Raw genomic sequence first — 57,671 nt, forward strand, 5'->3', positions numbered from 1 at the left:
TTGGACTGAGAGAGCACCAACCTTTTCCGATGGCGGGTGGACACGAGGGTGCTGGAATCATTGTAGAGAAAGGAAAGAATGTAAGAAGTGAATTAAATATTGGCGATCATGTAGCGGTTGCTTATGATTACTGCGGAGAATGTGAAGTTTGTCAAACAGGCAGAACTAGTGAATGTCAAGAAGTGTCCAACCCATTCAAAGAACAAAATGATGAAGGATATTATGGTCATTTAGGGTTCGCAACGTATAGTGTGAAGGATGCAAATACAGTCATAAAAATGAATCCGGAACTATCATTTAGTGAAGCTGGATTTTTAGAACCACTGGCGACAGTTATAAGTGGTCTGAAAAGGTTAAGAGTAACTGCACTGGACCGCGTAGTTATCATCGGTGCTGGAACAATGGGTGTATTAAATGCATTAGCTGCGAGAGCCCTTGGTTCCGAGGTCATCATTACTGAGATGATGGATAAAAAGATTGAAGCTGCAAGGTCAATGGGATTGAATGTGATAGATATAAAGAAACATAACCCTGTACAAAAAGTAAAAGAACTGACCAATGGCAAAGGCGCAGATGCAGTTATTATTGCGGTAGGAAATACAAAAGCAAATGATCAGGCATTAGAAATGGTAAAAGAGTACAATGGCAGATTGCTACTATTTGCTGCTGGATACCCTTCTCCCGAATTAAATGTAGATTCGAATTTAGTCCATTATCGAAAAATGGAGTTGATTGGCACATACGGTGCTGATATCCATGACTTTAATCTATCTGCAAGTTTATTAAACGAAGGCAAAGTCGATGTTTCAAAACTGATAGAAACAAAGGTACCATTAGAAGAAATCCAAAATGCGTACGAGATTGCTAGTACAGAAGGAAGTTATCGCGTAAGCGTGGTGTTACAGTAAGTCACAGAGATCATTAGTTTTGTATTCGTCATCATAGGGGGGATCTAAAATTTCCCCTCCTTCGAATACATCTATTGAAAGCGTCGACAATAAATGATTATTGTCCTGATTGTAAATCAAGATAGCCTTTAAAAAATCTACATTTAATCAATTAGAACATTTTTTAAAAGGAGGGTTATGATATGTCTTTTATCGTTGATTTTGCAGAAAGTTTTATGGGGTTTTTTGGATTTGTAGGAGAAGTATTTGTTGGAATGTTTACCGGTATTGTCCCAATTCTTATAGGAATGCTAACGTTAATTCAATTTATTGTGAACATTGTAGGTGAAAAACGAATTGAAAAGGTTGGTCAGTTTCTAGCGAAAAGTAGTCTATTAAAATATTCCATTTTCCCAATCTTTGCGGGTTTTTTCCTTGGAAACCCTGCTAGTATTACGTTAGGTAGATTTCTTCCGGAAAAGTCCAAGCCTGGATTGATGGAAGCTATGTTTAGAAATGGACATCCATTGACAAGCTTATTTCCCCATACCAATCCAGCCGAGTTATTTGTTTGGCTCGGAGTTGCGCAAGGAATCGAGCAACTTGGATTACCAGTTGGTGCTTTAGCCATTCGTTATATTATTACAGGAATCATTGTAGGTATCATCAGCGGAATCATTACAGAAATTGTCTTTACGATTATTGCAAAGAGAAATAATTATGATTTAGAAACAACAGTAAACTTTATTGAAAATGAAAAGGGAACCATTTCTGAAAAGGCTTAATCTCTTTAAAATATTGATCAAACATCTTCTAAATAAATGGAACGGTCTGGATTGCGTACTAAAAGTAATTACTATTTATTTGTTCCATTTGTTCAGATATCAATGGCCATCAAGATCACCATCTTTTTTTATCAAATAGTGTCTTTTGATGGTGTAACAGATGAAATATGAATGATAGCAGGGGGGATAAATGGTGAGTAATCAAAAAATGATTAGAGTTGAAAAAGGCGGTAGTGGTTGGGGTGGCCCTTTATATTTAAAGTGTGAAGGCAAAAAAAATAAAGTCTTATCAATGACTGGTGGGGGCATTCATAATTTAGCTGCCTCTATTGCTAATGCAATAGACGGTGAAGCTGTGGATGGTTTTAAAAGTGTACCCCATGATGATGAGATTGTTTGTGTAATCATTAATTGCGGCGGTACTTTAAGATGTGGTGTGTATCCACAAAAAGGGATCTTCACCATTAATTTGAATGCTATTGGTCCTTCTGGTCCATTAGCGGAACACATTGTAGAGGAATTATATGTTTCAGGTGTTCGAAAAGAAAATATATCAAATGTAACAGAAAATGGCCAGTCAGAAATGAAACCTGTAAAGGCGGCAACACCTGAAGATAAAAATCAGCCTGAAAAAGTGGACAAGCTTCGAGAAGCAGAAACAAAAGGTAACCCAATTTTTCGATTAATGTCGGGGATTGGAGCGGGAGTTGGGTTTGTCGTTTCTATGTTTTTGGATTCTGGTAGAAAAACAGTTGATCTATTGTTGAAAACGATCATTCCGTTTATGGCGTTTGTGAGTATTTTAGTAGCGTTAGTACAGTATACCGGGGTTGGGGAAGCAATCGCAAATATTCTGTCTCCACTGGGATCTTCGCTTTGGGGATTACTGGTTATTTCAATTATTTGTAGTTTCCCATTTTTATCACCTTTACTCGGTCCAGGGGCAGCTGTTGCTCAGGTCGTTGGTGTCCTAGTAGGTACGCAAATTGCGGCTGGGGCTATTCCACCACAATTTGCATTGCCAGCTTTATTTGCTATAAACGCACAAGTAGGTGGAGACTTCTTCCCTGTTGGAATGTCTTTAATGCAAGCTAAGCCAAAAACCATTCAATATGGAACACCAGCATTTCTAATCGCAAGACAGATTTCAAGTCCAATCGCAGTTGTGGTTGCATACTTAATCAGTATCGGACTGTATTCCTAATCAGATGACTAGTTGGTAATGAGTATTTAATGAAAAAGTAGTATTAATAAAGTAATCGGGAGCTGAGTGATAAACAATTGATGCAAGTCTAACAATCTATTGGTAGGATCCGGTATTTTTTCATCATACTAGGAAGGAAACTGTCAATTGGAATCATCTCAGCTTTATTTATGTTTGAAGTATTAAGAAATCTTAACGTGAAAGAATATTAGATTTATACCATAGTAGAGATAAGAAAGAAATTATATACTTATTAATATATTCATTACATTATATGGGGGTAATTTAAGTGAAGTATAAAGTAGATATTATTGAAGTTGGGGCTAATGTAGATGCGATGTTGCAGAATGGGTTAATTATTCTTTTTAATCAAAGTGCTCCTCAAGATTTAAGACCTTTTTGTGTAATCACTGAAGAAAATAAGCTAGACGGACAAATTAGAGTAGGAGATACAGTGACAATCGATGATCATACATACACGATTACAGCTATTGGAGATGTTGCTAATGAAAATCTGTATTCAATTGGGCATGTCTCACTATGTTTCGATGGAGCAAGGGTGGCGAAATTACCGGGGCATATTCACTTAACTCCAAATTTTGAAAATGATTTATCGAATTTGGGCAAAATCACCATAATGTAGGTGTGAGTATGAAAATTCTATTCTTATTCTTTATTATTCTAGTCATTATTCAATGGTATTTTAAAACAAAACAAACAAATGTCTTGCATCAACATTACAGTAAATTTTTAGAATCAGGAAATGTATTAGTGGAGAGAAATAAAGGCATTTTTTCAGGTGCCATTATTATGCTCCAATTGGATAAGGAAGCAAATATTAAAGACTGCCTTTTACTAAGTGGAGCGACCTTTTTTTCTTCATGGCGTAATTGTGAAGAATTAATTAATAAAAATTTATTGCTCTTAACACAAAATGATTATTTAAGTTATAAGAAAATGGAAAGAAAAGTAATTGCTAAAGCTATTCAAAGCTACGAGAAGAGCAAAGTGGAAGAGTTATAAGATAAACTCATATCCTTTACTCATGATGAAGCAAAGTTAATAAATGGAGGTACATTTGTAAATGATTTTTAAAAAATTAAGAAACGGTGTCCCCATGCCATGTGTAGGACTTGGTGTTTATAAGATGACCAATCCTGAAGAGACGGTAAATGCCGTTGCAGAAGCATTAAAAGTAGGGTATCGAGCAATCGACACAGCTAGCTATTATGAAAATGAACAAGAAGTAGGGAGTGCGATTCGACAATCAGGCATTCCTAGGGAAGACCTGTTTGTTACCACAAAGGTTTGGAATAACGAGCAAGGTTATGATGAAACGTTGCGTGCTTTTGATCAATCACTCCGCTTGCTAGGCGTTGATTATATTGATTTATATTTAATTCATTGGCCAGTACCAGAGAAATTTATTGATACCTATCGAGCGATTGAGAGATTGTATGAAGAGAAGCTTATTCGTGTACCAGGGGTTTCGAATCATCATGAAAAACATCTTTTACAGCTTGAAAATAAGGTAAATGTAATGCCAATGGTAAACCAAGTGGAGTGTCATCCATATCTTCAACAAGATGAATTAATAAGCTTTTGCGAAGAAAGGAAAATAGCTGTTACAGCATGGGCGCCTCTGGGGAAAGGAACAATTCTACAAGACCCATTGATTGGTGAGCTTGCACAAAAATATGCGAAGACACCCGCTCAAGTTATTTTGAGATGGCATTTAGAACGGGGTACCATTATTATTCCCAAATCGGTTACACCGTCACGGATCTTGGAAAACTTTGGAGTATTTGATTTTTCGATTGAGGAAGAGGATATGGAAAAAGTCTCCACACTTGACCGAAATGGTCGTATTGGAATCGATCCAGATACCAATGCTTTTTAGTTTTTCTTTGTACCAAAAGATGATATAAATGATGTTAATTTTATGGGCAGTCAAAGTGCGTCTTCTGTTTTAGAACATCTTAAAACTTGTATTAAGAAAGAACTGCCCTGTTTTTTAAGGACCAACACATAGCTTAGGAAGGGAAATATATCATGACCATAGCTGTTAGTAAGAGTATCCAAATAGACCATTATAAGGAACTGCCAGAACCAGTAAAACGGGCTGTTAAAACGATTGATCGCACGAACCCACTACCGTTATACCAACAATTATTAACTATTCTTTGCAATGTGATTGTGGATAAAAATTTAGAACCAGGTAGTTTTTTTGCAACAGAGAGTCTGCTTCAATCGGAAACACAAATGAGCCGTTCTACAATTCGAAAAGCTCTAGAGGAGTTAGTTCGACAAAAATATTTGATTCGAATTACTGGAAAAGGAACTTTTGTATCTATTGTGGTTCCTAAAGAAGCCATTATTTTACCTGAATTAAAAAGTATGACTCAAGACTTTAATGAAAGGGGAATGAAACCTGGAACCGTCATTTTGGAAGCTAAAAAAATGAACCCACCAAAAGAAGTTGCTGAAAAGCTTAATCTTGAAACATCTGATTTTGTCCTTTTTACAGAACGAATACGAACTGGAAATGGAATACCTATTCTTTATATACGAGGTTACATACCTTGGGATTTAGGTATAACGGACATAAAGAATATCCCAAATTCTTTGTATCAGTTGTTAGAGGATTGTGGCAGGACAGTTCATAGTGCTACACAGATTATTAATGCAACGATTATTCCACCGAAAATTGCCAACCTACTAGGTGTAGAAAAATCCACTGCCGGATTGACAATGGAGCGTATTACCTTTGACAATCAACTAGTCCCCATCATTTACGAAGAAGGTATTTTCCGTGGTGATTTATATAACTATAATTTGACTATGCAAAATAATATGGGTGTCTAAAAAATTTTATTAAGCAAATGAGGGATAGGCTTATGAAACTTATTGCGACAGATATGGACGGAACATTACTTAATGAAAAAAATGAAGTGAGTCAGGAAAATGTACTTGCAATTAAAATGGCAATCGAAAAAGGGATCCAATTTGTTGTTGCAACTGGAAGATCCTACGAATCTGCAGTTAAGCCCCTACAAGCTGTTGGGCTAACATGCCCTATTATAACCCTTAATGGAGCTGCAACGTTTAATTTAAAGAAACAACAAATTAGAGATATTCCATTAGATGTTTCTGTTTGTAGGAGAATTTTAGATATATGTCAAAAATCAAATATGTATGTGGAACTTTTTATAGACGATCGCATGTACTCAACTGGAAATGAACATTTTATGGATATCCTTTTAAAAATGTTTAAGAACATATTAACTGAATCTACGGAAGATGAAATACGAGATATCATTGAACGGCGCTTCCAGCAAGAGAAGATGCAATTTATTAAAAATTATGAGGATATTCTAACTAAAACCAATAAAAAGATATATAAACTGCTTGGCTTTTCTATCGATGAAGTTAATTTACAAAACGCATACAAAGAACTGGAACAAGAGCCTGGTGTAGTCATTACCTCTTCAGGAGAACTAAATCTTGAATTCAACCATCCCGAGGCCCAAAAGGGTCTAGCTTTAGAGTCTTTGGCTAACAGCATGGGCATTGAAATGAAAGATGTGATGGCGTTGGGGGACAATCTGAATGATAAAAGTATGCTACAAAAAGCAGGTCGCGGTGTTGCCATGGGAAATGCGGTAGATGAAATTAAAGAAGTATGTAAGTTCATCACAAAAACAAATAATGAAAACGGTGTTGCATTCGCAATTGAGGAAATGTTAAAGGAATATGATAAATAAAAAGAGGATGGTACTGCCAGTACTACTAGCAATAGGACCATCCTAATGGCTTTAAAATGAACAAAGTTATCAAGTGTCTGACAGATGGAACCAGAGGTGTTAGGACATTCACATACACTGTCTCCAATCATGTAGATCTAGTCGATTTTTGGCTTCTAAAAGAATATACCTGAAGATTTATTTAAATGGGATAACACTACTGATAAATGGTGCGGGCGAACCGGAGACCGCCATATAAGATATTGTTAATTTTCCTTTTCCATTGAGAATGTGTAGCTATATAAATCATTGCGGAAAACACCTGTTTCGTAAAGTACAGGTAGTCCTTGAATATCATAAGTGGTACGATCCATACCCAATCCTGCTGAGTTTTTGTCAACGCCAAGATGTTTAGAAATTTTCGTATTCACGATGACTGCACTTATCGTATGTTTTGCGGAACTAATAGCCTTTCCACATTGATCTTCAATTAATTCATATAGTGATTCTGGTATTTCCGTATCATCAAAAATACCTATATTGGCCGGAATATAACTACATAAGTATAAAATTGGAATGTTGTTGCCCGTACGGATTCGTTCTGTAAATAAGACTTGATCACTCACTTCAATCCCCAATTTTTTTGCTACTTGTTCAGAGGGTGTTATTATTTTCGTTTGAAGCTCAACTGTTCCTGGTTTCATTCCTCTTTCCCTTAATTCTTGAGAAAAGCTTTTTAGTTGAGGCAATACAATATGGTTTTCTGGAAATGTAATTGAAATAAAAGTCCCCTTTCCAGTAATTGGCATTAGATACTTTTCCCGAACTAACTCCCCTAATGCCTTACGAATGGTTGCTCGACTCATTTGCGTTTCTTCTTGGAGTAAACTTTCGGTTGCAAAAAAACTACCAGGTTCTAGTTCTTTGTTTACAATGACTTGGTACAATGAATCATAAAGTTGGTGATATAGGGGCAGCGGATTATTACGGTTTATTTTTTGTAGTGCTCTTTTAATTGGATCAGCTAACTGCTTATATTCAGAAAAATTAAATGCATCTTTAGTATGATGTATATTTTGCATATTGATATATTTCCTCCTTATACTTGGTTCCAATGAACTTTCTTGCCTAAAAATGCACATTCATGTTTACTGCATTCATGATAAGGACAATTAGTAGATTGAAATCGATTTCACATCTTAATTGTACGAATAAATGATTAATTTATCAAGAGTTTGACCTATTTTTTACAAAATCAGGTATTTAAGAGGGCAAATCTATTAAACTTACATGTCATGCCTAGCTTTTTACAACTTTAAGAACTCTCCATCCAGCTTCTAACAATCCATTTTTTTTAAAATTGAAACTATTTTTTTTGCGTTTTACATTGGAAAAACATGATCTTTTTCATCTTAATTCGTTAAGAAGAGGTACTTAGATACTAATAAAATACTTATTGTCTGTACATTTAAATAAAGTTATTAAAATATTTAAAATATTATCACTTGACGGAATACAGTGGATTGTTTATATTAGTACGTATAAACGATTAATTAATCAATCGTTTATTTTAATCAGATTAAAAGAGAAGGCGTTTCCACTAATTTAGAGGAGGTGAATGATATGATTGGAGTCCTGATAATAAGCCATGGAAAGTTCAGTACCGAAATTTTGAAATCTGCAGAACTTATTATTGGAAGACAGGAAAACGTGGCAACCTTACATCTCAATGCTGACGATGATATACAATTACTACGCCAAAAAGTAAATGAACAGATTTACGAACTAGATCAAGGGGAAGGCGTCCTTATTTTAACTGATCTATTTGGGGGTAGCCCATCTAACGTTGCACTAGCTACCATCAAAAATATGGATAATGTATACGGTATCTCTGGTGTTAACCTTCCTATGGTCATCGAAGCATTGATGCTCAGACACAGTAATCCTCTAGATAAACTAACGGAATCTTGTTGTAAATCAGCAGCAGAAGGTATAAAAAATTTGACACAATTAATTAGTCCAACCAAATAAGGGGGAATCTTGTAAATGGCAAATATTAAACTAGTACGAATTGACAGTCGTTTGATTCACGGACAAGTCGTAACGAAATGGTTAAAAGTATCGAATGCTAGGCGAATTATCATTATTGATAATGAACTATCAGCGGATCCTTTTATGAGTGAAATTTATGTTTTAGCTGCTCCTCAAGGAATTGCGGTAGATATTTATAGTGTGGACACGGCAGTAGCGAAATTTAAAGAGAACCAATTAGGTAACGAAGATATTTTAGTGTTATTTAAAAATGTTGCGAATTGCTATGACTCTTACAAAGCAGGATTTCCTATTGATTACCTCCAAATAGGTGGTATTGCAAGTGCACAAGGTCGAACTAGCGTTTACAGAGCCGTTTCTTTAGATAGTGCCGATGTCGCTCAATTAAAAGAAATCCAAGAACACGGTACTGAAATATTCATCCATATCATTCCTGAAGAAACAAAAGTTAGATTTGACAAGACTATTCAAAAAGTCAAACTATAAAGGAGTATAACGGATATGTTATTAACATTGGCAATATTTACTGGTTTATGGTACTGGTTCAACGCTGGTGCAGTGGGTTACACCTTCCACTACGTATTAAAACAACCTGTTGTTATGGCATTACCAATTGGCTTAATTATGGGAGATGTAACAACTGCTCTCATGGTTGGTGCGGCAATTGAACTCGTTTATATAGGACTGGTTGCTGCAGGGGCAAATCTTCCCGCAGATGAGGCTTTAGCTGGTGTTATTGCTATTCCAATTGCCCTACAAACTAATATGTCACCTGAAATGGCAGTCACTTTTGCAATTCCATTTGGTGTTTTAGGTGTTTTTCTAGACCAACTTAGACGTACAATTAATGCGACATTTGTTCATATGGCTGACAAATATGCCTTGGTCAATAACATTAAAGGTATTTGGATGGCAGCCTTAGTTTATCCGATGCTGATTGGCTTTGTACTTCGATTCCCTCCTGTTTTTATTGCAAATTTCTATGGTTCAAGAGTAGTAGAGCAGTTTATCAACGCAATTCCGGAATGGATTCTCCACGGTTTATCCGTTGCGGGAGGAGCACTTCCAGCACTTGGTTTTGCAATTACAATTTATGTAATTGGCAGAAAGTTTTTGATTCCATTCTTTATTATCGGCTTCTTCTTAGTTGCATATTTTGATATTGAAATTATGGCAGCCGCAATATTCGGAGTCTGTATAGCCCTATTAGCAGTATTTATGAAGAAGGAAACAAATGAGGGGGTTGTATAATGAGTAATTCTGCTCAACCTTTAAAAGATGTATCGTATACGGAGAAAAACCCAGAATATATTAAACTAACAAAATTTGATTTACTTAAGTCCTACGTACTCTGGTATATTGTTTGCGAAGTTTCTAACTCCTTTGAAAGGATGCAATCGCTTGCATTTTGCGCAAGTATGTCTCCAGCATTAAAGAAGCTGTACAAAACGGAGGAAGGACTTAGCGAAGCCCTGACAAGACATTTAGTGTTTTTTAACTCCCAAGGGATTTGGGGATCCATTATTCATGGAATCACACTAGCGATGGAAGAACAAAAAGCAAATAAAAAGGATGTACCGGACAATGCCATCACCGGTGTAAAGACTGGATTAATGGGACCGTTTGCTGGGATAGGTGATACCATTGATTGGGGGACATTAAAGCCAATCATTTTTGCTCTTGCTGCTTCTTTTGCTGCATTGGGGAGCCCAATAGGAGCGTTCATCCCATTTTTGTTCGCTATTATTACCTTTTTTGAAGGATACTTTCTGTTCAACCTTGGTTATTCAGTTGGCCGAGAATCCGTTACTTCGATCTTACAAAGTGGATGGATAAAGGAATTAATAACCGGAGCAAGTATACTTGGATTATTTATGATGGGTGCACTATCGGCTAAATTTGTAAGTTTAGAAATACCAATAGCTTTTAATCTATCGGGTGGAGAAGAACAACTTGCGATTCAAGATCTATTAAACAGTATTGCACCCGGGTTATTACCATTAGCCCTTACCTTCGCCATCTATTGGTATCTAATTAAAAAAGGCTTCAAAATTACTCACGTGTTAATTATAATCATCGTGATGAGCCTAATCGGCTCCTTAATCGGCTTATTCTAGAAGTTGGGGAAACAGGGGGACGGTTCCACTGTTTCCCTATTTTTTCCCATTATAGCAACGTTGTTATGAATATAACTTTTTGAAAAAATTTTTCAAAATTTGAAGGACTATTGATCTAAATATAGAATAATTATATTGATCTTGTAATCTCGTTTTTTGGAAATCTCCTTTCCTCCTTCATTTTATGACTAATCCCAATACCCAAGCGCACTAATACTATCCATTTCCATAGAAATTTCTGCAGTGACATTTACATGGACAAGCCAAGCGGGCTATTGAAATTTTGATAGCTTGAGGCACAGTCCACAGTTACTGCGTATCCTTCTTCTTTTATCTTCATCGCCGCGTCGAATCCCTGCCTCATTGGATTTCTTGGTTACCAAAACCATCGTACTCCCAATCAATTTCAAACTTATTAAAATAAAATATCTGGTCCTATCTGCGATCTAATTGCTATTTTTGTTATTCTCTTCAATCCGTAAAACTTGATAAGCCAAAGCTCCAAGGATATCCGGGAATTGGAAGAAAACCATGCTATTAGTGGAGGGAATGCAAGTACGTTAAGACGGCAAGAAAGCACATGTAAAAACAAGTAATGATTAAAACCATAGAATATCTGGAGGTGGACAAAATGCCTCGGAAGGCAAGGTTAAAAAGTAAAACAGGAGTCTATCATTTGATGTGGAGGGGTGCGAATCGGCAGGAAATTTTCCATGATGAAGAGGACTGGAGAACGTTCTTGGACATTCTGAAAAAATATAAATTGAAGCTTAATTTGAGATTCTATGCATGGTGTCTAATGAGTAATCATGTTCATTTATTAATGAAGGTTGGGGATGAAGGTATTTCCGCAACGATGAAACGCATTGGTGTGAGTTATGCCGGATACTACAATTGGAAATATAAAACGACTGGACATCTTTTTCAGGATCGGTTCAGAAGCGAGAATGTTGAGGATCGAGCATATTTGCGAACGGTTGTCAGGTATATACATCAAAATCCTGTAAAAGCGGGGATGGAACCGAGACCGGATGAATGGAAGTGGAGCAGCTGTCGCGGATATTATGGTCACAGCTTTTATCCACAGGGGTTATTGGATCGGTACTTTCTATTAAATATGTTTTCTCCTGAAATCAAAGAAGCTCAGGCTTTATTTAAAGAATTTAATGAAAGTCAAAACGATGATCAATGTCTGGAGGAAAGAGTGAACGATAGGGGATTAACCGATGAAGAAGCGAGGCTGCAAATTAAGGAATTGCTCGGGGCAATGGAAATCCCACATGTAAAGAGCTTGCCTAGGGAACTAAGAAAAGAAGTGCTACGGGAGGTAAAAGGAATTAAGGGAATATCGATGCGCCAGGCGGCGAGGATATTGGGGATATCGTTGAATCTTGTGTTTAAGGCTTGACAAATGAAGGAACAAAGCATATTTTTCCATTTTTTAGGGGAACGGAGGAACCGTCCCCTTGTTTCAGGCAGCGCGGATATTGGGGATATCTTTGAATCTTGTGTTTAAGGCGTGAAAAATGGCGAAACTAGGGGAGGACTTCCATTTTTTAGGGGAACGGGAGAACCGTCCCCATGTTTATGTCAATGATTCCAAAATTTCATTGAGACTTAGTTCTGCACATGCCATTGATGTGTCTGCGACGCCGTAGTACATTTTTACTATGTCGCCTTCGACTAGTGCTCCACAGGAGAATACGACGTTTCCGAAGAATCCTTCTACTTCATAGCTTGTCTCTGGTTCAAGTATTGGCTTTTCTGAACGAGCTATTATTTTTGTTGGATCTTCTAGGTCAAATAAGACGGCACCCATGCAATAGCGGTTATCCTTACTTGCGCCATGATAAAGCTCAAGCCAGCCTTTATCCGTTTTTATTGGTACAGCTCCTGCTCCGATTCGGGTATCATCCCACATATTGCTGCGAAGTCCAAATAGAAATTGATGATTTCCCCAGTACAGTAAATTATCTGATTCTGCAATCCATACTTGAGGTGCTCCTGTTGCATTAGGTACTGGACGATGTAATGCATAGTATTTTCCGTTTATTTTTTCAGGGAAAATTGTGACGTCCTTATTTTCCGGACTAAAAATCATGCCATGGTGGACAGTCTGTTCAAAATCCTTTGTTGATACCATTGATTCTCCCACACCCATTGGCGAGATCGCACTGAAGTATACATAATACGTATCTTCTATTTTGGTTACACGCGGATCCTCAATACCAAAGGTTTCATGTTGATTGGATGGATACACAAATGGTTGATCATCGATTGTAAAATGACGACCGTCTTTACTTCTAGCTAATCTTAAATAAGAGAGGGAAGTTAAGTAGACGAACTTATTTGTTTCTTTATCCAAAATCACTCGAGGATCAGAAAAATCATATCTTGGATCGTCTTTCTTTAACTCAATCACTTCTAACTTATTGGTTACATGATTATATACAGGTGCTTTTACGATGTTCGGGTCTTCACTTAGCGGTCTTTCAGCGACCCTCAGAACGAGGATGGTTTCCCCATTATATTCTGTTACACCGGCATTAAAAGCTCCAATGACTTCAAAATTCTTATGATAAGGTGAAACGTTCATTGGTGTAATTAATGGATTTTCTTCATAACGATAAATATTCATCAATATAACTCCTATTTTTAATTTGAATTGGTAAAACTCAAATTCAAATCACATTTTTAAAATCTAAATTAATCTATTTTTCTTTCGACGATATCTCCAAAACCTTCAAAAGGGTTGTCGATAGTGATCCTTCCTTCTTCCGTATCACCAATCCCACTATAAAGATCAACTTTCCCATCAGGTCTTACGACGATTCCTGAAGTAAATGCACAGTCGACAAGATCAGGAAGCTTCGCGGGTCCTTCCGGGTAACAAGAACGGGTCCCGATAATTTTTTCATCGAGCAATTTATGTGTGTTTGGATCAAAAACAAAAGAAACGTTCATGTATACTTTTATTTCTTCTCCGTCATCAGTTGGTTGATTGTAACACTTGTGCCCAATTACACCGATATATCCGCTTGATAAGAGGTAACATTGATTACAACCACCCCATTCATCCTTGCCGAATAAACCTTCTATAATAGGCGCATTTTCGATCACTTCAGCGGTTAATTCATTCAAATGGCTGATCGTGGTATAGCCTACAATCGATTCGCTGCCATATTTTTTGCGGATTTCTTCACTTCTTGGTCTGGAAAAGACACCGATTTGGTTATTTTCTAATTGAACGAGACGAATATCTTTCATGTATTCAGGACCAGTTGTAAAATAATATAGATTATCTAATTCTGTTCCTTTATAGAAGTAGGCAAAGAATGTATCAACCTCGCCTTGTTTGTACCGGACATGGGTTCCTCCCATCACTAGTTCATTGTCGATGAAGGCAATGTACGGATCTTCCAGTTGATAGATCATCGAATCTTGTACTAATGTCCATTCATCTTTTCCAGTATTCAAAAACAATCGAACCCATGACCTTGCCCATTCCGCGCGGTTTTCTACTCTTCCGAAGATATAAGTCTTATTTTTATATGAAAAAGGAATGGATGTGTTATAGACATCAAATCCATCTACCCCAATAAAGATGAGCTTTGCAGCTTCATAGACATTTTTAGTTCTTTCAAAGTGCTCCCTTTTTTCAACTAAATTCATGTGTGAAATCTCCTTAAAAAATCTATTTTACTGTTCAAATGGTTTAAATGGATCTGGAATGATAAGCTTCTGTGCATCCGCATCACTAATGCCTGCATATAATTCAGCTGTTCCGTCTGGTTTACGCACAATTCCGCCGCTAAACACCACATCGACTAAATCTGGACGTTTTGTCGGGCCATCCAAGAAGTCAGATCTCTCTGCAATGATCTGTAAGTCGCTCGAATTGCCATTTTCCGGATCTAGCGCAAATACCATTGAGTAATAGTGACGATTGCCTTCATCATCAAATCGTGCTATATGTCCTAAGACACCAAGCAGACCATTAGGAAGGAGGTGGATCTCATTTGCGCCACCCCATTCATCATCCGAAAATTGATTTAATAAAGGGGCATCATCAATCACATTAGCGGTTAACTCTTTTAGTGTTTTCACTTTTGTAAAACCAATTTTTCCTCGTCCGCCTTTTTCTCCTTGCGGGCGGGTAAATATACCGATCGATCCATCCTTTAACTCAACTAAACGTATATCCTTCATTCCATCTGGACCCTCGAAAAACTTTTCTAAACTCGCAATATTTTTTCCGCGGTAAAAGGCAGTTCTCCAGCTTAATGCATCGGGTAAGGTAGGATGTGGGAAAATTTCTACACCGCCCAATATCAATTCATCACCAATCTTTGTAAAGAAAGGATCCTGCAATTGGAACACTGGACTATTTTCTCTCTGGACCCAATGGCCGTCTCGGTTTATGAAAAACATGACTTCGGAATGCTCGCTATCCCGTTTTTCAACACGGCCGGCAATAACTAATTCTCCATCATCTTCAAAAGGGGCGGTTATGTTATATATGTCCCTTTCAGAAACACCGGTAAAAGGAATGCGCGTTTTTTCATAAGACTGCTGTTTATTATTACGATATTCATCTAGTAGCTGAATACTAGAAATCACTTTATTTTCACTTTGAATGAACACTGGTTCTACCTCCTGTTTTCAACAATGATCGCTTCGTATGGAAGGATCTCTAATTCCTGCTCGCTTAAAATGGAGCTTCTTCTCGATGATAATAAGATGTTGGAATTATCATCTAAAGAAACCTTTCTATTTTGATGACTAAAATTCAAATAAACATTCACAGTTGAATCTTCGTCTGATCTTTCATACATTAATAAATTGTTTTCCTCTTGAAGCTGTTGATAGTTTCCAACGGATAATGCCCTAATTTCCTTACGTAGCTCGATTAACTTCCGATAGAAAGAAAGCATCGACTCAGGATTTTCTAGTTGATTCTCAACTGTCACATCGTTATCAGGTACTGAAATCCACGGCTCAACCTCAGAAAAACCGAAATGTTTCGTTGATGCCCATTGCATTGGCGACCTAGAACTATCTCTTCCATTAAGATTTGCCTCTGCTAATGCTTCGGTCTCGTTTTTACCAGCAGTAATCGCTAACTGATAGGCGATAACACCTTGAACATCCTTCATTTTGGAAATATCGTCAATGACGAGGTCACGCATACCAATTTCATCGCCATAATAAATAAATGGAACACCCTTAGCTGTCAGCATGAGGGTAGCCAAGAGCTTCGCTACCTCTTCTTCATAGTCCTCAATTGCAAACCTGGAAATAAAGCGTGACATATCATGACTGCCAAAAAACAGGGTCGGGATTTGGTCATCACCATATTCGCTTTCCATATCTGTTAATTGTTTATAGATATTTGCTACATCAAGTGTAGGGATACTACCTAGATTAAATTGAAACACGACATCAAGTTTGTTGGTTCCGCAGTATTCCTTTAATACAGTTAAATCCTCTGAGCCAACTTCACCAACCAAAAATTTATCAGGATAAGCATGTACAAAAGCCGAAACTTCTTTTATGATTTCAAGAATTCCTTCTTGGTCCATATCAAATAAATGAATCTGTTTATTTGTTTCTTGATCAAACGGATTATCAGGATAGTTTTCTTTCACTTTTAAATGATTAATGACATCAAGGCGGAATCCATCTACACCTTTATCAAGCCAAAATTTCATCACATCAAACATCGCTTGTTTTACTTCTGGATTTGCCCAATTCAAATCTACTTGTTCTTCAGCAAATCCATGATAGTAATATTGACCAGTCGTTTTATCGAACTTCCAAGCCGAACCACCCATGAAGGATTCCCAATTATTTGGTTCTTTGCCATCAACCGGGTCCTTCCATATATACCAATCCCGTTTCGGATGATCCTTAGAAGACCTCGATTCTTGAAACCATCTGTGCTCAGAGGAGGTATGATTTAAGACAATATCGACGATTACCTTCATGTTTCTACGATGAGCCTCGCTCAAAAATTGCTCAAAGTCTGCCATTGTTCCGTAATCCGGGTCAACGGAATAATAATCGGAAATGTCATAGCCGTTATCCACCTTAGGTGATTGATAAAACGGAGTTAACCAAATCCCGTTAATTCCTAGATTAGATAGGTAATCTAGTTTTGAAGTTATACCAGCAAAGTCTCCAATTCCATCGCCATTTCCATCACAAAAACTAGGCATATAAATTTCATAGAAGACTGCTTTTTTCCACCATTTATCCACAATAAACCTCCTGATTAATGTAAGTTCAAAAGGAGGATGAAAAGGACCAAGAATTTCAAGGCGGCGCAGCTTTGAGCACCGGAGCGTATGCTATTAATACGTGAGGAGCGGAAAAGCAAGCCAACGCAGAAATTCGACGTGTCATTTTCACCGGACTTTTGGAACAACCTCTATTATTTAAGTGTAAATTGCATCCCTTCTTGGAACTTCTTCGAGAAGAACAAGAATAAGACGATAACTGGGATGGTTAATAGAACAGATGCTGCATACATTGGTCCAGGATAACCACCATATGGGCCAAACATTTGAGAAATAAGCACGTTCAATGTCAGCATTTCGTCACTGCGAACCGCAATCATATCCCATAATAATTCTGTCCATCGTTCGGTGAATAGAAATAAGAAAATGACAGTTGTAATCGATTTTGACATCGGTAAAATAATTTTAAATAAGATCTGTAAATTACTAGCACCGTCTAATTTTGCCGCTTCAATAAAGGTATCTGGTATCGCTCTAAAGAAGTTCGTATACATGAATATCGCCCATAAACTAACTGCCTTCGGAATAATTAAACCAAGATACGTATCATATAAACCCACCCGTTCGATAATCAAGAAGGTAGGAATTAATAAAATTAAGGCAGGGAAGAACATATGAAACAAGACAAAGTTGTTTACGAAATCTCTGCCTTTAAATATTAACTTTGATAGGGCAAAGGAAACTAAAACGCCGATTAGCATCATTAAAAAAGTAGATGCAAACGATACAATGACACTATTGAAGAAAGCATTTAGCCATGGACGGGCAATTCCAACATCTCCGCCTGTGAATAACCATTCATAGGAACGTAATGTAAAATCAGTCGGAATCAATTTTTTATCAACTTGAGTCCAATCCGCAAATGAATTTAAAATCAGATAGATAAATGGATAAATCATGAGCAGCAACAAGATGGATGCTATGACGTAACGAGCTATATAATTCTTTTTAGTTCCAACCATTTCGTTTACCCCACAATTCCACAAGTTTTCTAAGAACATAGATAGAGACAAATGTAACAACAGCCGCGATTAATGCGATCGCTGAAGCATAACCAGCCTGTAAGTTTGTAAAGGCTCTTGTGAAGATCTCCATTTGCCAAGTATTGGTTGCATTATTAGGGCCACCGCCTGTTAATTGATACACTTCAGTAAAGATACCGAAACTTACACCAATCGCCAAGATTAACACGGTATATAATGCCGGATACAATTGGGGGATGGTAATTTTCCAAAGAGTTTGCCACTTAGTCGCACCATCAATTGCTGCTGCCTCATAAATTTCTTTATTAATTCCTGCTAAACCTGAAAATAAGATCAGGCCATAATAACCGGTGAATTTCCATGCAAGCATGACAGACACGACAATTAATGCAGCGGACGGGGTTCCAAGCCAGTCAATATTAATACCTAGTTTTTCTCGTAAAAACGTATTTAGTGGGCCATTATATGAAAGAATTCCATTGACAATTAATGAAGATACAACGCCAGAAGATAAATAGGGAAGAAAGAAGCCTATTAAAAATAACCCTTTAAATTTCGGTAGGCCGTTGACAACAATTGCAACTGTCAATGACAATGCCACAACTATTGGTACGTAAATGATAAGGAATTTGTAGGTATTAAAGAATGCCGCGTGTACACCAGGACTTTTTACCGCTTCAATAAAATTTGAAAATCCAACAAAATTAAACGTCGGTGAAATCAAATTCCAGTCTGTAAAGGCTAAAAATAATGACCAGATCAGAGGTATAAAGAAAAAAATGATTCCAAAAATAACGTATGGGCTAGTAAATAGCCAGCCCATACCGTTTGATGTTTTTTGCATTACTTAAGTTCCCCCTCAATAGCATTCACCATGTCGTCCCAAGCTTGTGCAGGGTCGATTTCGCCTTTCACGATTTTATTGAATGCATATTGTCCGATGAATGTTTGAATTTCATTGTATTTAGAGTTTTCCATTGGTGGAACACCGTTCGCAACTGCATCTGCATATGCTTTCATTACAGGTTTTTCTTCAAAATAAGAAGCAAATGCCTCGTTCGTACCTAAATCATCTCTTGCTGGAGGAAGATCTGTAACTTCCAGCCATTTTAAATCAGCCTCAGGGTTTGAGTATACCCAAGTTAAAAACTCCAATGCTGCTTTTTGTTCTTCTTCTGTTGCAGAAGCATACACTACAACACCTTTTGCATCAGCAAATGTTTTTGCATTTTCTGGATCCATGTCATCTGGAACCGGTGGAAGACTTAGTGTGTATGTTTCTCCATATACTAATTCAGGATACTTTTCCTTCCAAGTGGATCCTGGTGTCCAGGGACCTACATCTGTAAAGATTCCTGTGCCTTCTTCAAAAGGATCTGTTACTTGAGCTGTTAAGATTGCATCTTCGTTCACTAGATTTTGAACAAATTCAAATACTTTGATTCCGGCCTCTTTATCGCCAACGAATTCATTACCTTGCACAAATGCATTTCCATCAGAAGCGGCATCATAGAGCATAAAGAAGTCAAACCATCTTTTCCAAGCTGTTGGGTCTGCTAAATCTGGTTTTGCCCAAACATATTTATCAGGATATTTTTCTTTTAATTTTTGAGCAACGTCTAGAACTTCACTATATGTCTTTGGAGCTTCTTCGTATCCAAGTTCATTTAAGATATCCAATCTCCAGCCAAATAGCATGGAGTTAGAGTAAATTGGGAAAATGTATTGGCTGCCATCGCCAGATTTCCAGCTTTCAATGGTATCTGTCATTTGACGTGTACTTACTAACTCATCAAAACCTTCAATTTCATTTAAAGGAACAATTGCTTGACTCTCAGCTAATAGTGCGCCAAAACCACGGTTAATATTTTCCGACATTGTCGGTGCCTGTTTTGCAGCGATCGCTGATTGAATACTTGCTTCTGAAGTAGGGCTTTCTTTAATAGCAGATACATTGACTTTAATATCTGAGTTTTCCTTTTCAAACTCCTTCGCCATATCAGCCCAGAAGGCTTGTTGTGTTGGGTTTGGAGCTGCCCAGAATTCAATTGTTGTAACACCTTCTTCTGTTTTATTAGAAGAAGAATTATCATTGCCAGTCGAACAACCAAATAGCGCTGTTGCTGACAATCCAAGCGTGACCATCAATGCAGCTGTTTTTTTGAACTTCATTTTTGTTTTCCTCCCTGTTTTACAATTACTCTCACCTTTGAAAAACGCTTTCATAACACTTTAAATAAAAAAGCGAGAATAAGTTGTTTGTTGTATTTTTACCTAGTAACTTACTAATATACATAAATAGAATACTGTAATTATAATTACAAAACTACTTTGTAATGTTACTAGACTTAATTACAACTTGATTATAATGTTGATATAATGTGATTGTCAAGCATTTAACAACTTTTCACCTGATCGTCAAAAGTTGAAAGTACACTTTTAATTTGAACATTTAAGTGATATCATTGTTGTAACGTTACAAAAATATTTCGTAATTAATATAGGAGGAAATATGAAAAGGAAAGTAACGATGCAAGATATTGCAGATAAATTAGGGATTTCAAAAAACTCCGTATCCCAAGCTTTAACTGGTAAAGGGGGAGTAAGTGCAGATACCAAAGATCTAGTTGAAAAAACAGCAGCTGAACTTGGGTACGTATATAAAGGAAAGAAGCATGTACAACAAGAAATTAAAAATATAACAATCGGATTGATTGCAACTGAATTTGCCTTTTCGATGAAAAGCTTCTTCGGAGAGATCTTTTTGTCTGTCGAGCAGAATGCGATACAGAATGATGTCAATCTTCTCATACAATCGATATCAGAAACATCGAAAAAAGATCTGATTCTCCCTAGTTTTATTGAAGAAAATAGAGTGGACGGCATTATCATTGTATCTCACATCAGTTTAGATTATATAAACAAGGTCATTTCAACTGGTATTCCGACTGTATTAATCGATCATCACCATCCCTTGATACATGCGGATGCTATCTTGACCAATAATAGGTTTGGAGCATATTCGGCAACGAAACACCTTATTGACTTAGGTCATAGAGAAATCGCGTTTGTAGGAAATGTTGACTTTTCTCCAAGTTATTATGAACGAATGGAAGGTTATTTGTTAGCGTTAAAGGACGCAAATATCAATCCTAAAGATGAATTCATGTTTCTTAAGGCAAAAGAGGAAAACGGTGTCATTGATCAATATATAAGATCACTAAAAAACATTCCAAGCGCTTGGCTATGTGTCAATGATGGATTGGGTTTTATGGTTAGTTCAACTCTAAAGAATTTAGGGTTCAAAATACCAGAACATGTTTCGGTTTGTAATTTTGATAATGGTCAATTATCTCAAGTATCCGATCCGCCACTAACAACGATGGCAATCGATCTAAAAATGTATGGCTCAAATGCATTTAAACAACTATTATGGAGAATCGATCATCCAAATGAGCCTGTCCAAGAAATATTATTTCCGGCTAATTTAATCAAAAGAGGCTCTACGGGTGAATTTAAGATTTAGGGTCAAGGGTTATTGGGGCAAAGTCGCGGGCCAGAAGGACTGGTCCCTTGTCCCAGTCAGTAGAATAAACTAGAATAAAGCATGGCAGTATGAGTGAAATGAAATTCACTATTACATCTATTAAATAACCAATGTAATTGATAAAGGAAGTGGCTATTGTGAAACAACCGATTTTTTTAACACCACAATTTCAGGAACGAATTTGGGGTGGAACCAAGTTACGTACTGAATTTGGATATCCAATCGAATCCGACTTAACAGGAGAATGCTGGGCCGTATCTGCCCATCCAAATGGGCAAAGTGTCGTGAAACAAGGTCCATATGAAGGCAAAAGCCTTGGTGAACTGTGGAAAGAGCAACGTGAGCTATTTGGAAATATGGAAGGTGACGTATTTCCACTTCTAACAAAAATACTCGATGCCAATAATGATTTATCCATTCAAGTTCACCCGAATGATGAGTATGCGAACAAACATGAAAATGGTGAACTTGGCAAAACTGAATGCTGGTATGTGATTGATTGTAAAGATGATGCTGAAATCATCTATGGTCATACAGCGCAAACGAAAGAGCAATTTATTGAAATGATTGAGAATGGAGAATGGAACCAACTATTAAGTAGAGTAAAGGTGAAGCCGGGCGACTTCTTTTATGTCCCTAGTGGAACGATTCACGCACTTTGTTCCGGAGTTCTTATCTTAGAAACGCAGCAAAGCTCTGACACAACCTATCGTGTATATGACTATGACCGAGCCGATCAAAGTGGAAATAAACGGGAGTTACATATTCAAAAATCGATTGATGTGACTACCATTCCCCATGAAGATGCAAGGGTAATGCCAATCGTCGAGCAAATCCAGGGTGCGACGATTACAACTTTTGTTAAAGAACATTACTTTTCTGTGTATAAATGGGACATTAAGGATACTGCATCTTTCCAACAAGACAAGCCATTTTTAATTTGCAGTGTTTTAAAAGGAGCAGGTGAGATTGCTACCGAAGAAGGAAGCTTCTCGATCGAAAAAGGCAGCCACTTTATCTTACCTGCCGAATTAGGCGACTTCAAAATTAAAGGAAATGTTGAATTAATCGTTTCTCATCCATGAGTGAGAGAATAACGTTGGGGGCAGTGGGACAGGGAATCTGTTCCTTTTTCCCTTAAAAGGAGGAAGACAAAAATGAACATAAAGAGAAGTGTAAAAAATCCTCTCATTACACCGCAAGATGTAAAACCCTCACGTCCTGATTTTACGATTGAATGCGTTTTCAATGCGGATGTTGCACGATATGAAGATGAAGTTATTTTACTAATGCGCATTGCAGAACGCCCTGTTCAAACAAATCCTGAAGTCTGTATTACTTGATTTAGAGGACCCTAACAAGATCTTAGCCAAAACAAAGGAACCAATTCTTGTTCCTGAAGTACCATATGAACTAGAAGGATTCTTTGGAAACGTAGTCTTTACATGTGGTGTATTATTTGAAGATCATATTGTGAAAATCTATTATGGTCGTGCTGATAACGTCATGGCACTAGCAGAAGTTCATATTGATGAAATCTACCGAGCGTTAAATATCTAATTCTACCATTTTTAGAATATATGAATGATAGGTAACTAAGAGAAAAGGATGACAACCGATGAAATTAACACAAAATTGGAAAATTCAGCATTTTAATCGGGGACAAGAACGTGATTTAGCAATTGCTGCTCCAGACTATATTGATCATTTTTGGATGTCTGCGAACGTACCTGGTGATGTACATTCTACTTTAATTCAAAAGGGATTAATCGATAACCCGTTTTTCGGGCATAATGACTTAAAATCAAAATGGGTTTCGGAGAAGATTTGGTGGTACCGGACAGAGTTTCACTATGATAAGAAAAGTCTACAAACGGATGAGCGCTTAGAATTAATTTTTGAGGGACTCGATACGTACGCAACGATCTATCTAAATGGATGTGAAATTGCTTCCACCGAAAATATGTTTATCCCACATACATTTGATGTGACTAGAGAAGTTGTCGATGGAAAAAATATCATTGCGGTTAAATTTGAAGTTGTAGCTGATGTATTAAAGGAAAAAGAAAAGAATTACTGGGCTGGCTACGGGAAAGATCGAATTTGGGCACGTAAAGCTCAGTACCATTTTGGCTGGGATTGGGGCCCACAAATCGTAACTGCAGGTATTTGGAAGGATGTTCGTCTCGAAACTAGAAAAATCGCTAAGATCGATAGTGTGTTTGCGAGAACGGTAGAAATAACGAATGACAAAGCGATTATTGAAATTGATGTAGATACAAGGACATATGTCCGCAATAAACCTTTATCGGTCAACGTGAAGTTCTATGATGGCGATATGGAAATCATGAAAACAGTACAGGTTCAGAAGAATCATGTGAATTTTATAATAGAGCTTGAAAATCCTAAGCTATGGTGGACACATGATTTAGGCACACCTCATCTTTATACCCTTGATGTGGAACTCGAGTGCGAAGGTGAGGTTATAGATTCAGACACAACCGATGTTGGTGTTCGTACCATTGAGGTTATGCAAAAGGATGCAGAAGGCAATAACCGTTTTACATTTGTGTTGAATGGTGTTGAAATCTTTGCGAAAGGTGCCAACTGGATTCCAATTGATAGTTTTATAGGGTCTACTCCGGATTCAAGATACAGCCAGCTCTTAACTCAAGCAAAAGAAGCCCATATGAACATGGTTCGTATTTGGGGCGGCGGAATCTATGAAAGAGAGATTTTTTATCAGGATTGTAATCGACTTGGTATTCTCGTATGGCAGGATTTCATGTTTGCCTGTGCCTTGTACCCGGATTACAACTATAACTATATGGAAAATGTGCGAAAAGAAATCACTTGTGCAATAAAAATGCTACGTAATCACCCGTCGATTGCTTTGTGGTGTGGAAACAATGAAAATGATTGGCTCTATGAGGTCGAATTTACGGCAGGAAACATCGATACTCCATTTTATGGAGAAAAGATCTATCATGAGCTGATACCGGAATTGTTAGATGAGCTGGATACTAGTCGTCTTTATTGGCCTAGCTCCCCATTTGGAGGTAATGACCATGACTCACAAGAAGTAGGCGATCGTCATAACTGGCAGGTATGGCATGGAAATGTCGAGCCACGAAAGTTTGGAGAGAACTTAGGTCAGGATTATAGTGTTGAAGGTGTGTCTTTTAAAAATTATAAAAAGGATTTTACCCGTTTTAGCAGTGAATTTGGCATGCATGCATCTGCTAACAGATTTACGTTAGAAGATAATCTTCCAGAGGGAACCTTTTATTGGGGCAGTGATGAAATGTCCTATCGCAACAAGGACTATCATCACCAAAAAGGAATTATGCTAATGGAAGGCTACACAGGGATTCCAACAGATATTGAGGAGTACATGAATTTTTCAATGCTTACTCAGGCTGAAGGATTGAAGTGCGGAATTGAGCATTATCGTCGAAATAAGCCATTTACAAGCGGGTCCCTAATTTGGCAATTAAATGATTGCTGGCCTGGCACAAGCTGGTCAATGATTGATTATTACCAGCTTCCAAAAGCATCCTATTTTTACGCTAAGAAATTCTTCCATCCGCTTTTATTAACGATTGACCACGATCCAGGAAGTGATCTTCATATTTGGGTAGTCAATGATTTACTAGAGACATATACGGATGTACTAGAGGTAAAGGTTGAAAGCATTAGTGGGGAAGAATTGTTCACAACAACCATACCTGTTGAGGTTAAGGGAAATGCTTCGGTTAAGATAACAAGTTTTACAGAGGAAGAGGTATTAAATGGTTTTCCGGCAAATGAGGTTGTGGTGCGTCTATCTTCTATTGAAGGTAAGGCACAACAAAATGTGTATTATTTAAGAGACCATAAAGATTTGGCACTGCCCCAGGCTCAACTTGAGACAGCAGTCGATAAGGAAAATCAAACGGTTACCGTAAGTACAGACCATCACGCGAGGATGGTAAAGCTAGAGATTCCAGCAAAGAAAATTCATTTTAGTGATAATTTCTTTGACTTATTGCCAAATGAAACCAAGACAATTGAAATTGGTCACCTTGAAGGTGAAAAAGTCGATCTTAGAAAATTACGTGTTTCAGCAATAAATTCGGTACATTAGTGTGAAGAAAAGTATGAAAGCAGCTTTAAAAACAGGAAAACAGGGGGACGGTTCTGCTGTTCGCCTATTTTTTTCCAATAGATAGAGATACGTTGGGACGGCTCACTGTTCTACTATTTTTCCCCATCATGGATTAAATGCGCCTGGCAGCGAGATACTGGGGATATCTCTTTGAATCTTGTATTTAAAGCAAAAGCAATGGTGAAGAAAGAGGGCTTCCATATACTAGGAAAACAAGAGAACCGTCCCTTTGTTTACCCTTTATTTACCTGTTTACACACTTCGTTCATTTAATAAGAAAGGGGAATTATATATTATGCGAATTGGCGGAATTGAAGCAGGCGGAACAAAATTTGTCTGTGGAGTAGGGAACGAGCATGGAGAGATTTACGAAAGGATCACTTTTCCAACGACAAACCCGGAAAAAACTATGGAAAAGGTCATTGCATTTTTTCAAGATAGAGAAATTGAGGCGATCGGAGTCGGATCGTTTGGACCAATTGATGTAGATAACGCGAGCGAAACATACGGCTATATTACGGAAACGCCAAAGGTGAAGTGGAAAAATTATAATATCGTTGGTGCACTAAAAGAACAGTTTCAAGTACCAATTGGGTTTCATACGGATGTAACGGCAGCTGCGCTTGCTGAATCTACTTGGGGCGCAGCGAAAGGCTTGGATAGCTGTCTTTATATGACAGTGGGAACAGGAATCGGTGTAGGTGCAGTCATAAACGGAAAACCGTTTCAAGGGTTGACCCATCCTGAAATGGGTCATATTTTAGTTAAGCGTCACCCAAATGATACGTTCGAAGGATTCTGTCCGTATCATGGGGACTGCCTGGAAGGGCTAGCTGCGGGACCAGCACTTGAGAAAAGATGGAACGAAAAGGGACAGGAATTAACGGACCAACCCGAGGTCTGGGAAATCGAATCGTATTACCTAGCTCAAGCAATAATGAATTATATCCTTGTTTTATCACCGAAAAAGATTGTTGTCGGTGGAGGCGTTATGAAGCAGGAACATTTATTATCACTCGTCCGGAACCAAGTATTGGAATTGTTAAACGGCTATGTGGCTGTTCCTGAATTAACTCCGGAAAATATAGATCGTTACATCGTTTCCCCAGGACTTGGCGACAATGCTGGGCTTGCAGGGGCGATTGCGCTTGGGGTGGAAGGAAAATAATAAGTATTAGTGGCTCCCCGTGGATGTTGGGGAGTTTTTTTGATAGGACGGAGGGAAAGGTAAAGTATCTTAGAGAGGAACGGTTACGTTTAATATGGAAGAATTGCTCTCCAAACTAGTTGGCTTTGCCAAATTCACTAAAAAAACTGACACAATTTTAAATATTTTTAAATTTTCCATTGCGTAATTAAGAATGATTACCTATAATGAAAGCGTAATCATTAATTAAACCGGTTTTTTACAATCTTAATAATGTTTACCAGAATAGTACTGTAGTAATATTTGCTTGTAGACAAGTGAATTAGAGAAAATTGAACAAAAAGTAAGATAATAATGAGTTGAAGATAGAAAAATTGTACTTAGGAATTAAACCGTTTTAACGATAGTGGCATTTTTATTAACAATCCCCCAATAATTAGTAAGTATAGTCATCGAACTGTCACTATATATAGTCGGACTAGGGTGTTTTTTATTTTTATTATTATTAAACCGGTTTAACGATTTTAATTCAATGTAAAGGAGTACATATGGTTACGATAGATGATGTTGCAAGAAAATCAGGGGTCTCAAAGGGGACTGTCTCAAATGTATTTAGTAAGAAACGCCCAATCAGTGCTGAAGTTACTGAGCGGGTAATAAATGCTGCAAAAGAACTTAACTATGTTCCAAATCATATTGCAAGGAGCCTGGCAATCAAGAAAACAATGATTATAGGTTTGAAAATGCCGACCTTAGATTTTGAATTAGGTAGCTTTGACTTAAAAGTAATTAATGGGGTTGTAAGAAAATGTACAGAAAATGGGTATCGTGTTCTCCTTGACAGGAACTTTGAAAATGAAAATTCATCTTTATATTCACGAGATCCAGTAGATGGAGTGATCCTACTAAATCCAAAAGATAATGATCCAAGGATTGAGCAATATCAGAATTTTAATCTTCCTTTTGTTTTAATTGGCAGTCCTAGTAAAGATGATGACGAAATAAAGTTTGTTGACAATAATAACACTGAAATTGTTAAACAAGTTGGTGAGTATTTAATTGAGAATGGTCACCAAGATATTCTGTTTTTAAATGCAGAAAAGGGTATGACAGTTGCAGAAGATCGCAAGGTGGGGTTAAGACAAGCTTTTGAAAACTATAATCTTCCGTTTGTGGAGGAAAGTGTTGTTTATAACGATATCGAGAAATATACGAATGCATCTGACTTTGGGTTTTATAGTTTGTTAGAAGCCTATAAAAATAATAATTTCACAGCTGTTATTGCCGATACGGATCGAGTAGCACTTGGGGTACTGCGTGCCGCTAGAGAGTTAGGAATAGAGGTACCCGATGACTTGTCTTTAATCGCTCTGAGTAATAGTGAAACTCTTGCGTTAGAAACAACTCCGAAGCTTACAAGCATTGAACTATTCCCAGAGAGACTTGGGGAGGAAGCTGCAGAAGTATTAATTAATGTATTAACTGAACAGTTGGCACCAAAACAAAAGATGATTCCCGCGAAATTAGTGATTCGAGATTCCTGCAAAAATCTTAACTAGGTAGAAAGTAACATTTAAATCTATATAACTGAAGGGGGGGATGTTACCTTCTGAGACCATCCTGTTAAGGGTTGATATGACTGCACAGAATAGACACATTGAGAACGTCTGCTATGCCGATTAATAATGAGATTTTTCAGGTAAAGAGGAGGTAAAATAATGAAAACGAAAAAAGGGTTTAAGCTTTTTGTATTGGCTTTAATGATTTTTAGCTTACTTCTGTCAGCTTGTACATCTAAGGAGTCAGGTAGTAATGAAAAACCTGATCAAAAAAACGGTGAAAAAACCCTGCGTATGTTAACGAACGTAGTAGGTGGGAAAACACCAGAAGAAAATGATTTATTTATTAAAGAGATTGAAAGATTAACAGGTATAAAAGTAGAAATGGTTAAACCCCCTGCTGATTATGACCAAAAGCTTATGGCCTCTATGTCTTCCGGCGAAAAGTTTGACCTTATCCTACTTACCAAAAACCTAATGGATATTTTAGTAGAACAAGGTGCATTAACTGAATTAAACGATACAATTGATGGTTCAAAGGTATTGTCTGACTCATCAGTGATTCCAAAAGAGGAATGGGATCTAATTACGTATGAGGATGGTAAGATTTATGGTGTGTTTAACAAGTTTGAAGGTGGAACATTGCCAACCGTTCGTCAAGACTGGATGGAGAAATTAAACCTTGAAGCACCTGAAACACTTGATGATTACTACAATGTGTTAAAAGCGTTTAAAGAACAAGATCCAGACGGAAATGGCAAGGATGATACATACGGTCTATCAACTGCTGGTATGTATGATGTTCAAGGATTTTTTAGTGCTGCTGGCGTAAAGTATCGTTATGAAATTGATGAAGATGGAAATCGTACTATTCCAATCGCAACCGAAGCAGCTGTTCCTGTATTTGAATGGTTCGCAAAGCTTTATAAAGAAGGTATATTAGATCCAAATTTTGCAACTAATGATACAGGTAAAATGCGTGAGTTATTCTTAACTGACCGTGTAGGTATGGTTACATACTGGGATGCATGGGTTGGATTATTTAACAATATAAAATTAACTGAAGATCCTAATACTGAATTCGTGGCAAAAGGAATTAACGCTGCTGCAGGTCCAGATGGTAAGAAAATGCTTCGTCGTGGAGACCCAAGTGTATGGGCAATTCCTGTAAATGCTGATAATCCAGATGTTGCTGAAGAATTCCTTGAATTCTGGCATTCAGAAGATGGTAACGTATTAAGTACGCTTGGAATTTTGGATCACGATTTCACATTAACTGATGGAAAGTATGAATTAACAGAAACTGGCGAAGAACACGGTATGGACCATGGGGTTGTTATTCCAAATAACACGAGCTGGGAAAATCCATTTGGTATGTTACCAGGTGTAAAAGATGCACAAGAAATTATTCTAAGTAACTCTTCATTAGAGGTTTCCACTGAAAGTTGGCCACAAGCAGAAAAAATCATCCAAAACTATGCGTTTAAAGCAATGATGGGTGAAATGGATGCAACAGAGGCGGTAAATCAAATGCATAAAGAATTATTAGATGCAGATTTAATTGATAAATAAATGATTGAAGAGGGTGTAGCTGAAAAGCCCTCCTTCTTTTTTAACCACACTAACGGACATAAGGTCGTATACAATTTACTAAGAATCTAAATTACCTCTATACCGTGTGAAAAGGTGATGATATGAGTGAAGGCACTTAAACAATATGCATGGCTTTACATGATGATGATACCAATTGCAATCTATTTTATTTTATTTTCCTACTATCCCCTAGCAAGGGGATTTGTGATTAGTTTACAAAAATTTAGGCTTATAGGTGATCGACCATTTGTAGGCTTGGAAAATTACATAACAGTTCTAAATGATCCAATATTTTGGCGAGTGTTGGTAAACACGCTGATTATCGGTGGAGGAATCCTGCTGATTGGATTTGTATTCCCTATTATAGTTGCCATTTCATTAAATGAAGTCATTCGCGCTTCATTCAAGAAATTCACGCAAATGGTCATTTATATACCACATTTATTTTCATGGGTTGTTGTTGGAGGAATTTGGATTTATTTACTCTCTCCTGATGGGGGACTTGTCAATGAAGTAATAAAAGCATTTGGAGGAGAGCCGATCCATTTCTTCACAAAAGATGAGTATGCACGTCCACTTATGATTCTTTCTGCGATATGGAAGGATATGGGTTATACCTGTATTCTTTATTTAGCAGCAATTGTTGGTATAAACCCGTCGTTATATGAGGCTGCAAGAATTGATGGAGCTTCTCGTTGGCATGAAATTAAACATATTATGTTACCATCTTTAGTCCCAACGATGAAAGTAGTTTTTCTATTAAACTTATTGGGTGTTTTGAAAATATTTGACCAAATATTTGTTATGAGAAATCCCGCCATCACTCGAAAAGTAGATGTGTTAATGACATATACATATGAAAAGGGGATTCTCGAGTTTCAAATGGGTATTGCAACAGCAGCGTCATTTATTGTTATTCTAGCAACGTTAATATTAACACTTGTTGCTAGAAAAATAACACGATTTGATGAGGAGGCATAGAAAATGCAGAGTTGGAGACATTTCAGTTGGAAGAGAAGATTTTTTTACAGTCTAAATACTCTCTTTCTATTGCTATTAGTACTTACCATGATTGTTCCTTTACTAAATACGATTACCGTCTCTTTATCTTCAAATATTGAGTCTATGAAACCTGGTATAAAATTGTTTCCTACAGAAATTAGTTTTGAAGGCTATGAAACTATATGGAGAAAAATGGAGCTATGGAGACCGTTTTTAAACAATGTCTATGTTACAGTAATTGGTACGACTGTCCATGTATTTTTATCAGCCATGGCGGGCTATGTATTAATTCAAAGAGGTTTGCCTGGAAAGAACATTATGCTTACTTTAATTATGCTAACGATGATGATTCCTGGTGAAGCAATCATGATTCCGCTTTATGTAGTAAATAAAGATTTAGGATTATTAAATACATTAACTTCATTAATCATCCACGGGTTGGTTTCTGGTTTTAGTGTTCTTTTAATGAGAAACTTTTTCTTATCTGTTCCATATAGCCTAGCAGAATCAGCAAAAATGGATGGAGCTGGAGATTTTAAAATTTTTCTTCAAATCTATTTACCACTAGCAAAACCAGGTCTTGCAACTGTGACATTATTTGAATTTGTAAGTAGATGGAATCACTTTACTTCTGCATTGCTTTATATAAATGACGATACGAAATATACATTACAGCTTGCCCTTCGTTCAATCATCTTAACGTCTGATGCCACTTCTAGTAGTGATTTTATGACTGCGAACGTTCGAATGGCAGGGATTGTTATCGCACTTATTCCGTTATTAATCATTTATCCATTTGTACAAAAGTATTTTGTAAAAGGAATCATGCTTGGTTCAACGAAAGAATAGCTACCGACTTAGGAGGTATTAGAAATGACAAATGCACAAGCTGACGTAAAGATGGAAACGGTATCACAATTTATCTCACATGAAGAAGAAGGACTATACATTGAGATTCCTTTCACACTACCCGAAGGGGTAGAACAATTCCAAGTAAAAATAGATGTCGTTCATAGCGGTGTAGCATCAAGCATTATTGATTTAGGTGTGAAAGATCCATATCGTGTTCGGGGCTGGAGCGGTGGCGCGCGGACACAGTTTTTTATCCACCAGGCAAAAGCAACACCTGGATATTTACACGGAGAAATTCATGCTGGAGAGTGGGCAGTTATCCTTGGAAGCTACAAGGTAGCCGAAAAGGGATGTACAGTGAATGTAACGGTCGAATACACATTGGAAACGCATCGTTGGATAAAAGGTGACCTCCATACACACAGCGTACACAGTGATGGAAAGTTTACCCTCAGGGAAAAAGCAGAACTTGTTGAAAATATCGGACTTGATTTTGTAGGTATCACAGACCATAATGCTGCAAGCCAAAATGAAGCATACCCTCGTGATACAGATACATTGTTTATCCCCGGGATGGAGCTTACAACGAACAAAGGGCATCTAAATTTTTATGGTGTAAATGATCCGGTGAAGGATTTTCGTGTAAACACAATAGAAGATCTGCATAGCCGTATAAAAGAAGCGCGTAATCAAGGTGCATATGTTTCTCTGAACCACCCTTTTTGCCGATATACAGGTTGGAGATTGGATTGGAATTTTGACTATGACTGGGTCGAAGTGTGGAACGGACCATGGAGGGAAGATAATCATGATGCTGTTAATTGGTGGCATGAGCAGCTTGTTGATGGAAAAAGGCTTGTTGCCGTTGGCGGCAGTGATGCTCACAATCCACAGCAAGTCCATGTTAAGCACGGAATGCCAACGAATTGGGTATATAGTAAAGCATTAACATGTCCTGAAATACTGAGAACAATTGACAAAGGACATGTTGTGCTAAGTTACGCACCAGAAGGCCCATTTATTAACATGACTTGTGGAGATAGTATGGTTGGTGATGTATGCAAGGAATCTAATCAGAAAGTTGAATTAACAGTAAATGATGTTCAAAGCAGTGACATCGTTAAGGTTATTTCAAATAAAGGAATTGAAAAAGAAGTCATAATTGGAAAAGAACAAGAAGAGCTAAACATAGAATGGGAGATTAATAAACGTTCCTTTTACAGAGTTGAAGTTTGGCGTTATTTTCCGGAGGCAAAACAACGACTAATGGCAGCGTTGAGTAACCCAATCTATTTTACTAACAAAAATATCAATTTGAAATAAGGGAAATAAATATACATCATTGGTATATATATAACTGAAAAAAGGAGACGAGTATCACCTTTATTTTTTAAATAGGGAAGGTGAGTAAGATTAAAAGTATTTTTCGAGGAAACCAAATCAACTATATTGGAGCACATCGAGGGGCTTCAGCCTATTGCCCTGAAAACACGATGTCTGCCTTTAAAAAGGCTTACGAGTTAAAGGCTGATATGCTGGAATTAGATGTTCAATTAACAAAAGATGGAGAAGTCATTGTGTACCATGATTTTTTCCTAGACAAACGAACAAATGGAAAGGGTTTTGTTCATGATCACACACTAGCAGAGGTAAAGCAGCTAGATGCTGGCTCATGGTTTTCTGAAAGTTTTACTGGTGAAACGATACCAACGTTCGAAGAAGTCTTGGCTTGGTCTAAGGATAAAATCTGGATGAATATTGAGCTAAAACAGTTAGAGCATTTGCATGAACCACTGGCCAAGAAGGTTGTTGAACTTATTGAGCACTATGGTATGGTGGAGCAGGTACAGATCATGTCTTTCAATCACGCATCCTTAGTGGAAGCGAGGCGATGCAGCAAAAAAGTCATCACGAGTGCAATAAGTGCATCAAGAATTGTGAATCCAACTGAATACTTACGTTCCATTCAGGCCCAAGTGTTAAATGTTCCAGTCATTCATTTATCTCCACGTTTAGTAGAGGTGTTACATAACCAAGGTTTTTATGTTCATGGAAGCATGAGTGATGATCTTAATGTCTGGAAGACAATTTTAGAGTGGGGAATTGATGCAATGGATACGAACATTCCAGACGTTATGATACAGGAAAGAGCAAAATTTTACGAGAATAGAGGGTCTGCCGATGGACTACTTAACACTTAGAGGGTTAGTTGATAATAAATCGGTTGAGAAAAAAGTATCTCGGTTAATTATGGGTACAGCAGGTTTTTATCAATTAGAAAACAAAGATAGCGCGTTTTCGATTATGGATAAATTTGTTGAGGTTGGGGGAAATACATTTGATTCTGCCCATCAGTATATTAATAGTGAAAAAGTTTTAGGGGAGTGGCTTGATAAAAGAGGAATACGTAAGGATATTTATATTTTAACGAAGGGCGCTCACCCCGACGATGGGGAGCCAGGACCGCGTGTTCATCCTGCTTCCATCACAAAGGATATTATGGAAAGCTTGGAAAGGCTTCGTACAAATTATATTGATTTTTATGCTCTTCACCGAGACGATTTAAATGTTGAAGTTGGGCCTATCATGGAGATTCTCAATGAGCATGTAGAGGCAGGTAGACTACACGCAATTGGCGCCTCAAATTGGTCACATGAACGAATACAAGAAGCAAATCGTTATGCTTCGAAACATGGCTTAGTAGGCTTTACTTATAATAGTCCTAACCTAAGCTTAGCCCAATGTAATGAACCAAGATGGCCTGGATGTGTATCAGTCAATGAAGAAATCTCAAATTGGCATAAAGGAAATCAATTGCCATTATTGTCATGGTCTTCACAGGCAGGTGGTTTTTTCAGTGGACGATTCAAGCCTGAAAATCGTGACAATGAGGAATTCATACGAGTATACTACAGCGACGAGAATTGGGAGCGCTTCAACCGTGCCCAAGAATTAGGTGAGATGAAGGGCTCGACAGCAAATGAAATTGCCCTTGCATATGTTTTAAATCAACCTTATCCTACTGCGGCAATTATTGGTCCTGAGAAAGTAGAGGAATTGCTTTCATCCATCAAAGGATCGAAAATTCAATTAAGTGCATCAGAAGTGAAATATCTTAATCTAGTGAACTAATATTCTAGTTGGATTTATACACCTAAATGGAAAAGGAGCAAAAGATGATAAGACAAAAGTTTGCAGCTCAATTATATACATTACGAAATGAAATTAAAAGAGATTTTCCAGGTGTGTTACGTGAATTAAAGAAAATGGGCTGGGAAGCGGTTCAAATTGATGGCCTATATGCATATTCTCCTGAAGAGATAGCTGAAGTGTTGAAGGAAACAGGACTTAAAACAGCAGGTATGCATATTAGCTTAGATCGGATGAACAACGAGCTTGATCAGGTATTGAAGGAAGCTGACTTATTTGGGACAACGGACTTCTTCTGTCATTATCTAGAGGAAGATATGCAGATTGTAGAAGGGTACTTGAAAGTAAAGCAAGATCTCATTGAAGTTTCCAAGAAAGCTAGGGGCTATCGGGTAGGTTATCATAATCATGATTTTGAATTCAAGACAAAAGTTAATGGAAAATTTGCCCTTGATTATATTGCAGAAGAACAAGAAGGTATTATCATTTATCCTGAGGTTGATACTTACTGGGTTAAAATGGCTGGAATTGATCCCTTAACCTACATTAAAAAATTCCCAAATCGTATTCCCATTCTCCATCTCAAGGATATGACAAATGATGATCGTAAATATTTTGCAGAAATCGGTACAGGTTTAATTGATTTTGCACCAATCATCGAATGGGGTGAACAAAACGGAGTAGAGTACTACTGTGTTGAACAGGATTTCTGTCCTGGTAATCCATTTGACAGTCTTGAACTAAGTTTAGCAAACCTAATTAAAATCTCAGAAAAAATACAAGTATAAGTAGAAGATTGGGTGGTGAGTGGCAACATGAAGGATATTGAAGTGGTGCATGTCATCTTCAAAACTCATTTGGATATCGGATTTACAGACCTAGCTGAAAATGTAACTCAACAATATATTAAATCATATATTCCAAAAGCGATAGAATTGGCAGAAAACCTAGATGTCGAGGGGACATCTGCTGGGTTTGTATGGACAACCGGCTCCTGGCTTATTCATGAATATTTAAAGCAGGCAAATGAAGAAGAAACTAAAAGAATGACAGCCGCAATAGAAGCAGGATATATAACATGGCATGGACTTCCTTTTACCACGCATACTGAATTAATCGATGCGGAACTCTTTCAGTATGGGCTTTCACTAGCAAAACGATTGGATGCAAGGTTTGGTAAAAAAACAGTCTCCGCCAAAATGACTGATGTGCCAGGGCACACAAAAGCAATAATCCCTTATTTGGCAAATGCGGGCATTCAGTATTTACATTTCGGTGTAAATCCTGCATCAAAGGTTCCATCTGTGCCAACAATCTTTGTCTGGAGAGGAAAGAATGACTCAGAGGTTATTGTGAATTATGCTAATAATTATGGAGATGTGCTGAGAATTGATGGTTTGAATGAGGTCATGGTATTTGCTCATACTGGGGATAATTGTGGGCCGCCAACAATGGAAGATATTAAATTAGAATTTGCAAAATTACAAGGGAAGTTTCCAAATGCGGTTATTAAAGCATCTACAATGGATAAGTTTGCGACAAAACTTCAGGATTTTAAGCACAACCTTCCAATTATTTATGAAGAAATTGGTGATTCATGGATTCACGGTGTGGCATCAGATCCCAAAAAGATTGCCTGTTATCGCGAGTTAATCAGACTTCGAAATAAATGGATAGCTCAGGGTGAATTGGACGTAACAAGTAAGGAGAATACATTATTTTCAGATTGGTTATTATTAATACCTGAGCATACATGGGGCTTAGATGAAAAGAAATACTTAAATGATTATAAAAACTATTCGAAACAGGACTTTCATAAAGCAAGAGTAAAAAATATAATTGATGAAGATTCAGTTCCAGATAAATATAGCTATATCGGCTCATTTGCAATGGATGAGTTTGATAGTCTATCAGAGCAAATATTTACAACTTCTTGGAATAAAAGGAGCTATCAATTATTTGAGAGTTCCTGGAAAGAACAGAGAGCGTATATTGAAAGAGCTGTTGCTATCTTATCCAAAGAAAGACAAGAGGAAGCACGCCAGGCACTTAAGAGCCTGGAACCTCAAAAGGCTGATAAAACAGACGATTTGCTACAGATAAATAGAGTGTATTCACTTGGTGCATTTCAGGTCGTCTTTGCAGAGGATGGTTCTATTTCTTCTTTAGTAGATAAGAATGGGAAAGAATGGGCTAATAATGCTTATAGACTCGGTGCCTTCTGCTATGAATCGTTCGGTGTAGAAAATTTTAATCGTTGGTTTGAGGAATATGTTGAAAATACAAGTCAAACATACCGGTGGTCTGATGCGGACCAAGGAAAACCAGGTATTGAACTGGTTATACCAACACCAAAGCATCAACTATTTATGCCTAATGTTGTTTCGATAAGTAAAAGTAAAATTGATGAGAACGATGTTATATTTGTAGAATTGGTAATGCCAGAGCAATCTTTTTCGGAATTTGGTTCTCCAAAAACAGTAGTGATTGAGTACACGTTTTATAAGAAGAACGAGCAAATCGATATTGAACTCCAATGGTTTCAAAAGGAAGCAAACCGCTTACCTGAAGCATTATGGTTTTCAATTGCATTACAAGTAGACAATCCAAATTTGTGGAAGCTTGAAAAAATGGGTGAGCTTATATCACCTTTTGAGGTGGTTAAAAACGGTAACCGCAACCTTCACGCAGTAGATAGAGGTGTATACTATCATGGTGCAGATGGGGAAGTTCAGATTGAAACAAAAGATTCACCAATCGTTTCGCCAGGTCAGAAACGACTGCTTCAATTTGATAACACGTTTGCCCCGTTAGAAGGCGGCATACATTTTAACCTCTACAACAACATTTGGGGTACAAACTTCCCAATGTGGTACGAAGAGGATGGGAAAAGTAGATTTACCTTGAAACTAACGACTTACTAAATAAAGCACTCACTTATATCTAGGTTATTATTATTTACAATAACTTTCAGATACTAGTGAGTGCAATACTTTGTTGTTAGTTAATAACTAAAATAAGGAGTGAAGTAGGTAGATAGAGCAGTGAGAAAAATAATGAGTTCTTCACCAGACTTTTTAAAGATAATGAAAAATGAACCATGATGGGAAAAATATGAATTGTAACTATTGCTAAAATTAATCCATTCGCTAATAGGATAGACATAAAAACAATTTTTAAGGCTTCATCCATTTGCTGAATGATGACAAAATCAATATAAAATAATCCGATGTACAAAATCCATGTAATTCCGATGGCAAAGCTTTGTTTAAAGTTTTCTTTAAAAAACGATGAAAAAGGCCCGGAATACGCCTGAATCTTTTTTTGTCATCCAATTTCTGATAACTCCGAACATAGCAGCTGCTGCTGGCAAAATGGTTACAAATTGGTATGCACATTATAAGGCAAAGCATATTAAGGAAAAAAAAGTTTGTAGTTGCTTCGGCCATGAAGTAAAATCTACTATTTAGGAATCTCATCTGTTTTCACACACCTTTTTGTATGGGTTTACATATCTGAATAAATAGAAGTTTAAGTTTAATATATGTTTTACTAGACTGCTATAATGAAAATCAACAAGATATAATTGTATTTCATTTGATAATACTCGTATTAAACTACTTTACGTCAATGTTCAGCTATAATTATCCAGTGCTCTTTGCAGTCATCACGATGATTATTCTTCCAAGCATCATAGTGTTTGTTGATCTGCAAGAACAGGTAGTAAGTGGCCTTAGCGCGGGATCGGTAAAAGGGCAGGATGGATTTCAATAAAAGAATTTGAAAATCTACCGACGTAAAAGTACATAGTAAAGGAGGCCATTTAGAAAAATGGCCTTTTTACTCTTTGCGGGGTTGAACAAGGTACTTACACTCTAGTTCTTTTTACCAAGGAGTAACTGGTACAGATGGATTAGAATCATTTTCTAATAAGAATTTCTGTAGACCTGCTAAATCATCTGAATTAAGCAAGTCGACACCGGCTTCTAATAGAACTTTCCAAAGTGCTTCTCGTGCAGGTGTATCACTGTCAGGTGTAGCCCAGAATCGGATTTCTTGTCCATTAGCATGTGCAGTAGAGACAATATAATCTAGCTTTTCTCTTTCGTCTAGCGGCATTTCACCTTCACCCTTCCATGTGAAATGCTTTGTCCAGTTGTCACTAATTACAGGAATGAACTCATGTGAATCGCCTTGGCCAAGATCTGACATTCGTCCATCATAGGCAGCGTAACGTACAACTTGGTTTTCCATATAGTCACGAGGGCGATTACCGGAAATGTACACAGATACAGAACCAGGTTTTACGCCGGATGGCAGAAATCTTGTAAGTATATTTTGATATTTACGAAGTTGCTCGTGAATTGCACGGTATGTAGCCTCACCATCTGATTTAATATCAATCCACAGGATGAAGTCGTGCTCATAACCTGGTTGAACCGTTCCACCATTTGCTTTTACATGATTTCTTAATGGCTCAAGATAAAGAGACTCTAATGTACGATCGGGGTTAATGTCTTCAAAATCATGGGCAACTAATAACTTGCCGTCAACAAGCCAAACATCAGCTTCCACACTAGTAAAGCCGTGGTCGAGAGCATCTAGTAACGGGCGATCGTGTTCATAGTCATTGTGGGCATGGGCTCTGGCTAAAGGTGTAAGTTCTTCTCCTCCGGTAACGTTTCCGAAAACAGTAGTAATCGGGCTTATAACTAAAAAAAGGATAGTTAGCAGCAAATACTTTTTCATTCAATTCCCTCCAAATATTAGATTGTAAATCTACTTTTTTCGCTATTCCTCCATTCAGATAATATATTTTATGTGTCAAAATTATCGTAACATTCTGTATTTTGTAGAGTAAACACTAAAAAGTACCTATTATTTTGACAGAATTTATAATGGAGGTAGGAATATTTACCTACGTTATGTCTAATCGTGATGGATATTGTAATTTTTACTTAGAATTTTTGCGAAATAATTGAATATCGGTTATTCATGGTATTTTAACCATCCCCTGCTAGTTTCCTTTTCTATTAGGATGCTATCCACTGAAATAAAAAATAGAACATTTTTGAAAGTTTAATATGGTAATATAATAAATTCTTATCAATTAATCTAAATATAAAAAATAAACAGAAAATTGTATTGACGCTAACTTGTCAAAAGTATAGAATTTGAATTGGAAACGTTTCCGGTAACGTTTCCAAAAACCAAATCCATTTTTGGGGAAGGAGGTCTAGTATCATTGTAACCATCAAAGATCTAGCAAAACATTTAGGAGTATCCGTATCAACAGTATCACGTGCGTTAAACAACCACTCAGATATACATACAGAAACAAAAAAACAGGTGTTAGAGGCTGTACAAAAGTTTAATTACCGGCCAAACAGTATTGCCAGAAGCTTGATCCAACGCAAAACCTTCACGGTTGGATTAATGGTTCCTGATATTGCGGATCCATTTTTCTCAAATATTGCAGTGGGGGTTGAAGAGGTCTTTACTAATAGCGGCTACCAAGTGGTTTATGGGAATACGATGAGAAATAAAGAAAAAGAGCTTCAATTTATAGAAAGTGTTTTCGAAAGAAAGATGGATGGTGTAATCGTAACACCAGATCATGTGGATGAGGAGCTTATCTCGTTATTGAACAGATTAGAGGTTCCAATTGTGTTCCTGCGAAGAAGAACTCCGTCAGAAATTAAAGCGCCGTTCGTTGATGTCGATCATTACACAGGAGCGTGTGAGGCAGTTAGCTATTTAATTGAAAACGGCCATAAGGAAATTGGTTTTCTCGCGATGACTCAGGATTCCTTTGTTAGCAAAGAAAGATTAAGAGGTTACCTGGACACGATGCGAAAACACAGCTTACAACCCGATGAAAATTCGATTGTAACAGCAGGAAGAACAATTGAATCTGGCCGAATCGCAATGGAGGAATTATATAGGAAATATCCTCATCTAACGGCTGTTTTTGCAAGTAATGATTTACTTGGAATTGGTGCATTAGAATGGTTAGCCATCAAAGATATTAAAGTACCTGAACAAATTTCCATTATTGGATTTGACGACTTAGTATTTTCAAGTCTTTATTGGATTCAGTTGACAACAATGGCGCAGCCGAGAAAGAAAATGGGAAGGTTTGCGGCTGATTTACTACTCAAAATGATTAATGGATCAGAGGATAGTGAGTCTGTTCTTTTACACGCTAAGCTAGTAGAAAGAAAAACAATTAAGGTGGTGACTGCTGTTTGAAAAGTACCTTACTTGTTTCAGACCTAGATGGAACGTTGTTGGATAGTAACCAGAAAATAAGTGAAGTGAACAAGCAGGCAATTGCACACTTTAAAAAACATGGTGGACTGTTTACATTAGCAACAGGAAGAATGGAGCAATCAGTACACCCGTTTGTCGAAGAGATTCGAATTGATTTACCCGTCATTTTATATAACGGCGCCAAAATATATTGTCCACGGACAAAAGAAGTCATCTATGAAAGAAAACTTGAAAACTATGGACTATTAGCGAAACGACTAATGTCAATTGATATTCAACATCAACTTGGTTTTCTTCTTTATAGAGATGGGGAAGTGTATACCCATAATCGAAATGAGATTGTAAGGGTACATGAGCAGAAGGACGGGGTGACCTGCAAATCACTTCATGAAAATATGCTTGCAGAACCAATTACAAAGATCCTTCTAATCTCACCATCTACTTCAGTTTTGCAACAATGCGAAAAGCTTATCCAAGACTTTGATGTGAATTGTGAACTAATATATTCTGAAAAAAGCTATTTAGAAATCCTACCTACAAATACTTCCAAGGGAAATGCTCTCCAAGAACTAGTGCGATATCTACAACGAAGTGATCTTAAAACGATTGCGGTTGGAGATAATCTGAATGATGTTTCAATGTTGCAAGCCGCCACACAGGGTTATGTTGTTGAAAATTGTCATGAACAACTAAAGACCAAAGCATTTAGAAAGACAGTACATCATGAACTCCACGCCATCGCCGACATTATTTTCAACAATTTAACATAAAAATGTAAGCGCTAACTAAAAAGGGGGAAAAGAAATGAAAAAAGGTGTATTGTTTCTCGTAAGTCTTTTAATGATTGTAAGTGTAGCATTAGCGGGCTGTAGCTCTGATGATGCAAATGGTTCTGGTTCATCAAAGTCAAAAACTGTTTCTGTGTACACAGCCTTTCCTGAGCAAGAGGTTGCAGTCTATATTGAAGAGTTTGAAAAAGAAACGGGTATCGATGTGAAATTCGTTCGTTTGTCTGCAGGTGAAACTCTCGCAAGACTTCAAGCTGAAAAAGAAAATCCACAAGCATCTGTATGGTTTGGTGGTCCTTCGGATACATTCGTAGCTGCTGTAAATGAAGGGTTACTAGAAGAATTCCAACCCAAGGGCGCAGATAAGCTTCCAGAAAAATTCATGGATAAAAAAGGGGTTTGGACACCAATTTATGTTGGAGCACTTGGATTTGCTAATAACGCTGACTGGTTAAGTAAAAAAGGTGTATCAGCACCTACTAGCTGGGAAGATTTATTAAAACCTGAATTTAAAGGTGAAATTACAATGGCTCACCCAGCTTCGTCAGGTACAGCCTACACAGTATATGCAACGATGGTTCAATTACTTGGAGAAGATGAAGCAATCGAATACTTCAAAAAGTTAGACCAAAATATGCGACAATATACGAAATCTGGTTCAGCACCGGCTAAACAAGCTGGATTAGGAGAGACTGCTGTAGGTATTGCATTTGCACATGATATTCTAGCTCCGAAACACGAAGGATACCCAATTGAATTATCCTTCCCTAAGGATGGAACTGGTTATGAAGTTGGTGCGGCAGCATTAATCAAAAATGGGCCAAAGGGTGAAGTGGAAAACGCGAAGAAATTTATTGAGTGGGCAATTAGCAAGGAGGCTCAAGATCTATACGCGAAGTCGAATTCATTCCGTCTACCTGTTCATCCGGATGCAACTGTCCCAGAAGGCGCCGTTAGCCTATCAGAATTAGAAGTAATTGAATATGATGCAGTTTGGGCAGGAGAAAACCGTGACCGTTTATTAAAAAGATACGAAGCGGATGTAGTTGGCCAAGAGGCTGCTAAGGAATAAATGAATACGTATTTAGTGAGATGACAATCGTTGTCTCACTAAATACTACAAGAAGGGAGTTGACATAATTGGCAAAAGTGAATATGCAAAATTTACAGCATCGGCTAACCATTAAGAAAAAAGAAATGAAATCGTTGACGAAAGAACCTCTTCTCTTACTTTTAGTCATTCTCATTTTCTTATCCCTATTTATCTTTTCAATTTATCCCATTTTTCAGGTCCTAAAGGCAACGGTTGTAGGTGAAAATGGATTTGATCTGTCAGTGTTAACAAATGCAGCAACAAGTGGCGTCTTCCTGCACGCATTATGGAATAGTATAAAGCTAGGTGTCATTGCCGCCATTTTTGCTACCATTATCGGATTTGTTTTTGCATTTGCCGTCACTCGAACAGAAATGAAAGGGAAAAAGTTCTTTCACTTAATTGCATTGCTACCCATCATTTCGCCACCATTTGTTATTGCTCTTTCTGTAATTCTTTTATTTGGTCGTAACGGTGTAATTTCAAGTGGGCTATTTGGCTTTGAAGATTCGAATGTTTATGGGTTTAGAAGCTTGCTTTTCATTCAAACATTAGCCTTCTTCCCAATTGCCTATTTAAACTTAAGGGGAGTCTTAGAATCTATTGACTCATCGGTTGAAGATGCCGCTCTTAACTTAGGTGCTTCACGCTGGGATGTGTTCAAATCAATTACATTCCCTCTAGCGGTTCCAGGTGTATTAAGTTCGTTATTACTTGTTTTTATAAAGTCCATTGAGGATTTTGGGAATCCAATGGTAATTGCAGGGGATTATTCAACCCTAGCGGTACAAGCCTATCTGCAAATTACGGGTATGTATAATCTACGCTCAGGTGCATTTTTAGCGGTAGCACTGTTACTGCCATCGATGACCGCCTACTTTATCCAAAAATACTGGATTAGTAAAAAATCTTATGTCACGGTTACCGGAAAACCAAGTCAGAGCTCAATCAAAATTCATGAAAAATATATTGTTATTCCATTGTTTGCCCTTTGTAGCCTTGTTACTGGTGTAGTTCTACTATTCTATGGTTCTGTACTATGGGGTTCGTTCGTAAAGGTATGGGGTGTTAATAATTCCTTAACCCTCGATCATTTCCGATATATTTTCACAATTGGAGCAGATTCAATTAAAAATACTCTATATTTAGCATTAGTATCGACGCCGATTACCGGTATTTTAGGGATGATCATTGCATTTTTATTAATTCGCAAACAATTTGTTGGTAAGAAATTGATGGAGTTTGCTACGATTTTGCCATTCGCTGTACCGGGAACGGTAGTCGGGATAGGGTATATATTGGCTTTTAATAGTAAACCATTATTGCTAACGGGTACTGCGGCAATTTTAATTATTGCCTTTACCTTCCGAAACATAACGGTTGGTATTGAAGCAGGTACCAACAGCTTGAGACAGGTTGATAAATCGATTGAAGAAGCTTCGACCATTTTGGGGGCAAACTCCTTTAAAACGTTTTGGTTAATCTCGTTACCATTAATGAAATCTGCCTTTTTCTCTGGGCTGGTCTATTCATTTGTTCGCTCGATGACTTCAATATCCGCCGTCATCTTCCTTGTTTCAGTCAGCTGGAACTTAATGACGGTATCAATTCTTTCTCAAGTAGAAGCAAGTAGGTTAGGACCTGCGGCTGCATACTGTATTATTCTGATTATTATTATTTTAGCTGTTATTGGATTACTTGAACTACTTGTTAATCAATTAGGTTCAAAGAAACGGAGGTTATCTTAACATGATAGAAGTGCCAGTTAAAGTGAATTCTGCACCGGTAGAGCTTTCTCAATTAGTTAAAAGATTTCCGTCAGAAAGTGGCGGAGAAGATTTTGTAGCCGTGAAAAATCTAGATTTAAAAATTAATGCTGGAGAGTTAGTCACATTACTAGGTCCTTCTGGTTGTGGAAAAACGACAACACTTCGGATGCTAGCGGGATTTGATTTTCCGACCTCTGGAGATATAATCATCGGTGACAAAAATGTTTCGATGGTTCCACCAAACAAACGTGATGTGGGGATGGTGTTTCAAAGCTATGCATTATTTCCACATCTAACAGTCTATGAAAATATTGCTTACGGTTTAAAGATAAAAAAATTAAAAAAAGAAGAAATTGTAGAGCGCTCGAATCGTGTTGTTGCATTAATGCATCTCGAAGACTTCAAGGATCGGCTACCCTCACAATTATCGGGTGGGCAACAGCAACGTGTAGCGTTAGCACGTGCCATTGTAACCGAGCCAAAAGTATTGCTTTTCGATGAGCCGCTGTCAAACCTAGATGCGAAGTTACGTGAATATATGAGAGATGAACTCCGTAAGCTTCAACAACGATTAGGAATTACTAGTCTTTATGTAACTCATGACCAAACAGAAGCAATGGCAATTTCGGATAAGGTTGTCATTATGAACAAGGGGGAAATCCAGCAAGCGGATAGCCCTCACAACATCTATATCAAACCTAAAAATCATTTCGTAGCGGATTTTATGGGAAAAGCAAATTTCCTTCCTGCAACTGTCGTTAATGTGGAAGCTACAACAGTGGCAATTAAACTACTGGACAATGCAATTACTATCAATCGCGACCCTCAGTTTATTGTCAACGAAGGCAATGTAGTAGATTGTGTGGTCAGACCGGAATTTTGGAAAATTGACGAACAAGGATCATTTAAAGGTATCGTCCGAAGAGCAACCTACTTTGGAAACAGTGTGGAATACGACATTGAATTTCAAGGAGAGCAACTCATCACCTTTACAGATTATGAACATATCAAAAATGGAATGAAAAGAAATGGTGAAGAAATAACTTTAGATCTCAAAAAAGAATGTGTAAGTCTTTTAGAGAAACGCTAACTGTAAAGGAGAGTATCTTCGATGGAATTTGTTGAAATTGGTATAAAAGCTGCTAGAGAAGTAGGCGAGATGCTAAAGAAGCGAATCGGCACTAAATTTTTTATAGAAGAAAAAGGTTCAGCGGTCGACCTTGTCACAGAAATGGATCAATTGGCAGAAAATCTTATTCGTGAAAAAATTCTTGAGGTGTTTCCCGACCATCAAGTACACGGCGAAGAAAGTATCTACCAATCGCATGAAAATAAAGAAACATTCATTGAAAAAATGAATACAGATCCATACGTCTGGGTCGTTGATCCAATTGATGGCACAACAAATTATGTACATCAGCTCCCCAACTACACTATTTCAATTGCCTTAATCTGTTACGGAGAAATACGGGTGGGGATTATCTACAATCCAAGCAATGATGAAATGTTCTGGGCTGAAAAGGGAAAGGGTGCATTTTTGAATGGTGTATGTATTAAAGTGGCGTCAGGAACAGAGCTAGCAGAATGTGTCCTATCAACAGGCTTCCCGTCGGAGCTTAAACATAACCGAAGTGAAGTACTTAAAGGTATCCAAGAGCTCGGTCTTCATTGTAGAAATATCCGAGTATTTGGCTCAGCTGCCCTGCATTGTGCCTATGTCGCTGCAGGTAGATTGCATGCCTTCTGGGAACCAGGACTAAATGTATGGGATATCGCAGCGGGAACGCTATTAGTAGAAGAAGCAGGCGGAATTGTATCACAATTAGACGGAAGCCCATTTGACTTGTCATTTAAGCATTATCTGTGCAGCAATGGAGGTGTGCATCAGGAAATGTTAAACCGTTTAAGGAAGGTAAGAGTGTAATTGTAAATAAAACCCTTGAAACTTATTGCTTCAAGGGTTTTTGGGTGGAAAGAAACACTAATACCCAATCCCATTAGAAAAAAACTTTCCAAAAATAAACAAAATAGGTCTTGCAAGGATCATATGGACATATCTATAATAAATATATAGGTTGGTTAAGCGCTTACCTCAATGAGTGGGTGAGATACATAAAAAAGGTGGTTATGTGATGGGAAAAGTTAAAGTTGGTATTATCGGTGCTGGCCGTATTGGTCAGATACATGCAGGGAATATCTTGCAATCGGAGTCGGTAAAATTGAAAGCGGTTTCCGATGTGTATTTAGATCATCTGATAGGTACAAGGCTTGAAGCAGCTGTTGATTATCTAACAAATGATTACCGTGAAATTCTCGCAGACTCTGAAATTGATGCAGTATTTATTTGTTCAAGTACAGATACGCATGTTGACATTATTGTAGAAGCGGCAAAAGCGGGTAAGCATATTTTCTGTGAAAAACCAATTAGCTTTGATTTCCAAGAAACGCACCGTGCGATTGAGGCTGTTCAGGAAGCAGGAGTCTATCTCCAGGTTGGGTTTAACCGTAGATTTGATAAGCATTTCCGAAAAGCCTTCGAAGAAGTGCGTAAGGGCACCATTGGGCAACCACATATCATTAAAATTACATCCCGTGATCCTGAAGCACCACCGGAAGCTTATGTGCAGCGCTCAGGTGGGATGTTCATTGATATGACCATCCATGATTTTGATATGATTCGTTATCTGTCCGGACAAAACGTGAAAGAAATTTATGTGAATGCTGCAAATCTAGTAGATCCAATGTTCGGAAGACATGATGATGTTGATACAGCGATTATCACAGTTACATTTGAGGATGGATCATTAGGTGTCATTGATAACAGCCGTAAAGCGGCATATGGCTATGACCAACGAATTGAAGTGTTTGGTGATAAAGGTGTAGTTACTGTTGCAAATGAAAGACCTACGAATGTTGAAATTAGTTCTGGCGAAGCAGTAACAGTCGATAAGCCGAAATATTTCTTCCTCGAAAGATACCAAGATGCTTATGTAGCAGAGCTGAATGCATTCATCGACTCAATCGTGGAAAAAAAACCTGTGCTTTGTAATGGAAATGACGGATTGCAGGCAGAATTATTAGCATATGCTGCAAAGCTTTCTGTTAAAGAAAAACGTCCTGTTTCACTAAACGAAATAGAGTTCAATGCAGTTAAGTAAGAGGTAAAGGTGAAACAAAAACCTATTAGGTTAAGCGCTTAACTAAAAGGAGGAATAATATGTCCCATTTAATCGTAATACCAAGGGACCGTAACGAAGAGGGAAAGATCATAGAGGTTACTCCCGAATCAGCGGGCTGGAAATATGTTGGCTTTGAAGTTTATTCCTTAAAACAAGGTGAAACGATAGAAAAGCAAACTGAAGAAAAAGAGGTATGTATTGTTCTTTTAAGCGGTCGTGCAGATGTAAAAACAAGCAAAACGGAGTATAAAAATATTGGCAAGAGAATGAGTGTGTTTGAAGGAACCCCAGCATACTCTGTCTATGTTCCGAATGAGGATGCATTTGAAGTTCATGCTATTTCAGATGTGGAGGTAGCTATATGCGCGGCTCCAGGAAAAGGGTCACATGAAGCGCGCCTTATTCCCCCTGAAGATGTAGGTGTTGAGGCACGAGGCTATGGTCATATGTCTAGAACAGTACACAATATTTTGCCAGAGTCCGAGCCAGCCGATAGTTTACTAGTTGTAGAGGTGTATACTCCAGAAGGAAATACATCAAGCTATCCACCGCATAAACACGACAAAGATAATTTGCCGCATGAGTCATACCTTGAGGAAACCTACTATCATGAAATCAATCCACAGCAAGGGTTTGTATTCCAAAGGGTGTACAACGATGACAGAAGCCTTGATGAAACAATGGCGGTTGAGCACCGTAATGTCGTATTAGTTCCGGAAGGGTATCACCCGGTTTCATCGGTACCAGGATATAGCTCATATTATTTAAATGTCATGGCTGGACCGGTACGTACCTGGAAGTTTTATAATGACCCAGATCATGAATGGTTATTTAAAAATGTCATGCAAACAAAGTGATAGAAAGATTTTACTAAAAAGTAGGAGGGGTAAATATGAACAGAATTCCATTCCCGATAGATCGACCGCTTGATTTGATAGCGATTGGTAGACTTTGCGTGGATTTAAACGCAAACGAAATCCACCGTCCTATGGAGGAAACGAGAACATTTACGAAATATGTAGGCGGTTCACCGGCAAATATTGCAATTGGTGCTGCACGTTTAGGGCTTCAAAGTGGATTTATTGGGAAAGTTTCTAACGATCAGATGGGCCGATATATAAAAAACTACCTGAACGAAAACAGTATTGATACGTCAAATGTGGTTGACGATCATACGGGCGCAGTGACTGGGCTTGCGTTTACAGAGATTCTTAGTCCGGAAGAATGTAGTATTCTCATGTACCGTGACAATGTAGCTGATCTAAAGCTAGATACAAGCAATGTATCGGAAGACTATATAAAGCAAGCAAAGGCTTTACTTATCTCGGGAACTGCCCTAGCAGCAAGCCCATCAAGAGAAGCTGTTTTCCTTGCACTAGAGTACGCCAGAAAACATGAAGTCGTTGTTATTTTTGATTTGGATTATCGCCCTTATACGTGGAATTCTCCGCAGGAAACAGCCGTTTACTATAACCTGGCTGCTGAGAAATGCGATATCATCATTGGTACCCGTGAAGAGTTTGATATGATGGAGCAGTTTGTGAAGGAACATCAGTCTAATGACGATAAAACTGTGGGGAAATGGTTTAGCTACCAAGCAAAAATTGTGGTTATCAAACATGGGCAAAATGGATCAATTGCTTATCTTAAGGATGGAAGTAAGTATACAAGCGGAATTTTTAAATCAAATGTACTCAAAACGTTTGGAGCAGGTGATTCTTATGCATCGGCATTTATCTATGGCTTACTTCAAGGCTGGGATGTAGAAAAAGCTATGGAATTTGGCAGTGCCTCAGCTTCGATTGTTATATCACGACATAGTTGTTCAGAAGCAATGCCGACGGTTGAAGATATCGAAACTTTTTTAATGACGGCTGTCCGTGTTTGATAAGGAAGGTGAGAATTCCGAATGCTAGCAAAATTAACTGATGTCCTACAAGGGACTATTGAAAATAAATATGCAATTCCAGCATTTAATGTATTTGGATATGAGGATGCACAAGCAGTAATTGAAGCGGCTGAAGAAATGGGAGCGCCAGTCATTTTAGCAACAAATAAGGTAGCTATTCAGCACATCCCGATTCATATAATCGGGAAGCTTCTCGTAGGACTTGCTGAACAGGCAACGGTTCCTGTAGTCGTTCATCTTGACCACGGTAAGGATTATGAAACAGTAGCAAAGGCGATTGCGAGTGGCTATAGCTCTGTGATGTATGATGGCTCACATTTACCATTCAAGGAAAATGTGAGAACTACAAAAGAGATTGTTCGCATGGCAAGAGCCTTTGGTATTCCAGTAGAAGCAGAAATTGGTTCGGTCGGCTATAGTGATCCGTCGCTAGGAACAGGGGCATTGACAGATCCGCTTGAGGCAAAGCAATTTGCAGAAGAAACAGAGATTGATGCATTAGCTGTTGCAGTGGGTACATTACATCGAATGGAAGAACAAACAGCACATGTTCAATTTGATAGATTACATGAAATTGAACAGTTGGTAAGTGTGCCGCTCGTCATGCATGGTTCAACGGGTATTCCAGATGAGGATTTAAAAAAAATGGCGTCTACCAATATTGGAAAAGTGAATATAGGCACGGCGATAAGAATGGCGTTTGGTACGACACTAAGACAAGAAGTGAATGCAAATCCTGCATCCTTTGACCGAATTGATTGGTTTAAGCGCCCAATGGAAGCGGTAAAAGAAGAAGCTAAACACAAAATGAAATTACTTAGCCTAGAAACATATTCAAAACAACCCGTGCAAATAAAGTAGACCAATTGAAGCAATAATAAGGAGGCAACGACATGACACAAACTGTTGTAACAACTGTCAAAAACTATATTGGTGGAGAATGGGTAGAATCAACTACCTCTAATACACAAGAAGTCTATAATCCTGCCACTGGGGAAGTCATCGCGTATGTACCACTTTCAACGAGTGAAGAACTTGATCATGCAGTTCAAGTTGCAAAAGAAGCATTTGATTCTTGGAGTCAAGTGGCAGTACCAAAAAGAGCTCGTATTCTCTTTAAATATCAACAGCTATTAGTAGAGAATTGGGAAGAATTAGCGAAGCTTATCACCGTCGAAAATGGTAAGAACTTTGCAGAAGCGTATGGTGAAGTTCAGCGCGGAATTGAATGTGTGGAGTTCGCTGCAGGTGCACCAACGTTAATGATGGGAAGCCAATTGCCTGACATTGCCACGGATCTTGAGTCTGGCATGTATCGCTACCCAATCGGTGTTGTTGGCGGGATTACACCTTTTAATTTCCCGATGATGGTTCCATGCTGGATGTACCCGATTGCGATTGCGACTGGCAACACCTTCGTACTAAAGCCATCTGAACGTACACCTTTGTTAGCAAACCGTTTAGTGGAATTATTTGAGGAAGCAGGTTTACCAAAGGGCGTTCTTAACCTGGTACATGGAGCGCATGATGTAGTGAATGGCTTACTTGAAAATAAAACAGTAAAGGCTATCTCATTCGTTGGTTCACAACCAGTTGCTGAATATGTGTATAAAAAAGGCACCGATAATCTGAAAAGGGTGCAAGCACTAGCTGGTGCAAAGAACCATTCTATCGTGTTAAAAGACGCTAACCTAGAAAATGCTGCACAACAAATCATTAGTGCTGCTTTCGGTTCTGCTGGTGAGCGTTGTATGGCTTGTGCGGTTGTAGCGGTAGAGGAAGACGTTGCAGATGAGTTAATCGAGCTTTTAGTTCAAAAATCAAATGAAATTCAAATCGGTAATGGATTAGAAGACAATGTGTTCTTAGGTCCAGTCATCCGAGAGCAACACAAACAACGTACACTACAATATATTGCTGAGGGTATCAATGAAGGGGCAAAGCTTGTACGTGACGGTCGCCAGGATGAAGCACTACAAGCAAAGGGCTACTTTGTAGGTCCAACTATTTTTGATGAAGTAACAGAGGAAATGAAAATTTGGCAGGATGAAATCTTTGCGCCTGTTTTATCTATTGCACGTGTTAAAAACCTTGTAGAAGCGGTAAATCTAGCAAACCAATCTCGCTTTGCGAATGGAGCTTGTATCTTTACAAAAGATGGCGGAAGTGTACGTCAATTCCGCGAAACAATTGATGCAGGTATGCTTGGTGTCAATATCGGAGTGCCAGCTCCAATGGCATTCTTCCCATTCTCAGGGTGGAAGGATTCCTTCTACGGAGATTTACATGCGAATGGAAAAGACGGTGTAGAATTTTATACTCGTAAAAAGATGGTAACTGCTCGCTGGGTGTAAATTGCTAAAACCGGATAGAAGGTCTATCCGGTTTTTTAAAACAGTAGATATTTTAAGCAACATTTTTCTCAACTTTAACGATTATAAGGTAGGTGTGTTTATATGAAGCTAACGACAGCTCAAGCACTTGTGAAATTTTTGAATCAGCAGTATATCGAAGTGGACGGTGAAGAACAAAGACTTTTTAAAGGGATCTTTACGATTTTTGGACATGGAAATGTGCTAGGTATGGGTCAAGCGCTTGAAGAAGATAGTGGTGATCTAGAAGTCTATCAAGGAAGAAATGAGCAAGGGATGGCACATGCCGCGGTAGCATTTGCGAAACAAAAGCACCGAAAGCAAGTAATGGCTTGCACCTCTTCAGTAGGTCCAGGTGCTGCCAATATGTTAACGGCAGCAGCAACGGCGACGGCCAATAACATTCCAGTTCTTTTATTGCCTGGTGATACATTTGCGTCACGCCAACCTGATCCTGTGCTGCAGCAGGTCGAACAAACCAATGATGCTTCCATTTCAACCAATGATGCCTTCCGTCCTGTCAGTAAGTATTGGGATCGTGTCAATCGTCCAGAGCAGCTGATGACAGCTATGTTGAATGCAGTTCGCGTGTTAACGAATCCAGCTGATACGGGTGCTGTAACAATCGCCTTGCCGCAGGACGTTCAAGGGGAAGCTTACGATTATCCTGAGTATTTCTTTAAAAAACGTGTTCATCGTTTTGAAAGAAGGCAACCAACACAGGCAGAATTACAGGATGCTATTGCGTTATTGACGAGTAAAAAAATGCCTTTAATTGTTTGTGGAGGTGGGGTTCGTTATTCAGAGGCCGGCGAACAATTAAAGTTATTTGCTTCAAAGTATAAGATTCCTTTTGCTGAAACGCAGGCGGGAAAAAGTGCAGTTGAGAGTGACCATCCAATGAACCTTGGTGGACTTGGTGTGACTGGTAATCTTTCAGCCAACCGAATTGCCAAAAATGCAGATCTCATCATTGGGATTGGTACAAGATTTACTGATTTTACAACCGCTTCTAAGCAGCTATTTCAAAATGAAGAAGTAGATTTTTTAACGATAAATGTTTCGGAGTTCCATGCATCTAAAATGGATGCAGCCAAGATTGTCGCAGATGCAAAGGCGACAATTCAGGTATTAGACTTAGAGCTTGAAAAGGTGGGATATCAGTCTGGATATCAGGATGAAATTGAAGAAGCGAGGAGCGATTGGACTGTTGAGCTGAATCGTCTCTATCAAACTACTTATGGATCTGAGGGATTCAAGCCTGAGGTGAACGGTCATCTTGATGATGTATTAGCGGAATATGAGGAAGTGTTTGGATCATCCTTGACACAAACAGCTGTTATCGGGGAAGTGAATCAACGAATTGACGATGATGCAATTGTTGTGGGTGCATCTGGTAGCCTCCCTGGCGACCTGCAGCGTATGTGGGTGAATCGTAGGCCGAACACGTATCATATGGAATACGGTTACTCATGTATGGGCTATGAAATTTCAGGTGCGCTCGGGGTAAAGATGGCTGAACCAGATAAGGAAGTATATGTTATGGTCGGTGATGGAAGTTATCTTATGCTGCATTCTGAATTGGTAACGAGTATTCAAGAAGGCAAGAAAATCAATGTTGTCTTATTAGACAATGCTGGCTTTGGATGCATCAACAATCTGCAGATGTCGAACGGTATGGGTAGCTTTGGAACAGAATTCCGTAAACGGAGTAATGATACGAACAGATTAACTGGTCCAATTATCCCTATTGATTATGCACAAAGTGCAGCAGGATATGGGGTCAAAACGTATACAGTTAAAAACATTGAGGAACTGCGAGTGGCACTCGAGGATTCTAAAAAGCAAAAGGTATCAACGCTACTGGACATCAAGGTTCTTCCTAAGACAATGACAAATGGCTATGATTCTTGGTGGAATGTAGGGGTTGCAGAGGTCACAAAGAATGAGGGTATAACTGCCGTTTCAATAGACCGCGCACAACAATTAAGTAAAGCGCGTAAATACTAATAGTGAGGGGGGCGAACAAGTTTGTTCTCAAGGGAATTTGTGAAAATTGGAATAGCACCAATCGGTTGGACGAATGATGATTTACCAGAGCTTGGTGGAGAAAATACATTTGAGCAATGTGTAAGTGAAATGGCACTTGCTGGTTTTACAGGAACCGAGGTCGGAAATAAATATCCAAAGGATCCCGAAGTGTTAAAAAAAGCACTTAATTTACGTGGAATGGAAATTGCAAGTGCATGGTTTAGTGCCTTTTTAACAACAAAGCCACTTGAGGAAACGGTTGAGGCATTTATTCAGCATCGAGATTTCTTATATGAAATGGGAGCAAAAGTTATAGTTGTATCAGAGCAAGGTCGTAGTATCCAGGGGCAAATTGAAACACCTTTATTTAAAAATAAGCCAGTCTTTACCCAAATGGAATGGGAGAAGCTTGCAGATGGTCTCCATGAATTAGGCAGGTTAGCGCAAGAAAAAGACATGAACATTGTCTTCCATCATCATATGGGCACAGGGGTACAAACAACAGAAGAAATCGATAAGCTTATGGAACTAACAGACCCAGGCTTAGTTTTCTTACTTTATGATACAGGGCATCTTGTGTTCTCAGGTGAAAGCCACCTTCAAGTACTCGAGCGTCATATATTAAGAATCAAGCATGTTCACTTAAAGGACGTTAGGGCAGAGGTGGCTCAAAAAGTCAGGGATGAAAAACTAAGCTTTCTGACAGCTGTAACTGAAGGAGTTTTTACCGTACCGGGAGATGGCTCTATTGACTTTAGACCTGTCTTCCAGTTCTTATCTGAACAAAGCTACAAGGGATGGATGCTAGTCGAAGCGGAGCAGGATCCGGCAAAAGCAAACCCTCTTGAGTATGCTTTGAAAGCAAGAAAGTATATTAGAAAGACAGCTGGAATCTAGTTTTTAGTGAGATTTCAATTCTACTAAGCATAAGCAAGCAGAATGTGTAGCTATGGTGTCTGCTTGTTTGTGTTATAATAACTGAATTATGTAATGAGAGGAAATAAAGGATGAAGGTCACGATTTATGATGTTGCTGAAAAGGCGAATGTATCGATTGCAACTGTATCAAAAGTGATAAACAATCGAGGAAAGATTAGCACAGAAACAAAAGAAAAGGTTGTCCATGCGATGGAGGAACTCAACTACCATCCGAGTGCTGTTGCATCTGCCTTAACTGGAAAACGAACGAACACCATTGGTCTACTTATTCCAGATATCTCCAATCCGTTTTTTGCTGAAATAGCCCGTCACATCGAAAATCGTGCCCATCAAGTTGGACTTAGTGTTATTATGTGCAGTACGGACTATAATCTTGAAAAGGAAGCTAAGTATATTGAACTACTACGTCGGAAGCAAGTTGATGGACTTGTTTTATCATCCGGATTCCGTAGTGATGACATCCTGCGGGAACTTATTACTAATAGGTTGCCTGTCGCAATGATTGCACAACACAATCCTTCGATGGCTGTAAGCATGGTCTCCATTGATGATTATAAAGGCGGATATTTAGCAACAAACCATCTACTATCTTTAGGACACCGTAATATTGGAATTATAGGTGAGAATGTTCGGAGTAGTAATTTACGGATTTATGGATACCGCGATGCGTTTCAAGATAAGGGTTTAGTGGTTAATGAAGAAAACATAGTTCGAACAGATGCATCGGTTGAGAATGGATACACCATTGCAACGCAAATACTAAATCGACCGGAGAGACCGACAGCTATTTTTGCCATTAATGATTTATTAGCAGTAGGAGCTTTTCAAGCTGCAAGAGAACTTCAGTTGCGAATTCCTGAAGATCTTTCGATTGTAAGCTTTGACAATACAATCCTAGCAAGAACAACAGTCCCATCCTTAACTTCTATTGCGCAACCTGTAGAGGAGATGGGAGCAAAGATAGTAGATTTACTTTTAGAGGAAATTGAAGAACATAAAGAGAGGAAAGAACAAATTCTTTTTATGCCGGAGTTAATTGTAAGAGGGTCATCAGGAGTATCTGAAGCCTATGTGGAATAAGTAGAATCAATCAGTTAAGGTGAGTTGGTTGTTTTTTATTTTAAAAAAATGTAAAGCGAAGTGGAAAAGTCTTCAATTTCTAGAAACTAACTAGGAATGGAGATTTTTTTTATTTAAAAATGAATAAGTTTCCAGTGGTCTCTACCTCCATTTACATCCCACACTTACCGAGAATTTTGGATGTTTTTATAGTTTTGTAGGATAGTTGAAAATTGTGAAAGCGGTATAATAGGCATTGTAAGATATGAAAACGCTTTAATAGATAAAAAGGGAGGAATAATATATGAAGAAATTAGGAATTATCCTAATGGCATTCGCAGTGGTGCTAGGTTTAGCAGCATGCGGTGGTAAAGATGAGGAAAGTAAAGGGTCCACAAAGGATGGAGCGATTGAGCTGACTCTATGGACTGACTGGACAGAGGATCGTCCGGAAAATACACTTTCTAAGGACATTATCGCTAAATTTAACGAAGAGCACGAAGATGTTCAAGTGAAAATCGAAGAGATTCCACATGATCAATATGAAACAAAACTAAGAACACAAGCAGCAGGAAATCAATTACCTGATTTAATGCGTGTATGGCCTGGTGCACGTACAGCGCCTTTAGCTGAAGGTGGAGCAATTCTTCCACTTAACCCAATCATTGATAATTGGGATGGGGTTATTCCAGATTCAATCCTTCAAAACTATGCGATTGATGGAAATTATTACGCAATCCCAGCAAACGTAAGTATCACAAGCTTAATCTATTACAACAAAGAGATGCTTAAAGAAGTTGGTTTTGATGAGTTCCCAGCAACATATTCAGAGTTTAAAGAACTAGTAAAAGCACTTGATGAAAAGGGTACAACTCCAATCGCTTTAGGAAATAAAGCAATCTGGCCGTTACAATCTGTATACATTTCTACAATTGCAGATCGTTTTACTGGAAGTGATTTCTTAAACAGTGCGTTAAACGGAGATGCTTCATTTGAAGATCCACAGTTTATCAAAGCATTATCTGTAATCGATGAATTAACAAAAATGAATGCGTTTAATGAAGATATGAATACGCTTGATGAAGCTCAATCAAGAAATGAATTTATTAAAGGAACTTCTGCAATGCACTTTGCGGGTTCATGGGCAATTGGTCCAATTTTAGAAGCAGTTGAAGATGCGGATAACATTGGTG

At 38.0% G+C, this 57,671-nt stretch carries 53 protein-coding genes (2 of these 53 cut by a window edge); 43 read left to right on the forward strand and 10 right to left on the reverse strand.

The annotated features are described in order from the left end of the window. The 8 genes from LKW28_RS07675 to LKW28_RS07710 all read left to right on the forward strand — a co-directional run. Nucleotides 1–908: the 3' portion of a zinc-dependent alcohol dehydrogenase gene (locus LKW28_RS07675; protein ID WP_229139773.1), read on the forward strand. It extends 145 nt beyond the left edge of the window; 908 of the gene's 1,053 nt are visible here — the last part of the coding sequence; the start codon falls outside the window, past its left edge; its stop codon occupies nucleotides 906–908. Between the two features lie 182 nt (nucleotides 909–1,090). Further along, entirely contained in the window at nucleotides 1,091–1,672 is a 582-nt protein-coding gene (srlA, locus tag LKW28_RS07680) for a PTS glucitol/sorbitol transporter subunit IIC (RefSeq protein WP_229139774.1), read from the forward strand. Between the two features lie 190 nt (nucleotides 1,673–1,862). Continuing rightward, complete coding sequence (srlE, locus tag LKW28_RS07685) at nucleotides 1,863–2,876, forward strand: PTS glucitol/sorbitol transporter subunit IIB (protein WP_420708835.1); 1,014 nt, start codon at nucleotides 1,863–1,865, stop codon at nucleotides 2,874–2,876. A gap of 289 nt (nucleotides 2,877–3,165) precedes the next feature. Further along, on the forward strand, nucleotides 3,166–3,519 hold the full coding sequence (locus tag LKW28_RS07690; protein ID WP_229139776.1) for a PTS glucitol/sorbitol transporter subunit IIA: 354 nt from the start codon (nucleotides 3,166–3,168) through the stop codon (nucleotides 3,517–3,519). Between the two features lie 8 nt (nucleotides 3,520–3,527). Continuing rightward, entirely contained in the window at nucleotides 3,528–3,899 is a 372-nt protein-coding gene (locus LKW28_RS07695; RefSeq protein WP_229139777.1) for a transcriptional regulator GutM, read from the forward strand. A gap of 61 nt (nucleotides 3,900–3,960) precedes the next feature. Beyond that, a complete protein-coding gene (locus LKW28_RS07700) occupies nucleotides 3,961–4,776 on the forward strand; it encodes an aldo/keto reductase (protein ID WP_229139778.1) in 816 nt (271 codons plus the stop codon). 152 nt (nucleotides 4,777–4,928) lie between these two features. Beyond that, on the forward strand, nucleotides 4,929–5,741 hold the full coding sequence (locus tag LKW28_RS07705) for a GntR family transcriptional regulator (protein WP_229139779.1): 813 nt from the start codon (nucleotides 4,929–4,931) through the stop codon (nucleotides 5,739–5,741). A gap of 32 nt (nucleotides 5,742–5,773) precedes the next feature. Next, nucleotides 5,774–6,640, forward strand: a complete 867-nt coding sequence (locus tag LKW28_RS07710; protein ID WP_229139780.1) for a Cof-type HAD-IIB family hydrolase — start codon at nucleotides 5,774–5,776, stop codon at nucleotides 6,638–6,640. A gap of 245 nt (nucleotides 6,641–6,885) precedes the next feature. On the opposite strand, the gene LKW28_RS07715 is transcribed toward LKW28_RS07710, so the two are convergent. Continuing rightward, on the reverse strand, nucleotides 6,886–7,701 hold the full coding sequence (locus LKW28_RS07715) for a GntR family transcriptional regulator (RefSeq protein WP_229139781.1): 816 nt from the start codon (nucleotides 7,699–7,701) through the stop codon (nucleotides 6,886–6,888). A 541-nt stretch (nucleotides 7,702–8,242) separates the two neighbouring features. On the opposite strand from LKW28_RS07715, the gene LKW28_RS07720 reads away from it, so the two are divergent. From LKW28_RS07720 to LKW28_RS07740, 5 genes are all read left to right on the forward strand, one after another. Beyond that, on the forward strand, nucleotides 8,243–8,650 hold the full coding sequence (locus LKW28_RS07720) for a PTS sugar transporter subunit IIA (RefSeq protein WP_229139782.1): 408 nt from the start codon (nucleotides 8,243–8,245) through the stop codon (nucleotides 8,648–8,650). 15 nt (nucleotides 8,651–8,665) lie between these two features. Beyond that, complete coding sequence (locus LKW28_RS07725; protein WP_229139783.1) at nucleotides 8,666–9,157, forward strand: PTS sugar transporter subunit IIB; 492 nt, start codon at nucleotides 8,666–8,668, stop codon at nucleotides 9,155–9,157. A gap of 15 nt (nucleotides 9,158–9,172) precedes the next feature. After that, a complete protein-coding gene (locus tag LKW28_RS07730; RefSeq protein WP_229139784.1) occupies nucleotides 9,173–9,922 on the forward strand; it encodes a PTS mannose/fructose/sorbose/N-acetylgalactosamine transporter subunit IIC in 750 nt (249 codons plus the stop codon). Beyond that, the gene (locus tag LKW28_RS07735) at nucleotides 9,922–10,788 is read left to right on the forward strand and encodes a PTS system mannose/fructose/sorbose family transporter subunit IID (protein WP_229139785.1); all 867 of its coding nucleotides are present in this window, start codon (nucleotides 9,922–9,924) and stop codon (nucleotides 10,786–10,788) included. Before LKW28_RS07730 ends, LKW28_RS07735 begins: the two co-directional genes overlap by 1 nt. A gap of 631 nt (nucleotides 10,789–11,419) precedes the next feature. Continuing rightward, entirely contained in the window at nucleotides 11,420–12,196 is a 777-nt protein-coding gene (locus tag LKW28_RS07740; protein WP_229139786.1) for a transposase, read from the forward strand. 177 nt (nucleotides 12,197–12,373) lie between these two features. On the opposite strand, the gene LKW28_RS07745 is transcribed toward LKW28_RS07740, so the two are convergent. The 7 genes from LKW28_RS07745 to LKW28_RS07775 form a co-directional block, all read right to left on the reverse strand. Then, on the reverse strand, nucleotides 12,374–13,426 hold the full coding sequence (locus LKW28_RS07745) for a glycoside hydrolase family 130 protein (RefSeq protein ID WP_229139787.1): 1,053 nt from the start codon (nucleotides 13,424–13,426) through the stop codon (nucleotides 12,374–12,376). A 68-nt stretch (nucleotides 13,427–13,494) separates the two neighbouring features. Next, the gene (locus tag LKW28_RS07750; protein ID WP_229139788.1) at nucleotides 13,495–14,460 is read right to left on the reverse strand and encodes a DUF1861 family protein; all 966 of its coding nucleotides are present in this window, start codon (nucleotides 14,458–14,460) and stop codon (nucleotides 13,495–13,497) included. A 27-nt stretch (nucleotides 14,461–14,487) separates the two neighbouring features. After that, on the reverse strand, nucleotides 14,488–15,426 hold the full coding sequence (locus LKW28_RS07755; RefSeq protein ID WP_420708845.1) for an MTP-1 family protein: 939 nt from the start codon (nucleotides 15,424–15,426) through the stop codon (nucleotides 14,488–14,490). A gap of 11 nt (nucleotides 15,427–15,437) precedes the next feature. After that, nucleotides 15,438–17,048 (reverse strand): glycoside hydrolase family 13 protein, encoded by a 1,611-nt coding sequence (locus tag LKW28_RS07760; RefSeq protein ID WP_229139789.1) that lies wholly within the window; start codon nucleotides 17,046–17,048, stop codon nucleotides 15,438–15,440. 173 nt (nucleotides 17,049–17,221) lie between these two features. After that, nucleotides 17,222–18,049, reverse strand: a complete 828-nt coding sequence (locus LKW28_RS07765) for a carbohydrate ABC transporter permease (protein WP_229139790.1) — start codon at nucleotides 18,047–18,049, stop codon at nucleotides 17,222–17,224. Then, nucleotides 18,036–18,914 carry a carbohydrate ABC transporter permease gene (locus tag LKW28_RS07770; protein ID WP_229139791.1) on the reverse strand — a complete coding sequence of 293 codons (879 nt, stop codon included), beginning with the start codon at nucleotides 18,912–18,914 and terminating at the stop codon, nucleotides 18,036–18,038. Before LKW28_RS07770 ends, LKW28_RS07765 begins: the two co-directional genes overlap by 14 nt. Beyond that, entirely contained in the window at nucleotides 18,914–20,242 is a 1,329-nt protein-coding gene (locus LKW28_RS07775; RefSeq protein ID WP_229139792.1) for a sugar ABC transporter substrate-binding protein, read from the reverse strand. Before LKW28_RS07775 ends, LKW28_RS07770 begins: the two co-directional genes overlap by 1 nt. Before the next feature lie 340 nt (nucleotides 20,243–20,582). Between LKW28_RS07775 and LKW28_RS07780 the strand changes: the two genes are divergently transcribed. The 15 genes from LKW28_RS07780 to LKW28_RS07850 all read left to right on the forward strand — a co-directional run bounded on the left by LKW28_RS07780 (nucleotide 20,583) and on the right by LKW28_RS07850 (nucleotide 37,991). Continuing rightward, nucleotides 20,583–21,596 carry a LacI family DNA-binding transcriptional regulator gene (locus LKW28_RS07780; RefSeq protein ID WP_229139793.1) on the forward strand — a complete coding sequence of 338 codons (1,014 nt, stop codon included), beginning with the start codon at nucleotides 20,583–20,585 and terminating at the stop codon, nucleotides 21,594–21,596. A 155-nt stretch (nucleotides 21,597–21,751) separates the two neighbouring features. After that, nucleotides 21,752–22,702: a mannose-6-phosphate isomerase, class I gene (gene manA / locus LKW28_RS07785; RefSeq protein WP_229140030.1), complete on the forward strand. Its 951-nt coding sequence runs from the start codon at nucleotides 21,752–21,754 to the stop codon at nucleotides 22,700–22,702. Between the two features lie 72 nt (nucleotides 22,703–22,774). Next, nucleotides 22,775–22,960: a hypothetical protein gene (locus LKW28_RS07790; protein WP_229139794.1), complete on the forward strand. Its 186-nt coding sequence runs from the start codon at nucleotides 22,775–22,777 to the stop codon at nucleotides 22,958–22,960. Then, nucleotides 22,914–23,177, forward strand: coding sequence for a hypothetical protein (locus tag LKW28_RS07795; RefSeq protein WP_229139795.1), 264 nt, complete (start codon nucleotides 22,914–22,916; stop codon nucleotides 23,175–23,177). The genes LKW28_RS07790 and LKW28_RS07795 overlap by 47 nt, the downstream gene beginning before the upstream one ends. Nucleotides 23,178–23,235: 58 nt before the next feature. Beyond that, on the forward strand, nucleotides 23,236–25,743 hold the full coding sequence (locus tag LKW28_RS07800; RefSeq protein ID WP_229139796.1) for a beta-mannosidase: 2,508 nt from the start codon (nucleotides 23,236–23,238) through the stop codon (nucleotides 25,741–25,743). Nucleotides 25,744–26,059: 316 nt separating this feature from the next. Continuing rightward, nucleotides 26,060–26,932 (forward strand): ROK family protein, encoded by an 873-nt coding sequence (locus LKW28_RS07805; protein ID WP_229139797.1) that lies wholly within the window; start codon nucleotides 26,060–26,062, stop codon nucleotides 26,930–26,932. A 506-nt stretch (nucleotides 26,933–27,438) separates the two neighbouring features. Then, entirely contained in the window at nucleotides 27,439–28,470 is a 1,032-nt protein-coding gene (locus tag LKW28_RS07810; protein ID WP_324255022.1) for a LacI family DNA-binding transcriptional regulator, read from the forward strand. A gap of 159 nt (nucleotides 28,471–28,629) precedes the next feature. Then, entirely contained in the window at nucleotides 28,630–30,042 is a 1,413-nt protein-coding gene (locus LKW28_RS07815) for an extracellular solute-binding protein (protein ID WP_229139799.1), read from the forward strand. Nucleotides 30,043–30,168: 126 nt separating this feature from the next. Next, nucleotides 30,169–31,044, forward strand: a complete 876-nt coding sequence (locus LKW28_RS07820; protein ID WP_229139800.1) for an ABC transporter permease subunit — start codon at nucleotides 30,169–30,171, stop codon at nucleotides 31,042–31,044. 3 nt (nucleotides 31,045–31,047) lie between these two features. Further along, nucleotides 31,048–31,914: a carbohydrate ABC transporter permease gene (locus tag LKW28_RS07825; RefSeq protein WP_229139801.1), complete on the forward strand. Its 867-nt coding sequence runs from the start codon at nucleotides 31,048–31,050 to the stop codon at nucleotides 31,912–31,914. Between the two features lie 24 nt (nucleotides 31,915–31,938). Beyond that, entirely contained in the window at nucleotides 31,939–33,240 is a 1,302-nt protein-coding gene (locus LKW28_RS07830) for a CehA/McbA family metallohydrolase (protein WP_229139802.1), read from the forward strand. A gap of 80 nt (nucleotides 33,241–33,320) precedes the next feature. Next, the gene (locus LKW28_RS07835) at nucleotides 33,321–34,118 is read left to right on the forward strand and encodes a glycerophosphodiester phosphodiesterase (RefSeq protein ID WP_229139803.1); all 798 of its coding nucleotides are present in this window, start codon (nucleotides 33,321–33,323) and stop codon (nucleotides 34,116–34,118) included. Beyond that, entirely contained in the window at nucleotides 34,099–35,049 is a 951-nt protein-coding gene (locus LKW28_RS07840; RefSeq protein WP_229139804.1) for an aldo/keto reductase, read from the forward strand. The genes LKW28_RS07835 and LKW28_RS07840 overlap by 20 nt, the downstream gene beginning before the upstream one ends. Before the next feature lie 44 nt (nucleotides 35,050–35,093). Beyond that, on the forward strand, nucleotides 35,094–35,855 hold the full coding sequence (locus LKW28_RS07845) for a sugar phosphate isomerase/epimerase family protein (RefSeq protein ID WP_229139805.1): 762 nt from the start codon (nucleotides 35,094–35,096) through the stop codon (nucleotides 35,853–35,855). 27 nt (nucleotides 35,856–35,882) lie between these two features. After that, complete coding sequence (locus LKW28_RS07850; protein ID WP_229139806.1) at nucleotides 35,883–37,991, forward strand: DUF5054 domain-containing protein; 2,109 nt, start codon at nucleotides 35,883–35,885, stop codon at nucleotides 37,989–37,991. A 356-nt stretch (nucleotides 37,992–38,347) separates the two neighbouring features. Here LKW28_RS07850 and LKW28_RS23215 read toward each other — a convergent pair whose 3' ends face one another. Both LKW28_RS23215 and LKW28_RS07855 read right to left on the reverse strand, forming a co-directional pair. Further along, on the reverse strand, nucleotides 38,348–38,440 hold the full coding sequence (locus LKW28_RS23215; RefSeq protein WP_420708836.1) for a DUF624 domain-containing protein: 93 nt from the start codon (nucleotides 38,438–38,440) through the stop codon (nucleotides 38,348–38,350). Between the two features lie 512 nt (nucleotides 38,441–38,952). After that, entirely contained in the window at nucleotides 38,953–39,816 is an 864-nt protein-coding gene (locus LKW28_RS07855) for a phosphatidylinositol-specific phospholipase C/glycerophosphodiester phosphodiesterase family protein (RefSeq protein ID WP_229139807.1), read from the reverse strand. A gap of 504 nt (nucleotides 39,817–40,320) precedes the next feature. On the opposite strand from LKW28_RS07855, the gene LKW28_RS07860 reads away from it, so the two are divergent. The 15 genes from LKW28_RS07860 to LKW28_RS07930 form a co-directional block, all read left to right on the forward strand. After that, entirely contained in the window at nucleotides 40,321–41,319 is a 999-nt protein-coding gene (locus tag LKW28_RS07860) for a LacI family DNA-binding transcriptional regulator (protein WP_324255023.1), read from the forward strand. Beyond that, entirely contained in the window at nucleotides 41,316–42,110 is a 795-nt protein-coding gene (locus LKW28_RS07865) for an HAD family hydrolase (RefSeq protein WP_229139809.1), read from the forward strand. Before LKW28_RS07860 ends, LKW28_RS07865 begins: the two co-directional genes overlap by 4 nt. Nucleotides 42,111–42,144: 34 nt before the next feature. Next, nucleotides 42,145–43,200, forward strand: coding sequence for an ABC transporter substrate-binding protein (locus LKW28_RS07870; protein WP_229139810.1), 1,056 nt, complete (start codon nucleotides 42,145–42,147; stop codon nucleotides 43,198–43,200). 77 nt (nucleotides 43,201–43,277) lie between these two features. Then, the gene (locus LKW28_RS07875) at nucleotides 43,278–44,969 is read left to right on the forward strand and encodes an ABC transporter permease (RefSeq protein WP_229140031.1); all 1,692 of its coding nucleotides are present in this window, start codon (nucleotides 43,278–43,280) and stop codon (nucleotides 44,967–44,969) included. A gap of 1 nt (nucleotide 44,970) precedes the next feature. Next, on the forward strand, nucleotides 44,971–46,080 hold the full coding sequence (locus LKW28_RS07880) for an ABC transporter ATP-binding protein (RefSeq protein WP_229139811.1): 1,110 nt from the start codon (nucleotides 44,971–44,973) through the stop codon (nucleotides 46,078–46,080). A gap of 21 nt (nucleotides 46,081–46,101) precedes the next feature. Beyond that, complete coding sequence (locus LKW28_RS07885; protein WP_229139812.1) at nucleotides 46,102–46,914, forward strand: inositol monophosphatase family protein; 813 nt, start codon at nucleotides 46,102–46,104, stop codon at nucleotides 46,912–46,914. A gap of 208 nt (nucleotides 46,915–47,122) precedes the next feature. Then, nucleotides 47,123–48,148 carry an inositol 2-dehydrogenase gene (gene iolG, locus LKW28_RS07890; protein ID WP_229139813.1) on the forward strand — a complete coding sequence of 342 codons (1,026 nt, stop codon included), beginning with the start codon at nucleotides 47,123–47,125 and terminating at the stop codon, nucleotides 48,146–48,148. A 59-nt stretch (nucleotides 48,149–48,207) separates the two neighbouring features. Then, nucleotides 48,208–49,026 carry a 5-deoxy-glucuronate isomerase gene (gene iolB / locus LKW28_RS07895; protein WP_229139814.1) on the forward strand — a complete coding sequence of 273 codons (819 nt, stop codon included), beginning with the start codon at nucleotides 48,208–48,210 and terminating at the stop codon, nucleotides 49,024–49,026. A 35-nt stretch (nucleotides 49,027–49,061) separates the two neighbouring features. After that, entirely contained in the window at nucleotides 49,062–50,057 is a 996-nt protein-coding gene (gene iolC, locus LKW28_RS07900) for a 5-dehydro-2-deoxygluconokinase (protein ID WP_229139815.1), read from the forward strand. A gap of 21 nt (nucleotides 50,058–50,078) precedes the next feature. After that, nucleotides 50,079–50,939, forward strand: a complete 861-nt coding sequence (locus LKW28_RS07905) for a class II fructose-bisphosphate aldolase (protein WP_229139816.1) — start codon at nucleotides 50,079–50,081, stop codon at nucleotides 50,937–50,939. A gap of 32 nt (nucleotides 50,940–50,971) precedes the next feature. Beyond that, nucleotides 50,972–52,432 (forward strand): CoA-acylating methylmalonate-semialdehyde dehydrogenase, encoded by a 1,461-nt coding sequence (locus tag LKW28_RS07910; RefSeq protein ID WP_229139817.1) that lies wholly within the window; start codon nucleotides 50,972–50,974, stop codon nucleotides 52,430–52,432. Between the two features lie 102 nt (nucleotides 52,433–52,534). Then, complete coding sequence (iolD, locus tag LKW28_RS07915) at nucleotides 52,535–54,460, forward strand: 3D-(3,5/4)-trihydroxycyclohexane-1,2-dione acylhydrolase (decyclizing) (protein ID WP_229139818.1); 1,926 nt, start codon at nucleotides 52,535–52,537, stop codon at nucleotides 54,458–54,460. A gap of 21 nt (nucleotides 54,461–54,481) precedes the next feature. Beyond that, on the forward strand, nucleotides 54,482–55,378 hold the full coding sequence (iolE, locus tag LKW28_RS07920; RefSeq protein WP_229139819.1) for a myo-inosose-2 dehydratase: 897 nt from the start codon (nucleotides 54,482–54,484) through the stop codon (nucleotides 55,376–55,378). 110 nt (nucleotides 55,379–55,488) lie between these two features. Further along, nucleotides 55,489–56,499: a LacI family DNA-binding transcriptional regulator gene (locus LKW28_RS07925; protein ID WP_229139820.1), complete on the forward strand. Its 1,011-nt coding sequence runs from the start codon at nucleotides 55,489–55,491 to the stop codon at nucleotides 56,497–56,499. A gap of 283 nt (nucleotides 56,500–56,782) precedes the next feature. Then, a protein-coding gene (locus LKW28_RS07930; RefSeq protein ID WP_229139821.1) for an extracellular solute-binding protein crosses the window boundary here: on the forward strand, nucleotides 56,783–57,671 show its 5' portion. The gene runs 395 nt beyond the window's last position; the window shows 889 of its 1,284 coding nt (coding positions 1–889); it begins with the start codon at nucleotides 56,783–56,785; its stop codon lies off the right edge, out of view.

Origin of the sequence: Bacillus sp. REN16 (assembly GCF_020731355.1) — a bacterium.
Taxonomy (GTDB): domain Bacteria; phylum Bacillota; class Bacilli; order Bacillales; family Bacillaceae_L; genus Ferdinandcohnia.

What these genes read in the sequence shown, in the direction of transcription:
- srlA (WP_229139774.1), top strand. Translation starts at nt 1,091, where the DNA reads ATGTCTTTTATCGTTGATTTTGCAGAAAGTTTTATGGGGTTTTTTGGA.
- srlE (WP_420708835.1), top strand. Translation starts at nt 1,863, where the DNA reads ATGGTGAGTAATCAAAAAATGATTAGAGTTGAAAAAGGCGGTAGTGGT.
- LKW28_RS07695 (WP_229139777.1), top strand. Translation starts at nt 3,528, where the DNA reads ATGAAAATTCTATTCTTATTCTTTATTATTCTAGTCATTATTCAATGG.
- LKW28_RS07700 (WP_229139778.1), top strand. Translation starts at nt 3,961, where the DNA reads ATGATTTTTAAAAAATTAAGAAACGGTGTCCCCATGCCATGTGTAGGA.
- LKW28_RS07705 (WP_229139779.1), top strand. Translation starts at nt 4,929, where the DNA reads ATGACCATAGCTGTTAGTAAGAGTATCCAAATAGACCATTATAAGGAA.
- LKW28_RS07710 (WP_229139780.1), top strand. Translation starts at nt 5,774, where the DNA reads ATGAAACTTATTGCGACAGATATGGACGGAACATTACTTAATGAAAAA.
- LKW28_RS07715 (WP_229139781.1), bottom strand. Translation starts at nt 7,701, where the DNA reads ATGCAAAATATACATCATACTAAAGATGCATTTAATTTTTCTGAATAT.
- LKW28_RS07720 (WP_229139782.1), top strand. Translation starts at nt 8,243, where the DNA reads ATGATTGGAGTCCTGATAATAAGCCATGGAAAGTTCAGTACCGAAATT.
- LKW28_RS07725 (WP_229139783.1), top strand. Translation starts at nt 8,666, where the DNA reads ATGGCAAATATTAAACTAGTACGAATTGACAGTCGTTTGATTCACGGA.
- LKW28_RS07730 (WP_229139784.1), top strand. Translation starts at nt 9,173, where the DNA reads ATGTTATTAACATTGGCAATATTTACTGGTTTATGGTACTGGTTCAAC.
- LKW28_RS07735 (WP_229139785.1), top strand. Translation starts at nt 9,922, where the DNA reads ATGAGTAATTCTGCTCAACCTTTAAAAGATGTATCGTATACGGAGAAA.
- LKW28_RS07740 (WP_229139786.1), top strand. Translation starts at nt 11,420, where the DNA reads ATGCCTCGGAAGGCAAGGTTAAAAAGTAAAACAGGAGTCTATCATTTG.
- LKW28_RS07745 (WP_229139787.1), bottom strand. Translation starts at nt 13,426, where the DNA reads ATGAATATTTATCGTTATGAAGAAAATCCATTAATTACACCAATGAAC.
- LKW28_RS07750 (WP_229139788.1), bottom strand. Translation starts at nt 14,460, where the DNA reads ATGAATTTAGTTGAAAAAAGGGAGCACTTTGAAAGAACTAAAAATGTC.
- LKW28_RS07765 (WP_229139790.1), bottom strand. Translation starts at nt 18,049, where the DNA reads ATGGTTGGAACTAAAAAGAATTATATAGCTCGTTACGTCATAGCATCC.
- LKW28_RS07770 (WP_229139791.1), bottom strand. Translation starts at nt 18,914, where the DNA reads ATGCAAAAAACATCAAACGGTATGGGCTGGCTATTTACTAGCCCATAC.
- LKW28_RS07775 (WP_229139792.1), bottom strand. Translation starts at nt 20,242, where the DNA reads ATGAAGTTCAAAAAAACAGCTGCATTGATGGTCACGCTTGGATTGTCA.
- LKW28_RS07780 (WP_229139793.1), top strand. Translation starts at nt 20,583, where the DNA reads ATGAAAAGGAAAGTAACGATGCAAGATATTGCAGATAAATTAGGGATT.
- LKW28_RS07790 (WP_229139794.1), top strand. Translation starts at nt 22,775, where the DNA reads ATGAACATAAAGAGAAGTGTAAAAAATCCTCTCATTACACCGCAAGAT.
- LKW28_RS07800 (WP_229139796.1), top strand. Translation starts at nt 23,236, where the DNA reads ATGAAATTAACACAAAATTGGAAAATTCAGCATTTTAATCGGGGACAA.
- LKW28_RS07805 (WP_229139797.1), top strand. Translation starts at nt 26,060, where the DNA reads ATGCGAATTGGCGGAATTGAAGCAGGCGGAACAAAATTTGTCTGTGGA.
- LKW28_RS07815 (WP_229139799.1), top strand. Translation starts at nt 28,630, where the DNA reads ATGAAAACGAAAAAAGGGTTTAAGCTTTTTGTATTGGCTTTAATGATT.
- LKW28_RS07825 (WP_229139801.1), top strand. Translation starts at nt 31,048, where the DNA reads ATGCAGAGTTGGAGACATTTCAGTTGGAAGAGAAGATTTTTTTACAGT.
- LKW28_RS07830 (WP_229139802.1), top strand. Translation starts at nt 31,939, where the DNA reads ATGACAAATGCACAAGCTGACGTAAAGATGGAAACGGTATCACAATTT.
- LKW28_RS07840 (WP_229139804.1), top strand. Translation starts at nt 34,099, where the DNA reads ATGGACTACTTAACACTTAGAGGGTTAGTTGATAATAAATCGGTTGAG.
- LKW28_RS07845 (WP_229139805.1), top strand. Translation starts at nt 35,094, where the DNA reads ATGATAAGACAAAAGTTTGCAGCTCAATTATATACATTACGAAATGAA.
- LKW28_RS07850 (WP_229139806.1), top strand. Translation starts at nt 35,883, where the DNA reads ATGAAGGATATTGAAGTGGTGCATGTCATCTTCAAAACTCATTTGGAT.
- LKW28_RS07855 (WP_229139807.1), bottom strand. Translation starts at nt 39,816, where the DNA reads ATGAAAAAGTATTTGCTGCTAACTATCCTTTTTTTAGTTATAAGCCCG.
- LKW28_RS07870 (WP_229139810.1), top strand. Translation starts at nt 42,145, where the DNA reads ATGAAAAAAGGTGTATTGTTTCTCGTAAGTCTTTTAATGATTGTAAGT.
- LKW28_RS07880 (WP_229139811.1), top strand. Translation starts at nt 44,971, where the DNA reads ATGATAGAAGTGCCAGTTAAAGTGAATTCTGCACCGGTAGAGCTTTCT.
- LKW28_RS07885 (WP_229139812.1), top strand. Translation starts at nt 46,102, where the DNA reads ATGGAATTTGTTGAAATTGGTATAAAAGCTGCTAGAGAAGTAGGCGAG.
- iolG (WP_229139813.1), top strand. Translation starts at nt 47,123, where the DNA reads ATGGGAAAAGTTAAAGTTGGTATTATCGGTGCTGGCCGTATTGGTCAG.
- iolB (WP_229139814.1), top strand. Translation starts at nt 48,208, where the DNA reads ATGTCCCATTTAATCGTAATACCAAGGGACCGTAACGAAGAGGGAAAG.
- iolC (WP_229139815.1), top strand. Translation starts at nt 49,062, where the DNA reads ATGAACAGAATTCCATTCCCGATAGATCGACCGCTTGATTTGATAGCG.
- LKW28_RS07905 (WP_229139816.1), top strand. Translation starts at nt 50,079, where the DNA reads ATGCTAGCAAAATTAACTGATGTCCTACAAGGGACTATTGAAAATAAA.
- LKW28_RS07910 (WP_229139817.1), top strand. Translation starts at nt 50,972, where the DNA reads ATGACACAAACTGTTGTAACAACTGTCAAAAACTATATTGGTGGAGAA.
- iolD (WP_229139818.1), top strand. Translation starts at nt 52,535, where the DNA reads ATGAAGCTAACGACAGCTCAAGCACTTGTGAAATTTTTGAATCAGCAG.
- LKW28_RS07925 (WP_229139820.1), top strand. Translation starts at nt 55,489, where the DNA reads ATGAAGGTCACGATTTATGATGTTGCTGAAAAGGCGAATGTATCGATT.